The sequence below is a fragment of the Arthrobacter parietis genome, assembly GCF_039530425.1.
Lineage (GTDB): Bacteria > Actinomycetota > Actinomycetes > Actinomycetales > Micrococcaceae > Arthrobacter_D > Arthrobacter_D parietis.
Genome location: NZ_BAAAON010000001.1, coordinates 1 through 57,671, shown reverse-complemented (window position 1 = coordinate 57,671; position 57,671 = coordinate 1). Strand labels below are relative to the sequence as shown.

The following is a 57,671-nucleotide window of genomic DNA, read 5'->3' as shown; positions in this document are numbered from 1 at the left end:
CTTTCTACAGCAACAACCAGGCGTGGGCTGTACCGGTTGATCCGACGCTGGAAGAAGGCGAGCAGGACGTCAAGCAGCCTCCGTTCTACCTCTCGCTCCAGATGCCCGATCAGGAGTCGGCCAGCTTCTCACTGACCACTCCGTTCATTCCATTTGTTCCGGAGGGCCAGGAACCGCGCAACATCCTTTACGGCTTCCTTGCAGCGGACGGTGACGCCGGTACCGGTGAACCCGGTGTCAAGGCAGAAACCTATGGAACCCTGCGATTGCTCGATTCGTCCGGTCAGGACTCCGCCGTCGGGCCGGGCCAGGCGGCAAACCTCTTCAACTCGGACACTGAGGTCTCGCAGGAGCTGAACCTGCTGCGCCAGGGCGCCTCCGAAGTGATCAGCGGTAATCTCCTGACGCTGCCCATCGGTGGCGGAATCGCCTACGTGCAGCCGGTGTACGTCCAGTCCTCGGGGGACTCGTCCTTCCCCGTCCTGCGGCGTGTGCTGGTGAGCTTCGGTGATCAGGTCGGCTTTGCGCCCACCCTGGATGAAGCACTGGACCAGGTGTTCCAGGGAGACTCCGGCGCTGTGACCGGAGACAGCGAGAATGTGGGGGAGACCCCTGATCTGCCTGCGCCGCTGGTTGGCTCAGATTCCGGGAACGAATCCCCGGAGGAGCCGACGGAGGAGCCCACCACACCCGCAGAGCCGGGCACGGGTGATCCGGCAGCCGATCTCCGGGCGGCGCTGGAGGAAGCGAACGCGGCAATCCAGGAGGGCCAGACCGCGCTCGCCGAGGGCGACTTCGCCGCCTACGGTGAGGCACAAGAGCGGCTCGACCAGGCACTGCAGCGGGCACTGGATGCCGAAACGCGTTTGTCTGAAGCGTCCGGAGGAGCCACCGAATAATGCATCTGGATCCCGATTTGGGATCCGCCCCCGCGGCGGGTAGAGTAGTAATCACGCCGCGGGGTGGAGCAGTTCGGTAGCTCGCTGGGCTCATAACCCAGAGGTCGCAAGTTCAAATCTTGCCCCCGCAACTAGAAAACGAAGGTCCCGGAAGCTTGGCTTCCGGGACCTTCGTCATTCCCGCATCATTTCGCCCTTTTGCGTGCCCGGCTCACCTACACTATGTCCATGATCGAGCAGGGCGCTGTGGGTGAGGACAAGGAACGCGGGGAGACGGCGCTCCAGCGTGTTGACCGGAACTGGCTTGAGATACTCCAGGAACTTCGTGTACTCCAGACCGGTATCCAGATTCTCACCGGCTTCCTGCTCACACTGCCGTTTCAGTCGCGTTTCACGGAGCTGGACTCATTTCAGATCGCGGTCTATCTCGTGCTCGTCGTGTTGTCCGCCCTGATCACGGCCCTGCTGCTCGGTACTGTGATCCTGCACCGGACCTTCTTCCGGCTGCGCATCAAGGAGGCTTTGGTACGCCATGCCCATCGCATCCTGAGGACCACAATGGTCCTCGTGGCCCTCGTCCTCGTTGGAACAACCGGTCTGGTCTTCGACATCGTGTTGAGCCGGACGGCGGGAACGGTGAGCGCCATCGGTCTGTCCATGACGATTCTGGCGCTGTGGGTGGCCGTACCGCAGGTGCTCAAACGTCGGTCGATGAAGGAAGTCAGTCCTGGCGAAGGTCCTGATACGCATTGAGCGCCCGTTCGCGCGAGACTTTCAGGTCCAGCAGCGGCGGAGGGTAGCCGGCCGGTAGATCCGTCCAGGGTTCATGAACTTTATGCGCGGAGCGCAGCTCCGGAATCCATCGACGAAGGTAACGGCCGTCCGGGTCAAACTTCTTGCTCTGCGTGACGGGGTTGAAAATCCGGAAGTAGGGTGCGGCGTCTGCGCCGGAGCCTGCCACCCATTGCCAGTTCGCCGCGTTGTTGGCTGGATCCGCATCCACCAGGGTGTCCCAGAACCACTGTTCGCCCACACGCCAGTCCACCATCATGTTCTTCACAAGGAACGAACCGACCGCCATACGAACCCGATTATGCATCCATCCGGTATGCCAAAGCTGACGCATGCCTGCATCGATTAAAGGGAAACCGGTTCGCCCATACTGCCAGGCATCAAGTTCGTCGGAGTCCGGTTGCTGCCACGGGAAGGCGTCGAATTGCCGTCGGTAGTTCTCTGTCGCCAGACGTGGCTGGTGGTAGAGCAACTGCCAGCAGAACTCACGCCAGCCGAGTTCCTGGGTGAAGATCGCGAGGTCACTGGCGGTCGCGGAGGTGGATGCGGCCCGGGCAGAGTGCCAGACCTGGAATGGGCTGATCTCGCCGAACCTCAGGTGCGGGGAGAGGCGGCTGGTTCCCTCAACGTCAGGCAGCTGGCGGGCATCGGCGTATCCGTCAACTGTGCCGGTCACGAAGCGATCGAGGAGCGCTTGCGCTGTCAGCTCTCCGGGCGTCCACGTCTGTCTGAGGCCACCTGCCCAGTCGAACGTGTCGGGGAGGAGGCGCCACTCGTCGAGGTCCTCCGAGTCGACGTTCGGACCGCGCAGCACTGTCGGTCCATCAAGGGGTTCCCGTGGCGCGGGACGGTTACGGCACGCCCGCCAGAAGGGGGTGAAGACCTTGTACGGGGAGCCGCTGCCCGTCGTGACTTCCCAGGGTTCAAACAACAGGTTCGCCTGAAAGCTGTGCACCTGGTACCCCTCGTCGCTGAGGAAACCCTTGAGTGCAGCGTCAACGTTTCTCTCAGCGAGCACATACCGGCGGTTCCAGAAGACAGCATCCGCCCCGGACTCTTCGATCAGGCGGGGGATCACGTCCGCTGCGGGACCTGATCGGAGCACCAGTGGAATCCCCTGATCCTCGAATGCACTGCGGAGCGAGGACAGCGAGTTGTGGAGCCACCAGCGGCTGGCGCCGCCCAGGGGCCGAATTCCCTCACTCACTTCATCGAGCACATAACAGACGACGACGTCGCCACGCCCTGCAGCAGCGTGCAGGGCAGGATTGTCGGCGATGCGCAGGTCGTCGCGGAGCCACACCAGTGTCAGAGCCATAAAGCCAATCTACCGGCGGCTTGGCGAACCTTTAACGGGAGCAGCGGCGGTTCGAGGCTCGAACCGCCGCCGTATGCCGAGTGGTGAATCAGTATTTCGCGCTGTCCGCACCCTGCTCGATGGCAGAGGGCGTCTCAGCACCGGAACCGCCTGATTTCAGGGCGGCGAGGCGTGCTTCGATCTCACTTTGCTCGCCGAGGTCCTCAAGGCTCTCGAACTGGGCGTCAAGGCTCGAATTAGCAAGTTCTGCCTGACCGAGAACGCGAGCCTCTTCACGACGGATCTTCTCCTCGAAACGCCCTACCTCGCTGGTCGGGTCCATGAAGTCGATGCTCTTCATGGCATCATGGACCTGCGCCTGTGCTGCGGCCGTGCGTGAACGCGCAATGAGCTCATCGCGTTTGCTGGTCAGTTCGTTGAGCTTGCCCTTCATCTGGTTCAGCCCGGTCTTGAGCTTTTCCACAATTTCCGTCTGAGACGCGATCGTGGGCTCTGCGCCCTTGGCCTCATTTTCAGCGGTGATCTGACGCTGAATAGCAACCTTGGCCAAATTGTCGAACTTCTCCGCGTCAGGCACATCGCCGGACGAACGGTACTCGTCGGCCTTCTTGGAGGCCGCGAGCGCCTTGTTGCCCCAGTTGCGGGCGTTCTCTCGGTCCTCGTTGTAGTCCTCCTGGAGCATGCGCAGATTACCGATGGTCTGGGCCACCGCGCTTTCGGCTTCGGCGATGCTGTTCGAGTAGTCGCGGACCATCTGGTCCAGCATCTTCTGCGGGTCTTCAGCCTGATCCAGCATTGCGTTGATGTTGGCCTTCGCCAGTGTTGCGATACGTCCGAAAATTGATTGCTTTACCATGGGTTACCTTTCGATCTTCCTGAGTAGTTCACTGCCTGTTGAGGTCGCTCACCTAAAAATCTCCGAAGCCGCCCCCGAAGTCACCGAATCCGCCGCCACCCGCATCGAAACCACCGAATCCGCCGCCGCCGAACATGCCGGCGTCACCGCCTCCGCCGAACATGCCGGCGTCACCGCCTCCGCTGAACCCGCCGCCGCCGCCGCCGCCGAAGAATCCTCCGCCGTGCCCGCCTCCGTTGAGGATGGAACCAATGAGGATGCCGCCGAGGAGTGCGCCGCCCATGCCGTCCCCGCGGCCGCCGAACATACCGCCGCCTCCAAAGCCGCCCATACGTCCACCGAAGCCGTCCACATCGCTCTGCGCGATCTGACCGGCCTGTTCGGCCAAAGCGACAGCCTGCTGGGCATGGGAGAGCGCCGTCACCGGGTCATCCGACTGGATGCGCATCGCATAGTCAAGGTTGCGCTCCGCCTCCGCCAACCTAGTCCGGGCTTCACTGCCCACGCCGCCGCGCCGGGCACGAATGTAGTCCGCCGTACCTGAGATCCGTGATTGGGCGGCCATGATGGTGTGCTGCAGGCTTTCGCGTGCCCTGCGGGTCTGTTCTGCCTGATCACGGACTCCGCCGATGGCGGCGTCGAGCTGCGTATGCGCAGTCTCGACTCGCTGGAGGAGCGCCACGGGGTCTATCTTGCCCGACGCGATCTCCCGCTTCACCGATTCCAACGCTGCCGTTGTGCCCGCTACCGGACCGGCGAGTTCAGGGTTGGAGCCGGCAGCAACCATGGCCTGCGCCTGCGCAACGTCCTGGGCCGCATCCGAGACGGCCCTTTCCATTTCGCGTTCGGCAGTGCCCAGTTCCGTGGCACGGCGATCGATGGCTTCCAGCAGGACCTTGGTCTGGTGGACACCTTCTTCGGCGGCTCGGACGGCGACGACGGCGGCACCGGTGTTGCCCTCGGACAGATGCCTTTGTGCTGTGGAAGCGGCATTGTCAACGAACTGCAGCCTTTCGCGCGCCTGGACCACGTTGTCCTCGATTTGCGCGGTCGCCGAGATAGCGTACCGTCCCTGGAGCTCTCGCAACGTACGTTCAGCCGCGTTCAGCCGCGTTCCGACATCGTTCGCGGAAGCCTGTGCATCCGACAGGGCCTGCGGAGCATTGCGTTCCAACTTCCGCAGGGCGTCGAAATCTGCCTTGTGCTCCTGCAGGCTGGCATTAACCGACTCACACCGGCGGATGATGTCACCAAGCCACTTCCGCTGGTCTTCCTCTGTGTCCGGAATGTGGTCATCAAGCTGCTGCTGAAGCTTGAATGACTCGCTCATATGGGCCTTCGCTGCGGTGATATCCGCCGCGAACGGCTTGACTGCTTCATCGCCGTACTGGGCCTGCGCGAACCCGACTTCCTGCTCGCTTGATTTGATGGCGTCGTCCGCTGCTATCAGCAGGCTTCCCGCGCGAAGCCGCAGGTCCTCCACGCTCAGTGAAGCCAACGGATCCAGAACCTGACCGTCGGCCCCGCGGCCGGGTCCGAACTCGATTTCTGAAGGGTGCCGGTTCTGCTCCTGTGCGTCCGGCTTACGGCGCTTTGACCGGAGATAGAAGTATCCACCCACACCAGCCAGGACGAGCAGGCCTCCGATGAAGAGGAACGAACCTCCTCCTCCGTCACTGGACGTTCCGGCAGGGCTGACGGTGCCGCCGTCGAGAACCTGGTCAACCCCGGTGACTGCAGCGACAGCAGCGCCCGTCCAGTCGTCGTTCTCCAATTCCGGTACGGCGAAACTCTGGTAGATCCCGTTCGACTGGTCATCCACAACGCTCGAACTGTCCGCAAGGAGGCCGCCTGTCCGATCGTCGACGCCGATCACAAAGATTGCATCGTCAGCCTGCAAGCTACTGGTCTCGGCAGTGGCTATCGCCCATTGTTTGGCGTCCGACGGGTTGGTGAAGGAGTCAACGTAGGCGACATGCAGGGTGTAGCCGTGCTCAGCCTGCAGCTGTTCGATCGACTGTTCAACCTCTTGCTGTTCGGAATCAGAGAGGACGTCCGCTTGGTCAACCACCGTTTGGGAATTGAAATCAACAGGATCTACGGCATAGGCGGGAGCGGCAACCAAAGGGCTCAGCAGGGCGGCTGTTCCTACACCCGCGGCGGAGCAGATGCGTGCAATGCTCGACTTCATTCACAACCCTTCAGCAGTGTCCGCCGGGCGCTCCGGGAACTGGCGAACAGCCGTTGGCAAGGCACAGATCCCCCGGGTTCGCCTGACTGCGATTCTATGGTGCGCTCTGGGGGCAGTCCACCGGGTGGGCTATGCCGCGAGCGAAACCGCTCCAGGACCTGCACCGTAACCGGCTTTTTCCCATCTGCGGGAGAATGAAGAACGAGGTCGTCCGGTGGGCTCACAGCCGCCGTACAGGCAACGTCAGTCGCGGGTACAGATTGCTTTGCCATAGTTCTAGAAGCATCAGTGAAAGGACAACCGATGACCGAGAACACAACCGGTTCCTACAACGGACCGCTTCCTCCACGGCCAACTAATCCGCCCAGCCACAACCCCAACCTCCCCGCGGCGCAACAGAAGCACCAGCCGATCACCGCACCGACGGCGGACCCATATCATTCGGTCGGGAACGGGCCCGAAACTCACGCAGCCGGCGGGCACCAGCAGGGTGCTTCCTTCGGGTATGGTTCGTATGCGCGGCCAGCGGGCCAAGGGAAGAAGCAGCGTGGGCCCGTGAAGCGCGTTGGATCCGGTACGTTCCTGACCGGGATGCTCGTGGCCGGTCTTCTCGGCGGAGGAGTGGCCGTCGGAGCAGACGCCCTGCTGGAGACGGGCAACCAGGGACCCAACAACGGCACGTCCCAGGCCCAGTCTGTTGTGGTTAATGACACCGAAAGCGTCAACGAGATTACCGGCGCCGCAGCCAAAGCTTCACCGAGCGTCGTCACCATCTCCGTGAACGGCGGCGGGTCAGGCGGGTCAGGTTCAGGGATCATTCTTGACGCTGAGGGCCACATCCTCACCAACACGCACGTCGTCACCCTGGGGGGCCAGGTTGCGGACCCTGCCGTTGAAGTTCGCACGAACGACGGACGGGTATTCCAGGCTCAGATAGTGGGCACTGACCCGCTCTCGGACCTGGCTGTCATCAAGATCGATGCGCCGGACCTTCAGCCGGCCACCCTCGCTGATTCGTCGGAACTGAACGTCGGTGATGTTGCAATAGCAATCGGCGCTCCGCTCGGGCTGAGCGGCACCGTCACGGACGGCATCGTCTCGACGCTCAATCGCACAATCAGCGTGCAGTCGTCGGCCGTTCCTGAAGAACAGTCGGATGCTCCGGAACAGGCTCCGGGAGACGGATTCAACTTCCTCCCGCCTGATGGTTCCCAGGCGCCGCAGCAGGGATCCCAGGGCTCCATCTATCTGAACGTGATCCAGACAGACGCCGCGATCAACCAGGGTAATTCGGGGGGTGCGCTGGTGGATTCGCAGGGTCGGATCATCGGCGTCAATGTCGCGATCGCGTCGGCAGGTTCGGGGGAGAGCGCCGGCAATATCGGCGTCGGTTTCTCCATCCCGATCAACTACGCCCAGCGAGTAGCGGAAGAAATTATCGCCAACGGTGCAGCAACGCACGGCTTCCTCGGCGTGAGCGTCGGTGCAGCGGCATCCGACAGCGCGGCGGGCGCCAGCTCCTTCTCGGTTGGTGCGCAGGTGCAGTCGGTCGAGCCCGGCAGCCCAGCCGAGACCGCAGGCTTCCAGGAAGGGGACGTCATTACCCGGGTGGGTGAATTGCCGATCGAGGACCCGCAGGCCCTGACCGCAGCCGTCCGGATGCTCGCTGAAGGGCAGTCCACGCAGATCGAACTCGTCCGTGGCGAAGAGACCCTGACGCTCGATGTAACGGTTGGTCAGTCGCCGGCCTGACCCGGTGGATTCACGCAGCGGCAGCTCCCTCTCGAGGGGACTGCCGCTGCGTCATATTCCTGCTGTGATCAGGACACCTTTGTGGTTAGCTTGTCTGCGGGCAGCAATGGGCCGAAGGAAAGGCAGCAATGGACGAGGCAATTCCCGCGCTGAATATCGCGGTGTTGGTCAAGCACGTACCGGACACCCAGTTCGACCGTCATCTCGACGGCGAGCACCGCACCACCGATCGCTCCGAGAGTATTCTGTCTGAACTCGACGAGTACGCCCTCGAAGCGGCACTGCAGCTTGTTGAAGCACAGGGCGGAAACGGTCACCGCGTCACGGCGGTCACCATGGGCCCCCCAGCCGCCGTGAACGCCGTGAAAAAGGCACTGCAAATCGGCGCAGACGAGGGCATCCACCTGTGTGATGATGCCCTCGCCGGCTCGGATGCTTCCGGCACCTCACGCGCGCTCGCCGCCGTCGTACGCCATCTGGGCACTGCGGATCTGGTACTGACGGGCATGGCCTCCACGGACGGTGAGACCTCCCTGGTTCCAGCGCAGCTCGCAGAGCTGCTGCAGTTGCCCCAGGTCACCTTCGCGTCCAGCCTTGAGCTCACGCACGACGACGGCGGCCGCCAATTGATCGCCCGCCGGGAAAGCGACAATGTGGCTGAGACGGTCAGGAGTACGCTGCCCGCCGTGGTGTCGGTGACGGACCAGATCAATGAGCCGCGGTACCCGAACTTCAAGGGCATCATGGCAGCCAAGAAAAAACCGATCACCACCCTCACCCTTGCTGACATCGGACTCGATGCTTCCGAGGTTGGATTCAGCGGAGCGTGGACGCGGGTCGAGCAGGCGCAGCAGCGTCCTCCACGCTCGCAGGGCGTCATCATCACCGACGAGGGCGATGCCGGTCGGCGACTGGTTGATTTCCTCGCTGAGCAAAAGCTGCTCTGAGCGCAGCGATCCCAGCCAACCACTTCTCAAGGAGCCTTTGGAATGGCAAATGTCCTCGTTTACATTGACACGCCCGGTGAGCACCTGCACAAGACCGATCGTGAGCTGTTGACCCTTGCTGGAATGCTGGGCGAGCCGGTGGTTGCACTCTGTGGAGTGCTGACGGACGGTGTTTCGGCAGAACTCGGCGCTCACGGAGCCGGCGTGCTGTATCAGCCTGCAGAGGACGGGCTCGGTGACGTGCTCGTGGCGGGCAAGGCGGCTTTTCTGGCAGCCGCAGCGGTGGAGGCGAAAGCTGATGCAGTGCTCCTTGGCAACACGTTCGAAGCCAAGGAGATCGCTGCGCGGGTCGGAATCCGCTTGTCTTCAGGTGTCATCACGGATGCCATCGCAGTGGGCGAGGACTTCAGTGTCACGAAGTCGGTGTTCGCAGGCTCCTACACGGTGAACGCTTCCGTCACCACCGGGTGCCCGATCATCACGGTCAAGGCCAACAGCGTGGAGATCGCAACAGTGCAGGGCGGTTCCAGCCCCGAGGTTCGCCGGGTGCACGTCGCAGTGCCCAGCCACGCAGCACGGATTACGGAACGTTCCGAACGGGCCGTGAGTGGCCGACCGTCGCTGGACGAAGCACGCATCGTGGTGGCAGGGGGCAGGGGAGTGGACGGTAACTTTGGACCGGTCGAGGAACTTGCCGACGCGCTCGGCGGTGCTGTGGGTGCGTCGAGGGCCGCTACGGATGCCGGCTGGATTGATCATTCAGCCCAGATCGGCCAGACGGGCAAGACGGTCTCCCCGCAGCTTTACATCTCCGCGGGCATCTCCGGCGCCATCCAGCAGAAGGCCGGCATGCAGACGGCGAAGGTCATCGTGGCAGTGAACAAGGACCCGGACGCCCCGGTTTTCGACATCGCGGATTTCGGCATCGTGGGTGACCTGTCAACTGTCTTGCCGCAGGCGACGGCAGAGATCAACAACCGCAGGAGCTGAACATGCCAGACGTTCCTGAACGGCCGGAAGACGGGGTAAGCCGGGTTCTCTGTTTCGTAGCGCATCCCGATGACATTGATTTTGGCGCAGCGGGCACCGTGGCTCAGTGGACCGCGGCCGGCGTCGTCGTTGAATACTGCATCATGACCGATGGCGACGCAGGCGGCTTCTCCGATGAGCATCGTCCGGACATAGTTGACCGGCGGCGACAGGAGCAGCGAGCAGCCGCCCGGCTGGTCGGCGTCGAAACGGTGCATTTCCTCGGGTACCGGGACGGCTACCTGGAACCGAGCCTGGAACTGGTGGCCGGCGTCGTGGAGCTCATCCGGAGTGTCAGGCCGCACATCGTGCTGTCCATGCACCCTGAGCGGAACTGGGAGCGCATCCAGAAGAGCCACCCGGACCACCTGGCATGCGGCGAGGCCGTCACCCGCGCGATTTATCCCGCTGTGGAGAATCCCTATGCTTTCCCCGATCTCGCTGCGCGCGGACTGGACGCGTATCGCGTGCCCTGGCTCTGGTTCTTCGGTGGTCCCACGCAGCTCGAAAACCACTTCGTCGATGTGACTGACCATGTGGAAGACAAGATGCGGGCGTTACGTTTCCACGCCAGCCAGCACCCCGACCTTGAGCGGATGGACAACACTGTTCGCGCGTTCCTGACCGCTAATGCACAGCGCGGCGGTCTTGCCGCGGACCGAAGCGCCGAGGTCTTTCAGGTGGTTCCGGTCAACACCGAAGCTACGATCGCCGGGTTCTGACAGGCGCGGGATGGGCAGTCCGGCTGAAGCTCGGAGCCCATCCCAGCGTTCCCTCTCAGGCGTCGAAGGGGATCTGCGCGACGATCGGGAGGGTAGGCGTTTCAGAGCCGCCCTCCGGTTCGACGGTGATTGCGAGGCCGCTGTACGTTCGGATGCCTTCAATTTCGAGCTCGGTGTGCGCAACGTCCTCGCCGGTCATGGTTCCCAGCGATTCCGGCGATGCGCCGTCGGCAGGAAGACGCCACATCTGGTACACCTTGCCCTCCGGTGGGGCCGGTACATCATCGAGGGTCACGACGGCGGCATCCCTCGACTCCGAGAACGCAAGTTCAGCAGTGCCTGTGTCACCGATCGCGATCTGTTCACGTTGGACATCCCCGGCCTGCAGGACCTGCTCCTGGATAGAGGAAGGCTGCAAATTCTGCGCCACGGTCACACCGCCCACCGCCACGACAACCGCAGCCGCTGCTGCAAGCAACCAGCGACCAGCAGGAGACTGGGTTCGGCGGGCGCTACGGCGTGCTGCCAGCTCATCCCCAGCGCCGGTCACGGGGGAAGCCGGTGAAGACACTTCCTCGGCCGGCAAATTCGCGACGATGCGCGCAAAAAGGTCAGCGGGCGGTTCGTCCTCCTGCGTTGCATAAGCCTGCGCCAATGTCTCGCGTGTGGAGCGAACCCGCGCATTGAACGCCTCACGGGTTTCAGGAGAGGCAGCTGAGATGTAGTCCTCGAGTGTGGCGCGCTCCTCTTCGCTCACAGCATCCAGGGCATACATCTCAGCCCACTCGGCGGCCAGGCCGCCGGCCAGGTCCTGCCGAAGATCATCTGCAAACTGCTTGTTCATATCCTTGTCCTGCATCTCAGTTCACCCCCAAACATGTTTTCAACCGGATTAATCCGTCTCTGATTCTCGACTTGATGGTGGGTACCGCCACGCCAAGCTTTTCTGCCACTTCCCGATACGTCAGCCCGCCGTAATAGGCGAGGCGCACCGACTCCTGCTGCGTGCCGGTCAAGGTCTCCAGGCACCGGACCACGGCTTCCGCTTCCAGCCGCTGCGTGACGGTGTCAACGACGTCGTCATGGTCCTTGACCTGCATGGCTGCGCCGTACCGGGCTTCACGGTCAGTGGAACTCTGCTCGGACCGCACCCTGTCCACCGCGCGGCGATGGGCCAGGGTCATAAGCCATGCCATGGGGCTGCCCGCCTCCGCGTTGAACCGGTCCGCCATGTTCCACACCTGCAGGTAGACCTCCTGCGTTGTGTCTTCGCTCAGCTCCGGGTCAATCAGAACGCGCCGGGCCAGTCCATACACCCGACGGGACGTCTGGGCGTAGAACTCCGCGAAGGCGCTCTGGTCCTGCTGGGCGATCCGAGCCAGCAGACCAGCCAGGTCAGGCGCGGCGCCAGAGGACGCGTCGGCCTGATCAGGGTCTGATCGAGCTGGGTTAATCCGGCTCACACGTGGCGTATCCATAGGTTTCAAGCATAAAGCGCCGGAATGGCTATCCCGAACATGATGACCCCGTGCGCGGGTCAGGACATTTCGCCCAACTGTTCCTCCGCCCATGCCCGACCGCCGTTTCTGCAGGTTTCCGTGCCCGATCCGCTACAACTGGTAACACCTCTAGTTCGAAGCGGCTGACGCGGTGGATGGGTCCGGCGGATCAGGCGTTATTCACGGATTGCCACCGCGATCAGGGAGTCGGCATTGAGGGTCGGCTCGTCGCCCAGTTTTTCCATGAAGCGGCTGCGCACTCGCTCCCTGCCCGCTGTATCAGGAGGCAGCAGGAACCGGTAGCCCGTCCCCAGCACCAGGGTCCAGGCAAGGTCAGCGTCCAGGGGGATCTGCAGAGGAGCAGTGTGCACTTCGATTGACCCGAAGCCGACTGTCTCCAGGAAAGAGTACAGCTTCTCGACTGAGGATATTTCGGCCATTTGCCGAAGTGGTGGAGGAACCGGGGCATCGCGCAGGTCAGGCTGTTCTTCGAAGCAGGCCTCCCGCAGCAATGACACAAACGGTTCGTGGGCGCCGTCCTGCCAGGTGCTGATGGCAAGCTTGCCGCCACTGCGCAGTTGGGACGCAAGATGCCGGGCGCCGGCGGCCATGTCCGGGAGGAAGAAGAGCCCGTAGCAGCAGAGCACTGCATCATAGGTCTGTTCAGCGGCCCACACGGAGACATCAGCCTTCGTGAAGTTGACGGAGTCCAGCCCTAAAGCAGAAGCCTTCGCGGCCGCCAGCGCCAGAAGCCCTGAGGACAGATCCACCGCGTCAACTCGCGCGTCAGGGCCCACAACCTGGGCCGCGGGGATGGTGCTCGCTCCGCTTCCGCAGCAGGCATCCAACACGCTCTGGCCGATGTGCAGATCTGCGGCGGCAACCACTGCGTTGCCCATGGTGTTCCAAAGGGCCGGAGCGAAGCGCTCGAAGTGCTCGGCGCCGTCGTCGAACAGGTTAGCTACCGTGGTCACGAACGGCCCTCCATCATGGGTTGTGAAAGTTGGGCGCCCTTGAAGTCCTGCTGGCGCCAGGCCTCGTACACCACGATGGATGCCGAGCTGGCCAGATTGAGCGAACGTCGGGAGGGAAGCATGGGGAGCCGTACCCTCGCGGTGACCGCTTCATGGTTCTTCACTTCGGGAGGCAGGCCCACGGACTCCGGACCGAACAGGAGTACGTCGCCTGGACGGTACTGGATGTCCGAGTACGTGATGGTGCCCTCGGAGGTGTAGGCAAACAGCCGATCAGGCTCCAGAGCAGAGAGCGCGGCGTCCAGGTCAGGGTGCACGGTCAAAACGGCGAGGTCGTGGTAGTCCAGACCCGCCCGCCGCAACTTGGCGTCTTCCAAGTCGAAGCCCAGGGGTTCGATGAGGTGAAGTTCAGCGCCGGTGACCGCGGCCAGACGAATGGCATTCCCGGTATTGCCGGGGATTTCTGGAGTGTGGAAGAGGATGCGGAACACTGTGCAATCCTAGCGCCCGGCAGCGGCGAGCAAGCGTGCGAGCACCGGCACCTGGACTGTATTGGGTTGAGGGCCCTCGGACAGGAAGCGCCGAACCTCCCGAAGCAGTGTTCCGGCGTTGGCAACGTGGACGGAGACGAGAGCCGAACGATCCAGCGAGGGCGGATAGTCCACAATCGGTTCGAACGGGTTGTCCTGCTTGCCGTGCAGAGCCAGCCATCCCCGGACATTGCACTCCGGGAACAGATCCTGAACCTTGCGCACCGTGTCGGTGAGCCGCACATCACCGGCATGGCGGCCGCGATGCCGCAGGCGGTGTCCGTCCCACGAGTAATTCCCCGGCGGCGCCAACAGGGAATCAACGACGGCGATGCGGTAGCCCGCCAGCAGCGCATGGCCGACGTCGGCACCCCCTCCGAACGAAAGCCCGTTGACAAGCCGGACGCCGGGAAAACCGGGAAGGAGGCCGGCCTCCAGGAGGCGGGCCGTCGCCCGCTCACCGTCATAGCGGGCGGTGGTGCCCGGCCGAAGCCTGCCAAGGGCACCGGGCTGGCGGGCCGTACCGTGAACCTGTTGTTGCGCCAAGGCGAGCGGTAACGGGGGACGGTGCGTTCCGGCGTCGTAAGCGGGCTCGTAGCGCGCGGCTTGTGCATGTGCTTCGGAGGGTGCCTGTGCGGGCTGCCGCTTCGGCCTGGCCGCCGGCCGCGCTCCGGGCAACGGATCCTCGACGCCGAGGGTGCGGTCGTAGCGGCGGCGTCGCTCCGGATCGGAAAGCAGCTCGTAGGCCACGGCCACTTCGTGGAACAGCTCAGCGTTTCCCCCCTGGTCAGGATGAGCCGTCCGGGCCGCTTTGCGGTAGCCGTCCTTGATCTGTTTCGCAGTGGCACTTCTGCTCACCCCGAGCACGGCGTAGTACGTGCGGTCGGGGGCTGCCATAGTGGCCTTTCGTGGCGAAGAAGGATCAGGAACGGTGTTCGCAGGTTCCGCGCTTGACTGTAAACGGTGTCGTTCCCTCCGGCAAATGGCCGGATAGCATCAGGTGCATGGCGGGCAATAACGAGGTACACAGCGGGTTGGACTGGTACGCAACCGGAAGCGAGCGCGAAGATCACCGCGGTCAGCGCTTTACGGACTGCGATTTCACCGAAATGCGCAGCGAGGGCTCCGTCTTCAGCGGTTGCGTTTTCCGCAATGTGAGGTTCAACGTGTCGACCCATGTCAACAGCGCATTCGACAATTGCCGGTTCGAACACTGCAACTTTTTCGATGCCACCTTCGAAAGCTGCAAGTTCACGGGCAGCGTCTTCACTGGGTCTTCCCTCAAGCCGATTCGGGTGGTTGGAGGCAACTGGTCGTTCGTCTCGTTAGCGGGGGCCGACCTGCAGCGCAGCGTCTTCTCGGACGTGAACTTCACGGAGGCCGACTTCACCCGAACGGACCTCCGGGACGCTGAGTTCCGAGATTGCCGCCTCACCAGCATCTCCTGGGGCGGCGCCCGTCTGAAAGGCACTGACCTCCGCGGGAGCACCCTCGAGGGGATCGATGCGGAGAACTTCAATGTCCGCGGCGCCGTCGTCGACGTCTCCCAGGCGCTCGCCGTTGCAGAGGCACACGGCGCAGTCATCCGTTGAAGCTTGTTGTTGCGCTCAGTCCATTGGCCTTCCGGGAGCCGGCGTGAGATGTGCTCGCTAAAGTAGGTGCCGGTGTTGTCAAGGGTTTTCTGAAATCCAGGAGGATCGCGGTCGTGCGGGAAGGGGGAGCTTCGATGGCATGGAGGGATCGGCCGCTACTGAGGTATGCCGTTCTGTTCTTCCTTGCGCCGCTGCTCGCCGGATGCCGGATCGAGGTGCCCGTCAGGCCGGCCGAAAGCGCGTCGACCAGCCCGACGACGACGGCGCCTGCGCCCTCGGACGCCGTCTCCGGGAGTTCCTCGGAGTTGCCTCCGCTGCCGCGCGCCGACATCGTCGGTAACGACATGACGTTTGACCGTGGCGGCTACATTGAAGATGCTGACACGGTCGCCTTCTCGGACGGGTTGTCGAGAGTTCCGGGGTGGGTGCAGGAGAAATCATTGGTCAACGGCGAGTCTGTGTACATCAGCGACGCGGGGTGCACCGCGTCATTGCGATCCACACCGCCACAGGGCCCTCTGGTGGTCGCTGGTGATGACCAAGCCTCCACCGAAGCGCTGTTTCGGTTCCTGGACCCGAGCATCCTGCCGGAGTACCTCGTGACCACGAACTGGATATGGGGAGCGTCGCCCGCGGAATCGACGGCATCGATCGAGTTCCTGACCTATGAGCAGGGCGCAGCCGGCGACGATCCCGCGAGTATCGTATCGCTGCGCCTCTTCGGGGCAACGGGGACTGGGTTGGCCTTTACCGTTTCCTGTCCGTCCGACAAGCAACTGGCTGCAGCCGTCGAAGAAGTGCGCAGCGGCATCTCGGTGATTCCACCGCGTTAGCGATTGTCGGCGCGCATCCAGCGCCCGTACAGGGCAGAGTCGGACTCCAGCAATGACGCCAATGCCAACTGACGGAGCTCGGGGCTGCCAACGCCGGCGGCGATATGCGTCCCCTGGCCACCGGTCAGCAGCGGGCTGAGTGAGAGGCACAGTTCGTCAACCGCATCCTCAGCAAGGAAACCGCCGAAGATACTGGGCCCGCCTTCGCAGAGAATGCGGCCCAACCCTCGGTCGTTCAGCAGTGAAACGCACGTGCGCGCACTAACGCTCTCAGCACCCGCACTTACGACGTCGGCAACCTCCGACAGGGAACGCACGCGCTCCTTCTCCGCGGCCGCGGTCGTGACCAGGACGGGGCGGACCGGAGAGAGCCTGAACAGATCGCTGTCCGGCTCGATCCCCAGCGTTCCTGAAATGATCGCCAGAGCAGGATGGGCAGGCAGTCCCTGCTCAGTACGCCACCGGCTGTCCTCCTCGCTGACCAAAGGCCCTGCGTAACCCTCGGCGCGCACGGTCCCCGCCCCCACCAGGATCACATCGCTGACCCGCCGGAGGAGACCGAACAGGCGTCGGTCGCCGTCATTGCCCAGGGGTGCGGAAACGCCCTGATGCGTCGCTGAACCGTCGAGGCTGGTGATGAAGTTGAACCGCACCCAGGGGCGCTCAGCAGGGTAACCGTACAGCTTGAGCAGGTCGTCGTCGGATCGGTCGGCTGCGCTGTGCGGCAGAAGTTGATTGATCAAGGCTGGTTGACATCTCCCATGTTGTGCCGGAGATAGGCCGGCTGGCGCCAGCCCATCGCTGCTTCCACCACATTGATGGCGGAACGGGCCGCAGCTACGTTGTGCATCCTAAGGATTCGGGCTCCGCCAAGGGCGCACATGACGGCGGCGGCAATGGATCCTTCGACCCGTTCCGGCTTGGGCAGGTTCAGCGTCTCCCCGATGAAATCCTTGTTCGACACTGCAGCGAGGGTGGGGTATCCGAGCCCAGCGATTTCGGCGAACCGGCGCGTGATATCGAGTGAATGCAGCGTGTTCTTGTTCAGGTCGTGGCCGGGGTCCACCAGAATGCGGTCTTCGCTGATGCCAAGCATGACAGCGAGCTCTACCTGCCGAACCAGGAAATCCGCCACCTCCGTCACCACATCCGTGTAGGCAGGCCGCCCAAGTACGGTGCGCGGCTCGGCGAGGCTGTGGGTGATGATCACGTGCGCGCCAGTCTCGGCAACCACCGCGGCGAGGTCCCGGTTACGAAGGCCGGTGGTGTCGTTGACGACGTTCGCCCCCGCCTTGATGGCCTGCTCCGCCACTTCCGGGAGGAAGGTATCGGCAGAGATGACGACGTCGGACGCGTCTCGAACTGCCCGGATCACCGGAACAATCCTGTCGGCTTCCTCAGCAGCCGGGATAGCCGGACCGGGGGCAAAGGGTGCGCCGCCGATATCCACCCAGTCGGCGCCGTCGGACACTGCCTGCAGGGAAGCATCGACTGCCGCCTGGAGCGCGAAGGTGCGTCCGCCGTCGTAAAAGGAATCAGGAGTGCGGTTGATGATCGCCATGAGCGCGATCTGGCGGTCGAAGTCCAGGACGCGCTGCCCGAACGTGTGCCTGGCATGCAGCAGGTGGGGAACGAACTGCGGTGAGCCGGGATGTACGGGGGTCTGTTCCACAGCTCATTTCTATCAGTCGTTCCTGACAGTCCAGTGCCTAGCCGTTGTTTCGGCAGGACAAACCCTCTATGCGCGGTTATTCGGGGCGTGTCCTGCCAACTCAACGGCGCCCGTTCGGCTTTGATGGCGCCCGACGGTAGAATTGACGGGTGCCCGTGTACCTCGATCACGCGGCGACCACGCCCCTCTCGGCGCCCGCGCTCGCCGCACTCACTACCGAACTCAGCCGTAGCGGCAACCCTTCATCGCTGCACGGCTCCGGTCGGCGTGCCCGCAGGGTTGTCGAGGATGCCCGCGAGACGCTGGCCCGGGCAGCCGGAGCGCACCCGTCCGAGGTCATTTTCACTTCCGGCGGTACAGAGGCCGACAACCTTGCTGTCAAGGGACTTTTCTGGGCCCGTCGTGACGCAGAACCGCAGCGGACCCGGATCCTTTGCAGCGCCGTCGAGCACCCTGCTGTCCAGGACACCGTCGAATGGCTCGAACGGCACGAGGGCGCCCGGGTCACCTGGCTTCCGGTGACAGCGGAAGGAATCGTCCGGTTGGACGCGCTCCAGCAGGAGCTCGACGGCGGCGCGGAGGACATTGCGCTGGTCACTGTCATGTGGGCGAACAACGAGGTGGGTGCGCTGCAGCCAATCGCCAAAATTACAGCAGCCGCGGCAGCTCACGGCATTCCGGTCCACTCGGACGCGGTTCAGGCGTTCGGCTCGGTGCCGGTTTCCTTCGCCGAATCTGGGCTGGCCACCATGGCCGTCAGCGGGCACAAAATCGGCGGTCCGGTAGGTGTGGGAGCGTTGTTCGTCGGCCGGTCGGTGAAGCTCACTCCCGTCCAGCACGGCGGCGGACAGGAGCGGGACATCCGCTCCGGCACCCTGGATACCGCCGGGATCGCGGCGTTCGCAGCAGCAGCCGACGACGCCGTCACGCACCTTCCCGGGGAATCCGTACGGCTGGCGGAACTGCGTGACCGGCTGATTGCCGGCGTCGAACGGGTTGTGCCTGAGGCCATCCTCCGGGGGCCGGCACGTGAACGGTTGCCGGGCAACGCCCATTTCACCTTTCCAGGGTGCGAGGGTGACTCGCTGCTCTTCCTGCTGGACGTGGCCGGAGTGGAATCCTCCACCGGATCGGCGTGCACCGCCGGAGTCCCGCGGCCCTCACACGTGCTGCTGGCCATGGGATTGAGCGAAACCGAGGCCCGCGGTGCACAGCGTTTCAGCCTCGGGCATACATCAACGCCGGAAGACGTTGACGCCTTGGTGGCCGCGCTGCCGGAAGCGTACCAACGCGCACGCAAGGCAGGCATGTCAGGGCACGCATCATCAATTCAGACCGCAGGAACAGGCTTCAGTTAGGGAGAGCGCACAACAATGAAGGTACTCGCAGCGATGAGCGGCGGCGTCGATTCGGCCGTTGCGGCCGCCCGCGCGGTGGAGGCGGGACACGATGTGGTGGGCGTCCACCTTGCTCTCTCACGCATGCCCGGGACCCTGCGCACCGGCAGCCGCGGATGCTGCACCATCGAGGACAGCCGCGATGCCTGGCGTGCCTGCGACATCCTGGGCATCCCGTACTACGTGTGGGACTTTTCCGAGCGGTTCAAGGAAGACGTCGTGGACGACTTCATCGCCGAGTACGCCGCCGGGCGTACACCGAATCCCTGCATGCGGTGCAACGAGCGGATCAAGTTCGCGGCTCTGCTTGAGAAGGCGCTGGCCCTCGGCTTCGATGCGGTGTGCACCGGCCACTACGCGAAGGTCACCGAGAACGCCGACGGCAGCCGCGAACTGCACCGGGCCGCCGACTGGGCCAAGGACCAGTCGTATGTGCTGGGCGTGCTCACGCACGAACAGCTGAAGCATTCCATGTTCCCGCTCGCTGAAACGCCGTCAAAGGCTGAAGTCCGGGCAGAGGCTGAGCGTCGCGGTCTGTCCGTCGCCAACAAGCCGGACAGTCACGACATCTGCTTCATTCCCGACGGCGACACCCGCGGCTGGCTGGAGGAGCGGATTGAGCTCAGCGAAGGCAACATCGTGGACGTGGAGGGCGAAACCATCGGAACCCACCCCGGCGCCAACGCATTTACTGTCGGCCAGCGGAAGGGTCTCAAGCTCGGACGGCCGGCTCCCGATGGCAAGCCCCGGTTTGTTTTGGAGATCCGTCCGAAGGAAAACACAGTGGTGGTCGGGCCCGAGCGCATGCTCGCCGTCGACCAGCTGCGCGGTATCAAGGTGTCGTGGGCAGGGCTGCCGATCCCCGCCGTCGAAAGCGGTGAGGAATTCGACTGCATGGCCCAGGTACGTGCACACGGTGATCCCGTCGACGCGCGTGCGCAGGTGGAGTACGACGACGACGGCCGCCAGAGTCTCGTGGTTCGGCTCACTGAACCGATGCGCGGTGTCGCGCCCGGGCAGACGGTCGTCATCTATCAGGGAACCCGCGTGTTGGGGCAGGCGACGCTGGATTCGGCCCGTTCGCTCGAGCGCCCTGATCTTGCTGCGGCGCGCTGAGAACGGGCACTGCGCAGACATAATGCGCTGTGCGTCTGCGCGGTCTGCTTAACTGGAACCATGACTGAGAAGACCCGGCGCTTCGACCCTTCCGCGAGCTCACTCGCCGGCGAGGTGAATCCCGCCGTTATGGAGGAACTGCTCTCAGTTCGGGGCAGCATCGACAACATCGACGCCACACTTGTGTATTTGCTGGCTGAACGGTTCAAGGCAACGCAGCGTGTGGGTCACCTGAAGGCCGAGCACAAGCTCCCGCCGGCGGATCCGGCTCGCGAGGCAGCCCAGATCTCCCGGCTGCGCGCACTGGCGGAGGAAGCCCATCTCGATCCGGCGTTTGCGGAGAAGTTCCTGAACTTCATCATCTCCGAGGTTATCCGCCACCACCAGGATATTTCCCAGAACCACTCGCTCCGCGATGAATAATCCCGCAGGGGCGCCTGAAGCAGGGGCACGTGAAGCAGCGGCGCCTGAAACCAGCGCCGTGACATTCACGGCGCTCGGATCCTGGCCCGGCCAGGACCCGGTCGAAGCACAACGGATAATCCGGGGCGAGCTCGGCAGCCCCAATCTGCCGTTCCTTCCCTCCCTACCGGACCGCGGGGTCGGTAGTGACGAGATCGGCCGGACCGCAGCGCTGCTCGCCGACCTCCCCGTGGACCTCCAGCCGCATGGCTGGAGGCTGGTCGACCGCCCGGGAAAGGACCTGCGGCGGGCGGTATCCGCGCTGTCCACGGATCTTGACGTTCTTGCCGATCTGGTGGGGGCTGAGGAGCGTCCCGCGAGCTCGCTCAAAGTTCACTGTCACGGGCCTTTGTCACTTGCTGCAAACCTTCACCTCCATCATGGCGAACGTGCCCTGCTCGACCACGGAGCCCGGCGCGACATCCGGGATGCGCTCATTGACGGAGTCGCATCGCTTCTGCGGCGCGCTGCCATTGCGAGCCCGGGCGCCCAGCTCACACTGCAACTGGATGAACCGCAGATCGACGGAGTCCTCGTCGGCACCATACCGACCGCCAGCGGCTACCGTACGCTGCGCGCCGTTCCGGAGCACGAAGCAGTCGAAGCCTGGAACCTCCTGGCGGAAGGAGCACGCAAAGCCGGTGCTGCCGCCGTCGTGCTCTCCTTCAGGACGGGAGGGCAGGTTTCACTGCTTGAGCGCGTGCCCGGTGTAGGTATCGCCGTTCCCCTCGACGGACTGTCACACAGCGAATGGGAGGCGCTGGCGGAACTGATCGAAGCCGGCCGAACGCTGTGGGCGGGAGTCCGGGTTCCCCGCGGCAAACCTGCGCGGGTGCAGGACACTGCAGATGCCCTTCTGCGTCCCTGGCGCGGACTCGGGCTGGCCCTGGGATCACTGGCCTCGACCCGCCTGACGCCCGCGGGTGCATTGGCAGAAGAGGGACCGGCTCATGCCCGCAAGGTACTGGCGCACCTGAATCAGAGTGCTGACGCGCTGAACCAGGCGATCGCCGACGCCTGAGACGCTTTTTTCGCTGTGCTTCCGCCGTGCGCAGCGCGTTTACGTCCGCCGTTCCCAGCGAGCCGGCGCCACGTCAGGCGGCAGGCCGCCGTCGTATTCGGTGAGCTCATAGGTGAACCATCCCGCGTACACGAGAACCGGCCCTAGTTGCCGGTGCAGCACGTTGGTCTTGATGCGGAACCGGTGCTCGTCGTTATCCCACCACTGCTCCATGTACGCCTGGGCGCCGACGGCGTCGGGCAGCGGAAGCCTGAGCCCGGCGAACAGGCGGGTGGCTGAGGAAACCATCCGCATGCGGCCGCTGCCCGTGACCTCGCAGGTGAGGGCGGTGGCCATACGCCGATGGGCTCCGAGGTAATCGACCAGCCGGCCATCGGCCCACGAGGTGGTGTCCTCGAATACCCGAGACACCTTACTGAAGGAAAGATCTCGGCGGGCGGTCAGTGAAGGCCTACCGAACGGATCCCGGTGGGCCCAGTTCCGCACAGTGAAGTCCACGTTGTTCTCGTACTCCGGGAAGAACGAGTTCTCTTTTGCTGCCAGTGCGAAAAACGGTCGGACGAGTGGGGCAGGGCTTCCTGCCACGTCGAACGTACCGTGTCCGGTTCCGTACACTCTCGAGTCTTCATGGAGGCTGAAGTACTCCTGAAGCTCGGGTTGCAGTCGGCTGAACCCGGCGCCGAGGGCTTGCTGATAGATCGAGGACGTCATAGTCATCTCCTTTGTATGGGCCAGTCCGGCGTGATACTGGCCGTGGATCGAGCACGTGCGGGCAGGCCGGCGCGGGCGTTCCTTACCTGGCGGCGAGCGGCGTCGGAGCAGTCGAAGACTCCTCCCGCCGGATCGATGGTCACAGGCGTCCGGCCGCCTTCAGCCGGATATAGAGGTCCGCGAGTTTTGACGGGAGTTCGTGCGGGGATTCGTCCACAACTTCCGCCCCGAGCTGGCGGAGCCGTTCCTTGATGGCAGCGCGGTCCAGCAGCGCGCGTTCAGCGGCTGCGGCGCGGTATGTTTCCGCTGCAGTGCCGCGCTGGGAACGCAACTCGTCGAGATGCGGGTCCCGGACTGAGGCAATCACCACCACATGCTGGGAGGTCAGTGCGGGCAACATAGGAAGGAGGCCTTCCTCGACGGCGCCGGAATCGAGCGCTGTGAGGAGCACCACCAGGCTGCGGTGCGCCGAAATCGAACGAACCTGCGCAGGAATCTGCGAAAAATCGGCTTCGATCAGCTCAGACTCGAGCGGAGCCATCGCCGTGACCAGGGACTCGAGCAGATTCCCTTTCGCTCCGGACTGCACGCGGGCACGCGGGCGCCGGTCAAAGGCGATGAAATCGACGCGGTCGCCGCCGCGCTGTGCCAGCACTGCGAGGAGGAGGGATGCCTCGATCCCGGTGTCCAGGCGGGGCTCATCCTCGATCCGGGCCGCTGAGGTGCGTGAAGTGTCCAGCACAAGAACTACTCTTCGGTCCCGTTCCGGTCTCCAGGTCCGCACTACGGTGTCGCGCCGTCGTGCGGACGCTCGCCAATCGATTGATCGGACGTCATCTCCGCGGACGTAGTCCCGGAGAGAATCGAACTCGGTCCCTGCCCCACGTATTTGAACTGCGGCGCGGCCATCAAGTTCACGCAGGCGCCTCAGCTTCGACGGCAGGAGGCGCTTGGAATGGAAGGGCGGCAGCACCCGCAGGGTGCCCGGCGCCTGGATGGTGACCTGCCGGGCGGCGAGTCCAAGCGGACCTGCACTGCGAATGGTCACGTGGTGTACCGACAGGTCACCCCGGCGACGCGGAGCCAGCTGGACGGAAAGATTGCGACCTTCGCCCGCAGGAACACTCAGACGGTGGACCGGATTCCGGGCTCCAGCGGACGGTTGCCAGCCCTCCCGTATCCATCCCCGGAAAGTCCGCGTGGCATGGTTACGCACAGTGAGGGTACTGACTGTCTCCTCGCTCAGGCGGACGGTGCCCGGCAGCTTTCGCTGAACGCCGATAGCCCGCGGGGAAGCAGCGAAAGCGAGGTCCACAGCGCAGCCGAGGACTAGGAGCGCAACCCACAGCGCGATCGATACGGCGCCTGGATAGAGAAGCACGGGGATAACTCCGAGAAGCGCCAGGACAACGAGGCGAGCAGTGACGCTCATGCTGACCCCACATCTACCTCGGCACGGGCACGGTGCTGAGGATATTGGCCAGAACGCTGTCCACGCTGACCCCGTCCATCTGCGCTTCGGGGCGCAGCGCGACCCTGTGCCGCAGGGCGGGGAGCGCCAGCGCCTTGACGTCATCCGGTGTGACGAAGTCGCGGCCGGAAAGCCAGGCCCAGGCACGGGAAGTGTTCAACAGCGCAGTGGCGCCGCGTGGAGAGACACCGAGCTGGAACGACGGCGCGGAGCGCGTTGCGCGCACCACGTCGACGATGTAGCTCAGCACCTCAGGAGCAACACCAACCCGCTGTACAGCGTGCCTGGCGGCGGCGAGGTCCGCTTCTCCTGCAACTGCCCTCACGCCGGCGGCTGCCAGATCCCGTGGGTCAAACCCTGCACTGTGCCGCCGGATCACCTCAATTTCATCGTCCCGCTCGGGCAGTGGGAGGGTCAGCTTGAGAAGAAAGCGATCGAGCTGCGCTTCGGGCAGCGGATAGGTTCCCTCATACTCAACAGGGTTCTGCGTGGCGGCGACGATGAACGGTTCCGGCAGGGGGCGGGTTACGCCATCCACAGACACCTGCCGCTCCTCCATGGCCTCCAGCAGGGAAGCCTGTGTTTTGGGTGGCGTGCGGTTGATTTCATCGGCAAGGAGGATGTTGGTGAAGACAGGACCCTCGCGAAAAGTGAACTCGGCCGTTCTGGATTCGAAGATGAGCGAGCCCGTCACGTCGCCGGGCATGAGGTCGGGCGTGAACTGGACCCTCTTCGTGTCAAGGCTGAGCGCGGCTGAGACGCTGCGTACCAACAGCGTCTTGGCGACTCCGGGCACCCCTTCAAGGAGGACATGCCCCTTCGCGAGCAGTGCGATCAGCATCCCGGTTACCGCAGCATCCTGACCGACCACCGCCTTCGCAACCTCCTCACGCACAGCGACAAGCGCGTGGCGCGAAGGATCCGCCGTGGCCGTACCCTGCCCGCCAGTGGCAGTGCGGCGGGACGCTGAATCCTGCTCCTGGTGATCGACGGGCAGTGCCGGTTGGTGCGGGTATTGCTGATTCATGAACGACGAATCTCCTGTTCGAGTTTGTCCAGTTCCTGGCTCCACTGCACCAGTTGTGCATCGGAGTGCGGCAGCTGAGAGTTAAGCAGGGAGTCAAGTTCCGCGGGATCCCTGCCAGTTTTAGAGGCGGCGGCCGCCACAACGGTTGTCCGCGGGTAAGCGGGCGGTATGCGCAGTGCCGCCGCGAGTCGTGCCAACGTCGCGGCGCGCAACGTTTCGGCGGCGTGTTGCACCGCTCCTGCATCCTGATAGAGGCGTGCCCTGCCTGCGGCGGTTTCAGCCGACCGGACGACGACGGGAAGCGGCTCGGTGACGAGGGGGCCCAGACGGCGCCCCCTCCAGAAAATAGCGAGCAGGGCGGTGATCAGCAGCCAGAGCATCAGCGGGTTGACGAAGTCGGGCAGCAGGGCCAGCGGATCAGCCGGTCCGGCGGTGACCGCCAGGTCATCCTGCGTGGGTTGGTACCAGACGAGCGTCTTCGTGCTGCCGAGTACCCTCAGCGTGAGTGCGGCGTTGCCGTGTTCGTCAATGCGGCCGTTGCTGATGATCCCGCCGTTACCCAGGACGCCGATTTCTCCGTCGGCAGTGGTCACAAAAGTTCCGGCGGTGTTGCCGCCTCCTTCTCCGGGAAGCGGGAAACAGGTGACCGCGCCGCGGTAGGAAAAGCCTCCGGGGCTCACTGAGCCGGCTGCCGTCGCAGCCGCGTTGGAGCAGTTCGCCGGCAGCGGGTCTGTGATGTCAGCCGGAATAACTCCAGCGGACCGTACGCCGTCGGCCAGCTCGGTCAGAATGGTGAGGCCTGGCTCGATCAGCACGGTCCGGTCAGCGAGAGTGTCGCCGAGTGACTCCAATTGCTCCGAGGTGAGCCAGGATTGGGGATCGTGTAACAGCAGAGTGTCATCGGATCCCCGCAGTGCGTCAATGGCGTCTTCAAGCGACTCCGCACGGATGACCTCGACGCCGCCGCGCTCCAGTACTTCCGCGGCGGCCCGGGCCCCACCCGGTGCGGCGTTTTCGGGAGACAGCGGATTCTGCTCCCCGGACCCGGCAGCGATGGCTCCAATGACAACAGTGACCAGGAGGAGGGCGCCCAGGATCAACCAACCGCGAGCCTGTTTGAGCGTTCCGAAGAAGGTTGAACCCACGCTCTGCCCGTCGCCCACTATTTCGGCGCTGGTTCTCTCTTTGTTGGCCCCGCCCGGTGGATGTCTCGTCTCCGTTGTGGCGCTCATACCGGTGCCGTCCACTGCTTGGCGTTGGCCTCGCGGCGGGGCTGGGTCCGCTGCAGTTCCTGATCGAGGTCCACTGCCCTCTCGTAGTCCGTCCGGTCTGCGGGCCGGGCACCGTAGTGAACTTCGTTGAAGCGCAGAGCGAGCCAATCGAGCTCCTCTGCCTGCGTGGCGAAAAGGTCCTGCAGCAGTCGGGCAACCTCAACGGCCGTGCGCCCTGCCTGCTCATCGAGGATCACGCGTTCCTCCGCGGCCCGGGTGATGGCCCGGAAACGCTCAGTGAGAGCCTCATCCCAGTTCCCTGCCCGGGCGGCAGAATCTGCATAGTCCCGATGCGCCTGGGCAGCAAGCCGGGATTGTTCCTGGAAGACTGTTGCGTCAACGCGCTTCCGTGCGTTGAGGCGCGGTTTCACCAGCAGTACGGCCGCGATGATGACGACGACGGCGCCCACTGCCAGCAGGATGGTCCCCAGTCCGGCATCGACGCTCCTGATCTGGCTCAGGACTTCGCCGAGCCAGGTGAGGAAAGCCGTCCAGGCGCGTTCGAGGATCGATGGCTCGGCCTCCTGGTAGATGCCCTTCGCCAGTTCCTCCCGCAGCAGTTGTCGGGCCTCTTCGGCGTCCAGCTGTTCGGGCACGACGAAAGGGATCAGCGCTCCCGCTTGTTCGGCCGGCATGCAGCCTAGACCTCTGGCCGGTCGTGCGGGCTCTGCGACCCGGGGTGTCCGAACCCTTCCCGGGGTGACTGACCGGGAATGGGGGAGTACGTACCCTGCGCGCGCGCCTCATTCTCCCGCAGGAGGACGATATCGAATCCCTCGCGCCGGATTCGAAGGTCGACATAGAGCAGAGCGGTGACGCCGGCCTGGAATGCGAAGCCAATGGCCGTGAAAACCGCTGTCACGGCCTGAACGATCAGGAGCACGGGCAGTGATTCGAGCAACGCTGCTTCGGTTGAGGCGGGCGCCGACGTGAATGATCCAAAGCCGAAAGCCAGGAATGAGACGGGCGCCGCAACGACCTGCGTGATGATCGAGACGATGATCGATGTCAGTACCAGGATGCCGAAGGTCCGCCACCAGTTCCCGGTGGTGAGGGTCCATGACCGGCGAAGCGCCGCGATGGGCCCGACGCCCTCGAGCATAAGCGCCGCGGGGGCCATGATCCACTTGATATTGAGCCAGACGGCAACGGCAACGGCGGCCAGTACACCGACCACGACAATTGCTATTGCCGCGTCCTCAAGGGCCAGTGACAGGCCGACAAGAATCACCACGAGTACGCCAACGGAGACGGTCCAGAGAAGGAAGAGCATTGCCCCGAGCCCTATGAGCGGGAGGATTCTGCGCCCGGCGAGCTTCCACAGCTCGGCGAATCCAGTGCGCTCATCGAGGACGGCGCGGGCGATCGGAATGATCAGCACGCCCTGGAGAATGAGAACGCCCACCGAAGTCAGCAGAATGAGGACGGAACCGACGGAGAGAGCTGACGCTACAAGCCCGGTGACCTCCGCCGACGAGGCGGAGATGGGGTCGAAGGTAGCGAGGGACCCGGTGAGTCCGATCGTGAGCAGAACAGTAAGGACAGCGACGATTACCTGAAACAGGATGGCCGTTCCGAAGGTGGAGAGCGGGTTGCGGCGGCAAGCCTGGAAGGCGCCGTCCAGGATCTCGCCCAAACCGAGCGGACGAAGCGGAATGATTCCGGGTTTCGGCGGAACCTGATACCCATGGAACTGGCCGGGCGGGGGAACGGGCCATCCGGGGTTCCCGTGTGGCGCTGCCTGCTCCGAGGGCCAAGCCTGGTTCTGCCCCCACGTCGGTTGCTGGTTCTGACCCCACGGTGCTGGTCCGGAAGGGGACTGCCATGGGCGGTCCTCAGGTTGGTCTTCCGGAACGTTTCCGCTCATCCCTATCCCCTTACACCGGTCTGTTGGTCACTGCGCCCGTACAGGAGCCGTTTACACGCGACCTCTTATGCGCAGCCTCTGATTGCCCCTACACCGAGAACTATAGTTACCGGAACTGACGTTTCCGGCGTCGAACCGATGCGGTGCAGGCGGCCGGGTTCCATTGTTCTGCATCGGACCGGCTTTCCCTCGTACTTTTCGCGAATTTGCCCGCAAATCGTCCTCTAGGATGACAAAGGCGGGCAAGCCGCGGGTGCGGGATGCGCGCCAATGCGACATTGGTGGGGGCAATGGGACAATATGGGATTATGAAGGCACGCATTTTGGTCATAGACGACGACGAAGCACTGGCTGAGATGATCGGCATTGTTCTGCGGAACGATGGCTTCGATCCGGTGTTTTGCGCCGATGGTGCGCAGGCGGTTGATGTCTTCAGGAGTACCAAACCTGATCTCGTCCTTCTGGACCTCATGCTTCCGGGGATCGACGGGATCGAAGTTTGTAGGCAGATCCGCAACGAATCAGACCTTCCCATTGTCATGCTCACCGCCAAATCGGACACGTCCGACGTCGTTCGCGGACTGGAGTCCGGCGCGGACGATTACGTACCGAAGCCCTTCAAACCGGCCGAGCTGGTTGCACGGGTCCGCGCCCGCCTGCGGCCCGGAGATCAGAAAGCACCCGAAACACTGCGCATCGGCGAGGTCAGTATCGATGTCGCGGGACACTCGGTCACCAGGGCGGGGGAGCCGATCTCCCTGACGCCGCTTGAATTCGATCTACTCGTTGCACTGGCGCGCAAACCCTGGCAGGTCTTCACGCGGGAGCTCCTGCTGGAGCAAGTGTGGGGATACCGGCACGCAGCGGACACCCGGCTCGTTAATGTCCATGTACAGCGGCTTCGATCCAAGATCGAAAGGGATCCTGAGGCCCCGGAAATCGTACTGACCGTTCGCGGCGTCGGATATAAGGCGGGACAAGCGTAATTTGGAATGGCGTGTAGCCCAATCCCTCAGCTCGGCGTCAAGTGGTGCCGCGCGGGGATGGGGATGGATTCAGTCCATCATGGCGCAAACCGCAAGGCGCTGGCGGCAGTCACTGCTGTTCAGGACCGTGACCTCCACCCTGGTGCTCACCGCCGTCGCGCTGGTGGCCGTTGGAGCGTTCCTCTCCAGCCAGATTGCGAACGGCCTCTACCAGGAGAGGTTGGAGCAGTTCAAGGCTGAGGCAAGCGCCGGCCTGAGCGAGGTCAAGCAGATTTTCGCACAGACCTCGGTCACTGATCGTGAGTCGACCGCGCAGCTCGTCCGCGACACGCTCCCCAGTCTGGAGGGCGGTGGCGCTGACGCTCCCCGGCAGTATTCGCTCAAGAGCGTTCCCGACCAGGAAGGCCCTATCTTCGTTTCGCCGTTTGCAAGTTCAAACCTGGTGGAGTCCTCCGCTATCCCTGAAGAGCTCGCGGAAGCCGTCCAGAACGGGGATGCCCAGTACTGGTCGCCGATCACCCTTGCGACGTCCGCCTCGGGCGCCGAGTTCGACGTGCCGGGTATCGCTTTCGGAACCAAAGTCACTCTTCCTCCGGATCAGACAGAATATTCGCTGTATCTGATTTACGACCTCTCATCCATGCAGGCCACCCTTGATTACATCCACGGGGTCACGTGGATCGGCGGAACCCTCTTGCTGGTAACCATCGGCGCAATCGTCTGGCTCGTCACGAGAAGCGTGGTCGGGCCGGTCAGCCACGCTGCGCTGGTATCCGAGAAGCTGGCAGCGGGTCAGCTGCAGGAACGCATGGAGACCCAGGGTGAGGATGAGGTAGCCCGGCTTGGTGCCTCCTTCAATCACATGGCAGCCAGCCTGCAGGACCAGATCACCCAGCTGGCTCAGCTCTCCCAGATGCAGCAGCGGTTCGTGTCAGATGTATCGCATGAGCTACGGACTCCTCTGACCACGGTTCGCATGGCCGCCGAGGTCCTCCACGAGGCGCGGGAGGACTTCGATCCGGTCAACCGGCGCTCGGCCGAGATTCTGTACAACCAGGTGGAGCGGTTCCAGTCGCTGCTCGCCGATCTCCTGGAAGTTTCACGCTTCGATGCGGGGGTGGCTGTGCTGGACGCTGAGGCCACTGATATCTTCCAGCTCGTCCACCACGTCATTGACGGAGCACGCCCGCTCGCCGAGAGCCATAAGTCCGAGATCACTGTGATCTCGAACGAGACAAAGTGCGTCGTAGACGCTGACCCTCGACGCATCGACCGCATCTTGCGCAACCTCGTTGTCAACGCCCTCGAGCATGGCGAAGGGAAGCCCATCAATATCTACATAGCATCGAACCCGGATGCCGTGGCAGTGGCAGTAAGGGACCACGGAATCGGCATGACTCCGCTCGACGCTGCGCGGGTGTTCGACCGCTTCTGGCGTGCGGACCCCGCACGGGCCCGCACTACGGGCGGAAGCGGTCTGGGGCTTTCGATTGCAACCGAGGATGCGCGGTTGCACGGCGCCTGGCTTCAGGCCTGGGGATCTCCGGGGGAGGGCTCCTGCTTCCGTCTTACCCTGCCCAAGCGGCGGGACTCCGTGCTCAAGGTTTCACCATTGCCCTTACCCCCGCGGCAGGCTGCGCTCCCACCAGGTCCGGCGGTATCTCCCACGACACCGGACGCCGTTCCTACCCTTCATGGTGCGGACGGCGAGCGATGAACGCGTGGCCCCGCTTGCAGCGGGTCAGCATACTGATCCTGCTCATCGCGCTGCTGAGTGCGTGTTCGTCCATCCCCAAAGCAGGACCGGTTGGCACAATCGAGGCCACGGCCGAGACTGAGTTGGATTCCCGATTCGTTAACGATCCGCCGCCGCCCAGAGAGGGTGCAAGCGCGGCTCAGATCCTCGACGGTTTTCTTTTTGCCGGAATCGGCGTCTCCGACAACTACAGTGTGGCGCGGTCCTTTCTCACTCCGGCCCTGGCAGAGACATGGGAGCCCGAAGAGGAAATCACCATCTACCGCTCGGACTTCAAGATCAGTTCGACGCCGACCGAAGGTGAGCTGCAGCTTCAGCTCGAGGTAGCGGCCTATATCGACGCATCGGGTATTCGTCGCAATGTGGCAGCGGGCACCACGGAATCGATCACTGTCCGGTTGGAACAGGTTCAGGGTCAGTGGCGCGTCGCGGAGATACCGAGCGGGATCATGATTTCCGCCACGGACGCCGAGGGCTTCCTGCAACCGCATGAGCTGTACTTCTACAGCAGTAGTTACCAGTACTGGGTTCCCGATGTCCGGTGGTTCGTGAACCGCCAGGGTATTGCCACCAATATCGTGCAGTCGCTCATCGACGGACCAGCGCCGTATCTGCAGGGCGCAGTGACCAGCGCATTCCCCGAAAACGCAGCACTGGCCGTGGAATCGGTGCCGATTGAATCCGGCACCGCGACCATCGATTTCACCCAGGACATCCTGACGGCTGCCGACAATTTGCGGCGTCAACAGATGGAACAGCAGTTGAGGGTCACCCTTACCGGCCTTAATACAGTCAATTCGGTGGAACTGAGGGCAGGGCAACCCATTGACATCGATATTGATCCGGACCTGGTTCTTCCCAAGCAGGACCCGGCTGTGCCGAGCCAACAGGTAGTGATCAGCGACAACGAGCTTGCCTTCTTCCAGGGCGGTCAGCTCACGACGGAGGACGGCGTCCCCTCCGTCTCGGAGTTCGACCCGGTCGACCCCGCCATGTCCTATGACACGAGGAATTTCGCCTTCCTCAACGGTGACCGGACGGAACTCATGGCGACCGGTCTTCGACAGAATGTCCGGACGGTCGTTACCGGGTCAAATCTCACCCACCCCAGTTATGATCCTGCCAACTGGATCTGGACGGCAGGCACCGCGGGAGGGCGGTCCTATGTCCGTGCTGTTCCGCCGGGCGGAAGCGCCGGCAACGCCATCGAGGTTCTCACCGCTTGGCTGGGTAACCGCACGATCAGCGAGATCCGTATCTCGCGCGACGGCGCGAGGGCGCTCATTGTGGCGCAGCAATCGGGTAAGAGTCAATTGCTGCTGTCCGGTGTGAGCAGGAGCGAGGACGGAGTGCCCCAGGCGTTGAGCGATCCCATCTCGCTGAACCCCACCGGAGCCATAGACACAGCGAAATGGGTAACGGAAACATCCGTCGTCGTCGCTGATACCGCCAGCGAGGGGGCGGTTACCGCCACATTGATTCCTTTTGCAGCCAACATCGATGAATACTCTCCGCTCGAAGGGCTCGAACACCTGAGCGCTGGCACAGGAAGCACCAATGTGTTCGCTCAAAGCGGCACCAGTATCTTCGGCGTCGTCGGTAATGCCTGGACAGACCAGGGTGTCGTAGCCCGGGACCCGTCGTTCGCAGGCTGATCGCCCTGTTTAACCGCGTTATCCACAGTGCCGTCCAGAAGCGTAGCCTGGTTGCTTGGTCCATGGCACGGTGTAGCAATGTGGCAAGAAGATATTGCGCGCAGCCTTGACCGGGTAAGGCTGCATCCCGGTTGGAACAGAGCTGTGGGTGCGTTGCGGGAGTTCTGGTCCCTGATCTTTCCGACGGAGTGCGTGGTCTGCGAGCGCCCTGACAGCTCCCTCTGTCCCGATTGCGCGGCAGTTCTAAGATGCGCAACCGTGCGGCCTTTTCGGGCTGACCAGGGCGCGGAGGGCCTGCCCGAATCCGAAGGCGCGCAGACGGCGGTTGCGGCGGGCGGAGCTGACGGGTTCTCACCGCTTCCGGTCATTGCGGCCGGGCAGTACGCGAAGGCGGTGTCCGCAGCCCTGCTCGCTTTCAAGAATCACGGTCACACGGACATTGCCCGGTGGTTGCAGGCCGCCCTCGCCGGAGCGCTGCATGACGCCAGATGGACGCTTTGCCCTGATTCGCCGGAGGTGCTGCTGGTCCCGGTTCCTGCCCGCGCAGCGTCGATCCGGCGTCGCGGTTACGATCCGCTGACCCTGCTGCTTGGTGGACTCTCCAGGCGCCGCGAGTTGCCGGCAGGAACCACCATCGCTCCCGCGGTACGCATCAGTATTCGACCGGCACTACTGTGGACGCGGATCTCAGGCGGCCTGTCACAGAAGGCCCTCGGCAAACGGGGCCGGCGACAAAACCTCCTCGGCAGTATGGAAGCTGCGCCCGCAACGCGGAACGTCGGAATCGCCCGGCCCTGCATCGTTGTGGACGATGTTCTGACAACAGGAGCCACCATCGCCGAAACCGTGCGCGTGCTGCGCGCCTCCGGCGCGGTGGTGGCAGGCGCCGTCGTTATCGCGGCCACGCCGGCCCCGAGCGGGAAGGATGCAACGACGACGGCGGTCCTCCCAGCGGTCTCGAAGGTACCTCCCAGCGAACCCGCCGAAAAAAACCGGTGGGTAGGGGTGAATTCAAACAACGGGTGAACTACCGTGAAGTATGGGTATCACAACGAAGACAGTTACCCATCGACAGCGGCTGGAAGGAGCGGATCCTCGGCCGCTGTTGTGTCACCTGAGCGATTTTGGAGGGCACTATGGAATTCATGATCAACGGACGAAACCTCGCTGTTTCTGACCGGTTCCGGGAATATGCGGAAGAGAAGATCGACAAAATCGAACAACTGGGGGACAAGGTCCAGAGGCTGGACGCGAAGGTAACGAAGGAGCCGAACGCGCGCCAGGCAGACAGCGCACTCACCGTGGAGCTCACCGTGATGCAAAAGGGTCCTGTGATCAGGGCCGAGGCGTCGGCTGCGGACAAGTTCGCAGCCTTCGATCTGGCGTACAGCAAGCTGCTGGAGAGACTGCGCAGGGCCAGGGACCGGCGCAAGGTGCACCATGGAAGGCACACACCCGTCGCAGTCCGGGAAGCGACTGCCACCCTTGAACCCGCCAGCACGGAACAACCGATCTACGCGGCTTCTTCCAACCACACGGGCAGCGATCCAGCTCAAGCAGCTGATCAGACCGGGTACGAGGTTGAAAGCGACATCCCCGCTGGCGATTCGCCGGTACTGATTCGCCGCAAGGTCTTCTCGGGAGTTCCGATGAGCCTTGATGATGCCGTCGACAATATGGAACTTGTCGGGCACGCTTTCTATCTTTTCGTTGACTCACAGACAGGGGCGCCTTCGGTCGTCTATCGTCGTCAGGGGTGGACCTACGGAGTGATCACTCTCGATTCGAAATGCGCGGACGGGCCGGAAGACCCGCATGAGGAACTTGTCGCTTACCGTTCACGTGAGTCGGCAACCGCTTAGCGTCTGAGCGGGAATCTATGATCGAACAATGACCTCCTCCCTGACTCTCCTCCAGGCACGTCGGATCGCACTGGAGGCGCAGGGACTGGCACGGGAACGGCCCACCAATACCCCGGGAACGCGGGAGGTGGGCCGTATCCTTGCCCAGCTGCAACTTCTGCAGATCGACTCCGTGAACGTGCTCTCCCGCAGCCACTACCTGCCGCTGTTCGCACGGCTCGGACCCTACGACCGCACGCTGCTGGATCGGCTTTCGTCCCGTGCGCCCCGGCGTCTGGTGGAGTACTGGGCCCACGAGGCGAGCCTCGTCCTCCCTGAACTCTTTCCCTACCTCGTCAGCACCCAGAGCCGAAAATGGGCGAGTGCATCCTCGCTGCCCACTGAAGTGCGGCAGGTCCTCAGTAACCGCATCCTCGAGCTGCTAAGCGCAAGCCGCCCACTCACCGCGGCCGAGGTACAGGACCGCATCGGCCATTCCGAGCAGAAGAGAACGGGCCAGTGGGGCTGGAACTGGAGCTCCGCAAAAAGGGTGCTTGAGGACCTCTTTCAGCAGGGGCTCATCTCGTCCGCAGGACGGACTGCGCAGTTCGAGCGGCGCTACGCACTGACAGAAAAGGTGATGCCTGATCCGGCTCTTGCCAACCTCGACATACCCCCAGCAGATGCCTACCTTCACCTGACGGAGCGCGCAGCCCGGGCACTGGGAATCGGTACCACCCGATGTCTGGCAGATTATTTTCGTATTCCCGTGAAAGCCGCGACAACCGCCGTCCATGTGCTGGTGCAGCGCGGAACACTGATTCCTGTATCGGTTGCGACGTGGAAGCAGCCCGCCTACCGCTATGCCGGATCTGTTCTTCCACGGGCTGCCACCGGAAGGGCATTGCTGAGTCCTTTCGACTCATTGGTCTTTGAACGGCGGAGGCTTGAATCGCTGTTCGGCTTCCACTACCGCATCGAGATCTACACGCCGGCTGAGAAGCGGACGTATGGCTACTACGTGTTGCCGTTCCTTCTTCGTGATTGCATGGCTGCTCGGGTGGACCTCAAGGCGGACCGGGCGCAGGGGCAGCTGCTGGTGAGAGCGGCGCATGGTGAGCCGTCGATGCCCGCGGACACCGCCGTCGAACTGGCGGCGGAACTCGTTCTCATGGCCGGATGGCTGGGACTGGACGAGCTGATCGTGGAACCGCGAGGAAACCTGTCGGCCCAGCTGGCTGCGCAGATGGCCGAGGAATACGCGGGGAACTAAATCGAGGGACGGTACGTCTCTCACGTAGACTGAATTCGCCAGGAAACGGCGTACCTAGATTGGGAGCAAAAACCAGTGCCATCACTTCTTGAACGAGTCCTTCGTACCGGCGATAAGAAGACACTGAAGCAACTCCGCAACTACGCCGACGCGATCAACGTCCTCGAAGATGAGTTCCGCGCCCTCAGCGACGAGGAATTGCGCGGGGAGACCGATAAGCTGAAGAAGCGCTACGAGGACGGGGAAACCCTGGAGGCGCTCCTGCCCGAGGCATTCGCTGCCGTGCGGGAAGCGGCCGGGCGCACACTGGGGCTTCGTCATTTCGACGTTCAGCTGATGGGAGGCGCTGCGCTCCATCTGGGCAACATCGCCGAAATGAAGACCGGTGAAGGGAAGACCCTCGTCGCCACCGCGCCGGCTTACCTGAACGCTCTCACCGGCAAGGGCGTCCACATCGTCACCACAAACGACTACCTGGCCGAGTACCAGTCCGACCTGATGGGCCGGGTTTTCCGTTTCCTTGGATTGAGCTGCGGCTGCATCCTGTCCAAGCAGGATCCTGCCACCCGGCGCGCACAGTACGCATCGGACATCACCTATGGCACAAACAATGAGTTCGGATTCGACTACCTCCGCGACAACATGGCCTGGAGCGCCGGCGAACTGGTCCAGCGTGGACACAACTTCGCGATCGTCGATGAGGTTGACTCGATCCTGATCGATGAGGCGCGGACGCCGCTGATTATTTCCGGGCAGGCCTCGGGTGATGTGAACCGGTGGTATACCGAGTTCTCCAAGGTGGTTACCCGCCTCACTCGGGATACGGATTATGAAGTTGACGAGAAGAAGCGCACCGTCGGTGTTCTTGAGAGCGGCATTGAGAAGGTTGAGGACTACCTCGGCATTCACAACCTCTACGAATCAGCCAATACGCCGCTGATCGGCTTCCTGAACAATGCGATCAAGGCGAAGGAACTTTTCAAGCGGGACAAGGACTACGTCGTTTTGAACGGCGAGGTCATGATTGTCGATGAACATACGGGTCGAATGCTTGCCGGTCGGCGCTACAACGAGGGAATGCACCAGGCGATCGAGGCCAAAGAAGGCGTTGAGATCAAGGCGGAGAACCAGACCCTCGCGACGGTCACACTGCAGAACTACTTCCGCCTGTACAACAAGCTGTCGGGCATGACCGGCACTGCGGAGACGGAAGCCGCTGAGTTCATGGGAACTTACAAGCTGGGCGTTGTGCCCATTCCCACCAACCGGTCCATGATTCGCGAGGACCGCTCGGACCTGATTTACAAGAATGAGATTGCGAAGTTTGATGCCGTCGTCAAGGACATCGTGGAGCGGCACGAAAAGGGACAGCCGGTGTTGGTGGGTACAACGTCGGTTGAGAAGAGCGAGTACCTCTCCAAGCAACTCGCCAAGGCGGGCATCCGGCACGAGGTACTGAACGCGAAGAACCATGCCCGTGAGGCCTCGATCGTCGCGCAGGCGGGCCGCAAGGCTGCGGTGACGGTGGCAACCAATATGGCCGGTCGCGGTACGGACATCATGCTCGGTGGTAATGCCGAGTTCAACGCGGTGGCCGCTCTCGAGAAAAAGGGCCTGCATCCGGCGGAGAACCCAGAGGAATACGAGGCTGAATGGCCTAACGCTCTCGCCGCGGCAAAAGACGCGGTGGAGGCAGAGCAGGAGGAAGTCCGGGATCTCGGGGGGCTCTATGTGCTCGGAACGGAACGGCACGAATCCCGGCGTATCGACAACCAGCTGAGGGGCCGCTCCGGTCGTCAGGGCGATCCCGGAGCGTCTCGTTTCTATCTCTCCCTCACCGATGATCTGATGCGCTTGTTCAACTCCGGCGCTGCGGAGCGGATCATGAACAGTTCATCGATGCCTGATGACGTTGCGCTGGAATCGAAGTTGGTCTCCAAGGCGATTGAGAACGCCCAGGGCCAGGTGGAGGGACGCAACGCGGAGCAGCGAAAGAACGTCCTGAAATACGACGACGTCCTGAACCGGCAGCGTGAGGCAATCTACAGCGACCGCCGGCGCATCCTGGAGGGCGATGACCTGCACGAGAAGGTGGAGCACTTCCTCGAAGACGTAGTCACGGCGATGGTGGATGAGGCGACCGCACAGGGCCACGGCGACGACTGGGACTACGAGCTCCTCTGGACCAACCTCAAAACGCTCTATCCGATCAGTCTCACTATCGACGAGGTAGTTGAGGAAGCCGGCAGTAAGTCGAAAATCACCCGCGATTTCCTGCACGCCGAGATTCTCTCCGATGCGAAGGTCGCCTACAAGCAGCGTGAAGAGTCGCTCGGCGAGAAGTCCATGCGGGAGTTGGAGCGCCGCGTTGTCCTGTCTGTCATTGGCAGGAAGTGGCAGGAGCATCTCTACGAGATGGATTATCTGAAGGAAGGCATCGGTCTGCGTGCCATGGCACAGCGCGATCCGCTCGTGGAGTACCAACGTGAGGGATTCGTACTGTTCCAGGCGATGATGGAAGCCATTCGCGAGGAGAGCATCGGCTACATCTTCAACCTTGAGGTTGAAGTAGCGCCGGCACAGCGGTCGGGACTGCCTGGCGTGGCAGATGGCCGCGGGCTGGTGGACACCCCGACAATCAAGGCTGCAGGTCTTGAGGAACCTGAGCGCCCTGCCAGCCTGGCGTTCACATCACCCAACGCTCAGGGTGGCGTGGAGACCCGGGTCGAAAGACGGCGCAGCGAGGCTGATGATGACTCCGCTAAGGGCGGTCGGGCGGAACAGCGCGCTGCTGCCAAGCGCCGCCGCAAGTAGCCGTTTGGCGGTGGTGCCAAATCGGAGGACGTCATCCGATTTGAAGTTCGGTGACGCGCCACTGGCCACGCCAGCGCTCGATCCGCAGGGCGATTGCCCTGGCGCGTTGTTGCTCTGCTGCGACAACTGAAACTTCGAAAATTGAGGCAGTGATCGGGCAAATGCGCACGCTTCGAATGAGGACGTTGCGATGAAGGCGTGAGGCGCTGCTACCGGTTCTTCCGCCAGATGCGGATCCTCGCGTTTGTTCGATGCTGCGAACCAGATTGGAACGCAGCTGAAGACGCTCATAGCTGCGCGCGTCGAGCATCCTTGCCATCTGCTGCAGCGGTCTCGTTCCGCCGAGAACCTCGAGGGCACCCCGGGCGACCTTCCTGGCCAGGGTCTCGAGCTCGTCCGGGATCACCGGTTCCGGGCTCGGCATCGGGGCAGGCGGCCGCGGAAGCGAAAGTACCGTTGCTTCATCTGTCCGGCCAAGGGCCGTTGGGTCATGGAGCAGGAGAGGGCGCGGCGCGCCGCTTACCTTCGCAAGGGGCGCAACGTCGGCGGTGGTGGGCAGATGGGAGATGGCGCTCACGTGGTTTCCTCGTTTCATTTCGATGCCGGTGAAGCACCCATTGGCGGATGGAGTATCTGTCCGGGCAGAAGCAGCTCCGGGTTGTCTCCGATAACGTCCCTGTTCGCCGCATACCAATGCGGCCAGATCTCGGCTACTTTCGCGTCCGAGGCTGCCGGACCCAGATGCCGGGCAGTCAGGCTCCACAGCGAGTCGCCTGGCTGCACCACCATTTCTTCCGGTCCCGCACCTGGGGCAGACCCACTGTCGCGCGGGTCTTTGACCAGCAGGCCTCCAGCGGTGGGTTGCGCGCTTGGTTGCCAGGAAGGTTTGAGTACTTGTGGTGCTTCAACCGGTACCCATTGAGGGTTCAGGTTGGAGATCTCCTCCCCACCGTTAACCTGCCCAGCGGAAGCCTGCACAGCGGCGGATGACAATGGAGCTACGGCAGTTCCAGCATGTGCGCACGGGACCGTGATCAGATTGACACCCAGAGCCAGGCAAGCCGCCCGCCGCATGAAGATCGGAGCAAGAGATCCGATCCGCTGCGCGGCTTGTGGACGGCCCTGCCGGCGAAGCAACTCCGCCAGAATGGCGAAGCAGAAGCTGAGACTCCACCATGCCAGGACCAATGCGCCAAGGATGGCGACTCCCGCGCCCACCACTGTCGACAAACCGCTCCCGGTAGTGGAGAGCGCCTGAGCCTCCGCCAGCGTCTTCCCACCGAAAGCCAAAGCGCTGCCGAGCAACAGAATGGCAAGGACTGATCCTGTTTCCATCCACGTCGATTTCATTCCAACTCCGTTTGGTGCAGTTTGATGCAGTTTGATGTGTTCGATAGGACTTGTCTATCGTGGATCGTGTTGAATGTCTACTGGTTGACCCGATGATTTCATCGACCGTAGGCTGGTCCGATGCGCTGGACAGCACTTTTTGACGACATTGAGGCGCAGCTGGAAGCTGCGGAGCGGATCGCCGGCGATGCTGAAGTCGCGGACCGTGTTCGTCGTGAACAGGGTGGAGTGACCATCGCTGACCGCGTCCGCGGTCAGCTTGGTTTCGTTCTCACGGTGGAAACGTCAGGCGGGGGGAAATTTGACGGTGAGTTGACCCACGTCGGCTCGGAGTGGCTCGTCCTGAGCAAAGCCCCAGCGGAAGTGATAGTTCCCCTCACCGCCATCAGTCTTATCGGGGGCCTGGGTCGCAACGTTGCCGTTGGAACTTCGCGCGTAAGGGAAGGACTGGGGCTTGGATCCGCCCTACGAACTCTCGCCAGGGACCGTGCACGCGTCATCGTGCACCGGGTCGAGGGGAGCCCACGGATCGAAGGAATCATCGACCGGGTGGGTAAGGATTTTCTCGAGATTGCGGCGGTTTTGCCCGGTGAACTGCGGCGATCGGCGAGCGTTTCTGCCGTCTACGCTGTTCCCTTTGCGGGAATCGCTGCGGTCTCCTCGAGTTGACCGTTTGAGCGCGGTGCCCAGCAGGCACCGCGCTCAAACATCGGCGGAGCAGGTTCCCTAAAGTTCCTGCTCCACATGTATGCCGTCCTTCACGCTTGCTGCTGTTCTCTGGTAGGCGCGTGCGATGTAGTCCTCGAGTACCTGAGTCTCCACCCGCCATTGCCCACGGCCGCCAACCTGGATGGCTGGAAGCTCACCAGAGCGCACCAACGCGTAAGTCTGCGACGACGAGATATTGAGCACCTCGCCTACATCGGCCAGGGTCATGAACCGTTTCTGTGCCACGAAAGCCGCCTTCCCTTCGTTCCACGCAGGAAACCCTTCTGTCCCATCTTGCCACCCCTGAGCACTTCGGATCTCGATATCCACAGTTTGCTGCCAATTTGTCCTTTTGGTTTCCATTTGTTCGGACACTGCAACAGAATTACTTCGGGCGCGACTCCGTCGACGAGTTGCGTAGATGATTGTTAAGAGCGGGGAACAGGGGAACAACACGTGAGTCTCAAGATCGATAGTCCAGCGAGCACAGGAGCGCCGGTCCGTCTGCGGAAGCCGTCGTGGAAGGACCCTCGTCTTCTCGTCGGGATACTGCTCGTGTGTGTGTCAGTCGTTGGTGTGATCGCGCTCGTCGAAAGTGCAAACAAAACTGTCGCGATCTATGCCGCGCGAGGGGATTTGCCGGTTGGTTCGGAGCTCACTGAAGAGGATTTCCGCATCGTGCCGGTGCGGTTGGGGGAGGTCGAGGATTCGTACAGAATGGTCAGTGAAGGCCTTCCGGAGAACGCAGTTGCTTTGAGGCTTATCTCTGCGGGAGAACTGCTTCCTGCCTCCGGCCTAGGAGCGCCGGATGCCCTCGACCGTAAACCGGTAGGTTTGACCATCGAGGATCCGCTGCCCGCCGGAACCGCCACCGGTGACCGCGTCGACGTCTGGGTGTCACCACGCGGCGAGGGCAACGGTTTCGGCGCTCCGGAGCTGCTGCTTGAAGGTGCCGAGATCTATGACTACGCGGAGGAGGACTCCGCGCTGGGAGCCACCTCTTCTGCCCGCGTTTTCGTGCTGGTCGCTGATGAGACTCTTCCTGCGCTCCTTGATGCGCTGTCCAATGAGGCGAGGATCGCCGTCGTCGTTAATGCAGGTGCGCAGTGAGTATCCCAGTGGTAACGCTCGGAAGTTCCGCCAGCGACTGCGTGCCCGGTCTGGAACAGCTTCGCGGTCCAGTCACTGTGGTTCGGCGCTGCGCTGAATTCGCGGACATGATTGCGGCTTGCCAGACGGGGATCGCGCGGGCTGCAATCATCGCCTTCGATGCAGAAGAGCTCACGGCCTCGCTGGTGGAACGCCTGCGTACCGCTGATGTGGCCGTCGTTGCCTTGACCGACGACGACGACGCAAGGGAACGGCTGCGTGCGCTCGGGGTACGGCATCTTGCCTCCTCTGCGCCCTCCGTAGTCCTGGCAGATGAGGTTGCCGCCGCCGTTGCGGATCTCGAATCACAGCGCACGGGAAGCCTGATCGGTTCGTTCGCGGATACTTCACGTGCACTGGCGCCCCAAGCGCCGTCCCGGTCCGAAGAAGTCGAGCCAGATGGGAACGGCATCGTGTTCGCTGCGTGGGGCCCCACCGGTGCCCCGGGCCGCACCACGGTAGCGGTCAATGTTGCAGCCGAACTGGCTGCGACAGGATCCCGCGTCCTGCTCATCGACGCCGACACCTACGGCGCGAGCGTTGCCGCGTTCCTCGGACTGCTGGATGAGTCAGCGGGCATCGCCCAAGCCTGTCGCCTTGCAGATCAGGGCGTCCTCAACGCAGCGGCGCTGGAGCGAATCTGCACCAAAGTGGCACTCGACGGGCACGCACTCTTTGTCCTGACCGGCGTCACCCGCGCTGATAGGTGGGCGGAGGTGAGACCGTCCGCGCTTGGCCTTGTTCTGGCACTTGCGCGTTCGATGTTCAATTTCATAGTGATTGACTGTGCATTCGGTCTCGAAGCGGATGAAGAATTGAGCTTCGACACCCTAGCCCCGCGCCGGAACGGGGCGACGCTGCGGTGCCTTGAGCTGGCGGACGAGGTGTATGCAATCGGATCCGCTGATTCGGTTGGGGTTCCCCGCCTTGTGCGGGCGTTGACCGAGCTGGATGAAGTGGTGCCCACACTGACGCCACGGGTCGTGTTCAACAAAGTACGGGCAGCGTCGGTGGGCCGTTCGCCCGAGCGACAGCTTCGCGAGGCATGGGAACGCTTTGGTCCGTCCGTTCCTATTTCAACTTTCCTGCCCGCCGACTTCGAGGCTGCTGATGACGCCCTTCTCAAGGGTTCGACGCTGCGGGAAGCGGCTGCAGCCTCACCACTTCGCCAGGCGATCGCCTCACTGGTTGATGCACCGATTGAACAACGGCGGCGCGGCTCTACTAGGCCAACCTCCAACGAAATGAAGTTTTCCAGCAACGGCGTTAGGCTTCCACAGTAAGGGGGTCGCGAAGGGGCGGCCTTTCATTTCGTTACGGAGGCGGTTCATGTCGTCTGGATCCAGCACCACGGAACAGTCCAGCTCTGACACATCATTCACCGAGTTCATCCAGCACTATTACCAGCACCTCGCGGATGACGATGCCGGCACCTATTCGCCGGACGCGCTGACCAAACGGGCGCTTGAGCACCGCTCGGTGGCCGCAATCCGGTCCACGGGTGAGGCGCTTGTCGGGGTCTTTGACCAGGACGACGCGAGCATAGTCATGATCGTCACTGACGATATGCCTTTCCTCGTCGACTCCGTGACAGCGGAGCTGGTGCGCCAGCAAGCGGCCATCCGGCTGGTAGTGCACCCAACTTTCGTCACGGTGCGTCACCGGTCATCCCACGAGCTCATGCGGCTGCGACGGGTTCCGTCCTCAGCAGGTTCATCGAGTGGAGATACCGCGGCACTTCCAAACCTCGCCGATCTGGTGGCCGAGAGTGACGTCAGTGCGCACGTCGAATCCTGGATCGCGGTCGAGATCGGCCGAATCAGCGACGAGAAGCGGCGTGCAGAGATTATTGAAGGCCTGCAGCGCGTCCTCACGGACGTCCGCGCTGCAGTTGAGGACTGGGCGGCGATGCGCAGCAAGCTGCGCGAAGTGTCATCAACGCTGCAGCAGGTGCCGGCAGATGCCGGGATACCAGGTCTTGAGCAGGCGCAGGAGCTGTTGGCGTGGCTGGACGGGGGGAATTTCACGTTCCTCGGCTACAAGGAATACGACCTCGAGACAGAAAATGGTGAGGACGTTCTCCGCGTCCGTGAAGACAGCGGGCTGGGCCTGCTGCGTCACCCGATCGATGGCCGGCCCGTCCAGCATCTGACGCAGGCTGGCCGCGCCAAAGCCCGTGAGAAGCAGCCGCTCGTCATTACCAAGGCCAATTCACGCTCGACGGTACACCGCGCGGCTTACCTCGACTACATCGGCATCAAGCGGTTCGACAGCCAGGGCAACGTATCCGGTGAGCGGCGGTTTATCGGATTGTTCGCCACGAGCGCCTACACCGGATCCGTTCGCAGCGTTCCTATCGTCCGGGACAAAGTGAATGAAGTGTTACACCGTTGCGGGTTCCCTTCGGACTCGCATTCCGGTAAGGACCTGCTGTCCATTCTCGAGACGTACCCGCGGGATGAGCTGTTCCAGGTTGATGTCGATGACCTCGTCACGACGGCCATGGGCATCCTGAGGCTGCAGGAGAGGCGCCGTACAAGGCTGTTCCTCCGCCCGGATACCTATGGACGGTTCATGTCCGCACTGGTATACCTCCCTCGGGATCGCTACACAACCAGCGTTCGGCTGCGCATCGAGGATGAGCTGCGGCGTACATTCAAGGCCGAGTCCATCGATTACGAGGCGCGGATGAGTGAATCCGCCCTCGCGCGTCTGTTCTTCCGCATCCGGCTTCCCAAGGGTGCCGAAGTAGCCCACGTTGAGGTTGCCGAGCTTGAGCAGCGCCTCGTGATGGCTGCCCGTTCCTGGTCCGAGGGCATCGATGAAGTGGCACGGACCCGGTTCAACCGCCGGGATGCAGATCGATTCTCACGCCTGTGGGCTGAGGCGTTCCCGGCTGCTTATCGTGTTGATTACGAAGTGGAGGACGCGCTCGAGGACATCGAACGGTTCGCCGCCTATGACCGGATGGATACAGCCGGTCCGATCATGCATGTCTACGTTCCATCAGGTGCAGGCGAGCATCTGGAAGAGGACGCGCGGCTCAAGTTATATCTCACCGAGCCGAAAAGCCTCAGTCAGATCTTGCCGTTCCTGCACAATCTCGGTCTGGAGGTGCTCGACGAGCGTCCCTTCGAGATTGAACGTTCCGACGGCCGGGACTTCTTCCTCTACGACCTCGGCTTGCGTTACCCGCAGGGAATTGATCCAACAGGTACGGGTGAACTGTTGGAGGAGGCATTCGCCGCCGCCATGGCTAATGCCAGTGAATCCGATTCATTCGATCGACTCGTCCTGAAGGAAAACCTACGCTGGCGGCAGGTAGCCATTCTTCGCAGTTATGCGAAGTACATGCGGCAAATGGGCAACATGAACTCATACGGGTTCATCAGCGACACTCTGCTGGCCAACCCCGGGGTAACGCGCAAGCTGATTGCGCTCTTCGAGGGACGCTTCGATCCCGACCTCAGTTCCGGACAGCGCGAAGAAACGACGGCTCGCGTGCGTCGCGAGTTGGACTCTGACCTGGAGCAGGTTCCCACTCTTGACGCTGACCGGGTGCTTCGCACCTTCGCCAACGTCATCGAAGCGACACTGCGCACAAACTACTTCCAGGACCAGCACCACATCAGCTACAAGCTGAACACTGCTGCCATCGAGGGAGCTCCGCATCCGCGCCCGAAGTTTGAAATCTGGGTGTACTCACCTCAGGTCGAAGGCGTTCACCTACGTTTCGGGGACATTGCGCGGGGTGGACTGCGTTGGTCCGATAGGCGCGAAGACTTCCGCACAGAGATTCTCGGCCTTGTAAAGGCCCAAACGGTGAAGAATGCTGTGATCGTTCCGACTGGTGCGAAGGGTGGTTTCTACGCCAAGCAGTTGCCTGATCCCGCACAGGATCGCGCAGCGTGGATGGCAGAGGGCCAGGCAAGCTACCGCACGTTCATCCGCGCCCTCCTCGACATCACAGATAACCTCGTGACTACAGAGGACGGCGAGCAGGTTGTTCCACCCGAAAGGGTGGTCCGGCATGATGGCGACGACAGCTATCTTGTGGTGGCCGCGGATAAGGGGACAGCTTCCTTCTCAGACATCGCCAACGAGCTTTCCGCTGAATACGGCTTCTGGCTGGGCGATGCCTTCGCATCGGGTGGTTCCGTTGGGTATGACCACAAGGCAATGGGCATAACAGCCCGCGGGGCGTGGGAATCGGTAAAGCGACACTTCAGCGAGTTCGGGGTGGACACACAATCCGAAGAGTTCACAGTGGCCGGTGTCGGTGACATGAGCGGAGACGTCTTCGGTAACGGAATGTTGCTCTCGACGCACATCCGCCTCGTAGCGGCTTTCGATCATCGCCATATTTTTCTGGACCCCAACCCCGACGCATCGAGATCGTTCGACGAGCGCAAGCGGCTCTTTGAACTTCCGCGGTCCAGTTGGGCCGATTACAACCCGGAGCTGATCAGTGAGGGCGGCGGTGTATACGCGCGTCACGTGAAATCCATACCGGTTTCGGCGCAGGTCCGCGAGGCACTCGGTCTTGATCCCTCGGTGACGAGCATGAGTCCGCCGGAACTTCTCCGTGCCATCCTCAGCGCTCCGGTTGACCTTCTGTACAACGGCGGTATCGGCACCTACGTAAAAGCCTCCACCGAGTCACACGCAGATGTAGGCGACAAGGCAAATGATGCCATCAGGGTCGACGGGAACCAGCTGCGTGCACGCGTGGTCGGCGAGGGCGGAAACCTCGGAATGACCCAGCGCGGACGCATCGAGGCGGCGCTGAAGGGAGTAATCCTGAATACCGACGCAATCGACAACTCAGCAGGCGTGGATTGTTCTGACCACGAGGTCAACATCAAGATATTCGTTGACCGGATGGTACGCATGGGTCGCCTCGGCGAGGAGGAGCGCACAGAATTCCTGCACTCGATGACTGAGGAAGTGGCCGAACTCGTTCTTCAGGACAACATCGACCAGAACGTGCTGCTTCTCAACGACCGCCAGCGGGTACTGGAATGGAGCCCGAGCTTCGAGCGCTTGATGGACTGGCTGGAGTCCCATGCAGATCTCAACCGGGAACTGGAAGCTCTTCCCACCACGGTCGAGCTCAGTTCACGGGTAGAAAGCGGACAAGGCCTTACCGCGCCGGAGTTGTCGGTCCTCGCCGCCTACGCCAAGATTGAGCTGACCAAGGCGCTGACCCGGAGCGATCTCGCTGATGATCCCTGGTTCAAGGGAACTTTGCGGCGTTATTTCCCCAGGCAGGTGGTCGAACGGTTCGACGAGGAGCTGGACACCCATCCGCTGCGCCGCGAGATCATTTCGACCGTCATCGCGAACGACATGGTCAATATGGGCGGAATCACCTTTGTTTTCCGCGTGATGGAAGAAACATCGGTGAACGAGTCCGTCGTCGCACGTGCCTTCGTTGCACTGCGGGAGATCTACGAACTGGACCACATCGTCGAAGCTCTTTCGGAGCTTCCTCCAAGCTTTCCGACTGAGCACTGGACCACGGTCCACCTCGATGTGCGCAGGTTGCTTGACCGGGCTGTGCGGTGGTTCGTCAACCACGTTGGCCGTGGCACAACAGTGGAAGAAGATATCACTGCCTTCAAGCCGCTGCTCGATCCGCTGCGCACCAAGCTCGTCAACTACGTGCGTGGCGGGGACCTGGAACGGGTGCGCAGCTGGTTCCAGCGCGCTGAGGAGTGGGGACTGCCCGATTCGATTGCGCAGCACTGGGCGGAGCAATTCGAGTCATTCGGCCTGCTGGACGTTGCGCTCATCTCGCGTCGCGTCGATGAGCCGGTCGAGCGCATCGCCGAGGTCTACTACGCCATTTACGACCGCTTCAATGTGGATAACCTGCTTGAGCGCATCACTTCATTGCCCAGGGAGGACCGCTGGCAGGCGCTCGCTCGCGCTGCGCTCCGCGATGATCTCTACTCGACTGTCTCTGAGATGACCGTGTCAGTCATGAACAGCTCATCGCATCTCGGATCGTCAGACGCGTCCAGCAGGCTCCAGGAGTGGGAGAACCTCAATGCTGAGCACCTCGACCGGGCAAAGAAGATGTTCGCCGAGGTGAATCAGCTTGAACGCGATGACATGGCATCCCTCTCAGTTGCACTACGCTTGCTGCGTTCAATAGTGCGGCAGTAAGGGAGACATAGGTGGCAATCTTCACCGACCCGATCCGGGAACACTCGGGTTTCGCGCCGGGTGATGCTGAGTGGCTGCACCTGTTGGTGGGGGACTGGCAGATGGTTGCCGACCTCGCGTTCGCTGACCTTGCACTGTGGTTTCCCCTGCACGACGGCGGCTACGTTGCCTTGGCGCATGTGCGTCCGTCAACGTCGCACACAGTGTTCCATAGCGACTTCGTCGGTGAACAAATTCGTGCTGATCTGAAGCCATTGGTTGACAAAGCCTGGGAGAGCCAGCAGATCGAGCGTTCCGGGGAAACGAACTGGACCACGGAAATGGCGATGCGTGTCGAAGCAGTTCCGATGGTGCGCAACGGGAGAACACTCGCCGTCGTAACCTCCCACATGGACCTGTCGAGTTCACGCATGCCATCCCGATTGGAGCTGACCTACCGCCAGTGCGCGTATGATCTGCTGCACATGGCAACCCTTGGCCTATGGCCCGATTTTGCTACGCCCACGGGGTCGAGGCGTGGTGCTCCACGTGTGGGCGATGGACTGATCCGGCTCGATGTCGACGGCGTGGTGCAGTACGCCAGCCCGAACGGTGTCTCGGCATTCCGCCGGCTGGGTGACGTTGAAACACTCGAAGGCCGCCCGCTTGCCGAAATTGTCACATCCCTGTTGACGGACCGGCGGGTGGTCGACGAGACGCTTCCCCTGGTGCTGACTGGAAAGATGCCCTGGCGGACTGAAATCGAATCAAAGGGCGTAAGCCTGTCCCTGCGTGCAATTCCGCTGCGTGACGAAAAGGAGCGTTTCGGCGCCCTTGTGCTCTGCCGCGATGTGTCAGAACTCAGACGCCGCGAAATGGAGCTGGTGTCGAAGGACGCCACCATCCGAGAGATTCACCATCGAGTGAAGAATAATCTGCAAACGGTAGCGGCGCTCCTGAGAATGCAGTCGCGTCGGATGGTGAGCGATGAGGCAAAGCAGGGCCTCGAACAGGCGATGCGCCGAGTCGCCACCATTGCGCTGGTGCACGAGACGCTATCGCAGGGTCTCTCCCAGAGCGTGGACTTTGACGAACTCATCGCGCGCCAGTTCCGTCTGTCCGCTGAAGTAGCGTCGCCCAACCAGGCGGTGCGTACTGAGCGGGAAGGCAAGTTCGGCGAGCTACCCAGCGACTTCGCTACCCCGCTCGCGCTGGTCATCAACGAGCTGGTGACGAACGCCGTCGAACATGGGCTGGCGGACCAACCGGGTACGGTGTGGCTGAAAGCCAACCGAAGCGTGGGCGACGACGGCGAGATGCTCACTGTGTCGATTATGGACGACGGCGCCGGGCTGCCCTCCGAAGGGTACAGCGAGGGGCTGGGGCTGCAGATCGTTCGGACGCTGGTGATGAGCGAACTCGACGGAACGATTGAATGGACCTCCCGTGAGGGAGGAGGCACGGTCGTGACCATTGAAATGGGCGTCCCGGGAGCGCGTCGGAAAACGGGAGCTTCCGCGCCCACTCCGCAGAGGAACTGACGGTCGGCTCACGAACAGAGGCACCGCAGACTGAAGGAAAGGGAGGGCATCCGCCGGATGCCCTCCCTTTCCTTCGTCTGTTGAGCGCGAAATTATCAGCGCCGGTTTCTCAGGAGGCGCGACGTGCGCGGGCAGCCCGGCGTTTGAGCGCGCGGCGCTCATCTTCGCTCAGACCGCCCCATACTCCGGCGTCCTGACCGGATTCTATTGCCCATTGGAGACAGGTATCGATGACCTGGCAACGGCGGCAAACGCTCTTCGCTTCTTCGATCTGAAGCAGGGCGGGCCCTGTGTTGCCGACCGGGAAGAACAGTTCCGGGTCTTTGTCTAGGCAGGCAGCGCGGCTACGCCAGTCCATGCTGATCACTTTCTCCTTACGACTCGCTAGGTTTGTGAAAACATTCACGAGGGGTGTCATAGTAAAGGGGGCCACTACGGCCCCCGCATTTTCCTTCATTAAGGCTGTCACGTTACGAAGACGCAAACAAGGGGTAGCCAGAAGGTAATTGCCTCAAACCATGAGGGATGCGTCACACAGTTGACATCAGGCAAAGCAGTCGTAGCTGTGATCGACTATGTCCGGTAGGGTGCGACTGTGTCAAGACCCGTACCTCTGCCTCAGCACGATGGAATAGCCCGGCCGGTGGGCGTGACTATCATCGCGGCAATCCTGCTCTGCGAAGCGGCCGCTCTTCTCGCCGTCGCCGGGTGGTTCGCTTTCGGCCTTATGACCAGTACGCCCACCTCGCTGGGCGGTGCAATATTCATGCTGGTGCTGTTGCTTCTCTTTGCAGGGTGGCTCCTCACCGTGGCCCATTTCCTCTTCCGCGGTTACCGGTGGACACGATCAGCGGCCCTCGTGTTTCAGTTCTTCGTGATCGTTGTGGCAGTACCCACGCTGACCGGTGGAATTCTTTGGGTAGGTCTTTTGCTTCTGGTTCCCGCGGTGGTAGTCGTGCATCAGCTCTTCACCCGCTCGGTGGTGGCCTTCACCACCGCTACCAGTGATGGCACACCGACGTTGTGACGGGCGCTGTCAGGCAGGTCCCTGTGGCTTCCTGCCCGTAACGCATTTCGCGATCTGGAGCTCCATCAACCCGTTCGAATTCACCAGAATCCCCCGTCCAGCCGGCGCCATGCCGTCAACGTCCACGCGCAGTCCGAAGGCATCACCGTCACTGGGGGACCGGGGGCCGAGAACAATTCCCAGCGGATTGCTCCGAAGGCCAGCCAGAGCGGGGCTGGTCGAAACAGTGGGCGAGGGCGAGGAAGCAAAAACCGCCCGCGCTCCGCTCAGCAGGAGCCCGGCCAGTTGTTGATGGACATCGCGCGGCAGCAGGTCGGCGTCGTCGACGAGTAAGAGATTGTCCTCGCCGGCCCCGGTGATGGTGACCCGCTTCCAGAAGGTCGCGCCGTCTTCCTTCGTGCCGGGCCGCAGGCAGTTGATTGACGGAGGGGCCAGATGCTCGATGACGTCCAGCGTTTGCGATTTACCCGTTCCGCTGGACCCCACGACGAGCGCGGCGGTCCGTGGTGGAATTTCCAGCTGTACAGTAGCCAGGTTGTCGCCGCCTTTACCTACCGGCAGCCGGATGGACCGCGGGCCTCTCGACCCTGGTTCAAGTTCAGCACTGGTCACGGTGCGCGGAAGCGCCGCAACCGGGAAGGGTTGCTGTGCGGGTTGCACGTCACATACGGGTCCGGAATCCATGAGAAGCTGCGCCACGGCGTCAGCCTCGGCACTGATACGGCCCTGGACGAACGCGCGGCCCGGGATCGGATCAAGGGCAGGAAGCTTCGGCCAACTCAGTAGCGTCTCGGAACTGGCGCCGAGCGGAAGGTAGAGGCGGTTGGTCAGCATGGAGAAGAACCGGCTGGCAATGAGTTCCCGCTCTCCCGAAATGACGAGTGTGATTCCAGCGGCCTCGCCATCCCGCACGATGTCCTGCAGTGCATCTTCGGCCTTAGCAAACCGGCTGGATCGAAAAGCGGTGGCCCATCGGCCCCAGCCCGTAATGAAGACGGTGATGTGCGGAGCGGTCTCAGCAAGTCCTGGAGCCCCGTTGAGACGGTCGGCGAGGAGTTCGGCGATCCGCTCCAGAACGCGCGTGGCCCGTTTGACTTCAGTGGACGTTACCCAAGCACCGATCTGTGGAGCGTCGCTGACCACGCGCAGGCTTGAGTCGCCGTCGAGCAGGTACAGGTGCCCGTCTGGCTGTGTGCGGAGGTGCTCGGCCGACACATGTGAAAGGACTCTGGCCAGCCCGCTGCCGGACGAACCCACAAGTGCAAGATGCGAGTGGTGTGCGGGATGCCACACGAGCGGACGTTGTTCCTGCTTCTCCGGAATGTCCAGCAGACCGAGTTGGAGCATGTCGGGCGGGACCGCAATGGAATGCGTGATCGTAGCGGGGAGCGGTGCACGCACGGGTGCACGCAGCGGCGGTAGCGGTAGGTTCCGCGCTGCGTTGATAGCGGAGGCGACCAGAGCCGGAAGGCTATCCGCCGTGCCGTGCAGTCTTTCGTTTGCCTGGTTTCTCTCCCTATTGAAGGAATTGTCTGCGTCGGAACTACTGGCCAGGAAAGAAGCCAAGGTCATGATGCACGGTGCCAGGGCGTCAGTGCCGGGCGTCGTCGTCGTCGCAGTCTGAAATTCGATGGGCTGCCCGGAGGCGACGCGCAGGAATCCACGTCCGGGCAGGTTTACCGGTAGGGCGGACGCGACAGCTGACTCAAGCACGTCCTGGGACTCCATCGCTGATTGAACTCGTAGGGCAACGCTTGCAGTGATATTCGCGCGGATGTCGGACGTGATCGCGCCCTGTGGACGCTGAGTTGCAAGGACGAGATGCATTCCCAGCGATCGTCCAAGGGTTGCAATCCGCATCAGTTCATGGACGGAACCGGGAACTTCGTCACTAAGCATCCGGAATTCGTCGATCACGATGATCAGGCGGGGAAGCGGCGTAGGGGTGCGATCGCGGTATTCAACGTAATCGGCGGCGCCGGCGTCTGCGAAGAGCGCCTCCCGCCGTTTGACCTCGGCTTTGAGTGAGACGAGCGCGCGCGAGACGGCCGCCGCAGACAGGTCGGTGAGCATGCCGGTGACGTGCGGCAGGGCTGCAAGCGCGCCGAGACCGGAGCCTCCCTTGAAGTCGATGAAAAGAAAGTTCAGGTCTGCGGGGGAGTGGTTCAGCGCGAGGCCGAGGATCAGTGTTCGCAGAAACTGTGATTTGCCGGAACCTGTCGTGCCCGCGATGAGCATGTGCGGACCCTCGGTCACCAGATCGAAGGTCAGAGGCCCCGCCGCCGATGATCCGATAGCCGTGGTCAGATGACCGTAGTCCGCGGGAACACGCCACCGTTCTGCAATGGTCTCGCTGCCGCACGGGATCAGATCCGGGAGTGCGACGGCCTCCGGGACTGGTGCCTCGGTACTTCCCGCCACTTGTGGGGAGGCGCGAGTTCCGATTGCCCGGGCCAGCACCTCGAACGTATCCGATCGCACGAAGTCGGGTTGGAAACGGACAGTGCCGTCGGGGGTTGTGAGCAGAGGGTTGGGAGGGAAGTAGTCGATAGCCCAGGGACCCATCTCCTCGCAGTTGGAGGTGGAGAAACGGTAAACGCGAACACCTTTCATCTCTGTAACCGGACCGGTGCCGAAGAGCAGGACGGTGGGGTGCCTGCCGGAAGCAGCGAGATGTGCGAACCGTGTGCGATCTGCGACGAGGGTGACCCGTGGCAGAAACCGGGCTGCAGACGGAAGATCCGCGGCTGCACCGAAACAGAGGATTTCTCCGGCTTCGGAAAGGGCGGAGAGCTGCAGGATGAGGAGGCGGGCGACGTTGGGAAGGATGTGCTGCGGACCACGGATGTCCAGATTGAGGGGTTCCTCGCCGCCCGGTTCAACGAATGGGACCAACACCGGTGCGTCGGGAATCACGGGCGGATGCCAATCCGCCGGCTCGGGTTTGGGTTGAACATTGGCAGGCTGCTCGGCCATGCCCAGTCTCAGATAGCGTCGGCCGGTGCTCAACGTTGATGGAGCGCCGGAAGGGGTCGTTTGCGGACGGAGGGCGGCGAGGGTGAGGGCGCCCGCGTCCAGTGCTGCGCGTCGTCGTCGTGCACTGTCTTTGGACACTGCGGCGGTGACTGCATTGGCGAACGCGCGGCGTTTCTTTCGTCCGGTGATGAGCGGAACCATTCCGGTGGCGGCGGAGAGCGCGCTGAACGCCAGGAAGAACCACATACCGGTGGTTACGGCGAGCACGATCCCGAGCACGAGGGGTAGGAAGGCAGTGATGATCAGGAGCCGGCTGCTCTCCGGCGGCGGGGGAGCGCTGACTCCGCAGGGCTCGGTGAGGTCCTCGGCAAGTAGCGGGGCATCCGCGGTATGTGCGAGCACGACGGCGCAGCGACTGGCTCCGAGGCGGATGTCGGAGTCAGTGGTGATCGGGATTCGTTCGGCTCTGGTGCCGTCTACCCAGACGCCGTTCGACGACTGGCGGTCTCGGAGGGTCAGGGCGTCATTGGTGACCGTGAGCACTGCGTGGAGGCGGGAGAGGCCGGGGTCGTGGATGGTGATGTCTGCAGCGCTTCGACCGATCGTGTAGACGCCGCGCGAGAGCGGTATGGCCTTGCCGGCGTCGGGCCCGGACCGCACCAGAAAGAGCAGACTTCCGGGAGAGGACGGCGGCATGCTCGGGTGAGCGCCCGTAGCAGCGACGATCACCGCTCCGGAGGTGAAGGGTGGTACGCCCGGCTGCAGCTCGGCGAGTGGCCTCCCTTCGATGAGGAGGTTTTTGGCACCGGTCCGTTCGGAGAGCTGTTCGTGGAGCTGGCTGCCGCTCGCGAGGTGTGCCTTCGTGATGACCAATTCTTCTGTGGGTTCGCCTCCTGGCAGCTGCACGCCGGGACCTGCGGCGAGCGTGACGTGCAGATCCATAATGTGAGCCTAGGGGCTCCAATAGCCTTGTTTGGTGGGTCAATTCAGATCTGTGGATAAGGTTCTCGGTGCACCAGCGCCCGTGTGCCGGCGAGATGGACGAGACGAAGTAAAGTATTTCGTCGGGCCTTCTGCGAGAGAGGCGAACGGCGAGCGATAACTGGAGAAACTTTGGTGACAAGTGTGGCGGTAGCCGGTATGAGCTCTACCGCACCCGTCAGTCCTGCGAAGTCGTCCTACAGACCTGAAATTCAAGGGTTGCGCGCGCTCGCCGTTCTCATGGTCGTCGTTTACCACATCTGGTTCGATCGGGTGTCCGGCGGTGTGGACGTCTTCCTGCTGATTTCGTCGTTCCTGCTTACTCTGACTTTCATTCGCAAGGCCGAGCAGGGTAGCGCATTTGGTTTGGCTCAATACTGGTTGCAGCTCTTCAAGCGGCTGCTGCCAGCCGTTGTATTTGTGCTCCTCGCAACTCTGGCGGCTACGTATCTCTTCGTTCCCGAGTCCCGATGGCAGGAAATCTTTGATCAGACCTGGGCATCGCTTTTCTATGTGCAGAACTGGCTGCTAGCCGAGAGGTCCGTAGATTATTACGCGGCCGATGAGGGCCTGGCCAGCCCGCTGCAACATTTCTGGTCCCTGTCTGTCCAGGGACAGGTGTTTCTCCTTTGGCCGTTGCTCTTTGCGGTGAGTGCCGTGTTGGCGAGAGTGGCGCACCTGCGTTTCCGGCCCGTTGCGGGCATCATCTTCGGGGCGATTTTTTGTGCGTCACTGGCCTATTCGGTGGCCCAGACCTACACGAACCAGTCGTATGCGTATTTCGACACTCGAGCGAGGCTCTGGGAGTTCGCTCTGGGGACACTGCTTGCGCTGATTCTGCCGTATGTTTCCATTCCCCGTGTGGCGCGGATAATCGCCGGTTGGGTCGCTCTGGCAGCAGTATTGAGCGGCGGTTTCCTTCTTGATGTCGAAAGGGAATTTCCGGGGTTCGTAGCCCTATGGCCGCTCCTCGCCGCCGGCACGATCATGGTCGCCGGAAACTCAGGTAGTCGCTTTGGTGTTGACGCCATGCTGAGCTGGAAACCGCTCGTTCGACTTGGAGATATCTCCTATGCGCTCTACCTGTGGCACTGGCCCATCCTGGTCATCTATCTAACCTTCCGGGATCGATCAGAGGCAGGTCCGCTGTCGGGAGCGGCAATCATCGCCCTGTCACTCGTGCTCGCATATCTGACGACTCGCTTCATTGAGAACCCCGTACGGCACCGGCTGCCCGTGACCCGTCGAGTCGCGGCGATCGCCGTCACAGTCTGCTGTCTGACTGTTGCTGTCCCTCTTTCAGGCTGGCAGTTCGGGCTGAAGGTTCAAACCGACCGCGCGAATGCTCAGACGGTCTCGGACAACCCGGGTGCCAGGGTGCTGGCAGGAATAGTTGAATCCCGCTCCAGCTATGAAGCGCCGATTGTCCCCTCAGCCGCCACTATCAATGGCGAATGGGCCTCGCTGGCGGCTCGATGCAGCGACGCGGCACTTGCGCCGGCTGAGGAGGTGCTGAACGGGCACTGCAGCGACAACGGGATCGATCCATCTGTCAGTGATCGAACTGTGGTGGTGGTCGGTGATTCACATGCTGAACAGTGGCTCGGTGTGATGCGCCCGCTCGCGGCTGAGAACAACTGGACGCTCGTTGCACTGCTGTACGGCGGATGCGACTTCGGTGTCCCACTTCCATCACAGGAAGCTGGATGCCAGGACTTCAACCGGGCCGCGCTCAGCTACATTGAGAATCTGGCGCCGGACGCAATTTTCACCGTTGTCACGGATGCTCACCCCGATACGGCAGAGGACACCGTAGTCCCGGGGTTTCCTGCTGCGTCACGTCAGTTACAGGGACAGGGCATTGAGGTGATCGGCATCCGCGATAACCCTCGATACTCCTTCAATATGATGTCGTGTCTGGAGGAGAGCGGGGGCATCGCTGAATGCGGCCAAGCCCGAAGCGAGACGTTGACCACTCGGGCGCCGTTCGACGCGATACTGAACATAGCGCCTGAAACCGTCCTGCTCGATGCCACGGACCTGATTTGTTCGGAGTTCTCGTGTGATCCGATTGTTGGCAACATGCACGTTTATATCGACGACAACCATCTCACCGAGACTTACGTGGAATCCATGTATCCCGTGTTCAGTGACATGTTCCGCCAGGCGACCGGCTGGGAAGATATCCGCGACTGATCCGATAGTCTTGGTTCCTGAATCGCTGGGTCGCGCACAAGCTATACAGAAAAGGTCTACTTCGCCGTGAAAATTGCTGTCATTGCCCTTGGGAAGATCGGTCTGCCGCTGGCAGTCCAGTTCGCGTCGAAGGGCCACGAGGTCGTGGGCGTGGACGTCAATGCGCAGGTTGTAGAGTCGATCAATAACGCGGTTGAGCCGTTCCCGGGTGAAGCGCACCTGCAGGAGAAGCTGTCCGAGCTGGTGCCAGCGGGCAAGCTCAGGGCCACAACGGACTACGGGCATGCCGTTCCTGGCGCTGATGCCGTCGTTCTGGTGGTGCCCTTGTTTGTTGATGCCGATGCCAACCCTGACTTCGGCTGGATGGATGGGGCCACGGCCGAGCTGGCCAAGCACCTCACACCGGGCACACTCGTCTCCTATGAGACAACCCTCCCGGTGGGCACCACCCGCACCCGATGGAAGCCGATGCTGGAGGAGGGCTCCGGTCTTGTCGAAGGCAAGGACTTCCATCTGGTGTTCTCACCGGAGCGTGTACTGACCGGACGTGTCTTCGAAGATCTCCGCAAATATCCCAAGCTGGTCGGTGGGCTCTCCGACGACGGCGCCAAAAAAGCCGTTGAGTTCTACGAGGCAGTCCTCGATTTCGATGACCGTCCCGACCTTGTTCGCGGCAACGGCGTCTGGGACCTCGGATCAGCCGAAGCGTCTGAGCTGGCCAAACTCGCTGAAACGACTTATCGCGACGTGAATATCGGCCTGGCGAATCAGTTCGCCCGCTTCGCCGCGACCGCCGGAATAGACATCTATCAGGTCATCGAGGCATCCAACTCACAGCCCTACAGCCACATCCATCAGCCGGGCATCGCTGTCGGTGGCCACTGCATTCCTGTCTATCCGCGTCTGTATCTGTGGAATGATCCGTCGGCGACGGTTGTACGGGCCGCCCGCGAAGCCAATGCAGGCATGCCGGAGTACACCGTCGGGCTGCTGGAAGGCGCCCATGGGGATCTGGGCGGTGCGACCGTCGTCGTGCTGGGCGCTGCCTACCGCGGTGAAGTGAAGGAGACCGCCTTCTCAGGCGTTTTCGCGACGGTGGAGGCGCTGAAGGAGCGCGGCGCGAAGGTGCTGGTTCACGATCCGATGTATACCGATGAGGAGCTCTCCTCCCTTGGGTTTGATGCGTACCATGTCGGCGAGCCGGTGGACGCCGCGGTCGTGCAGGCGAACCACGCGGAGTACGCGAACCTGACGCCGTCGGATCTGCCCGGTGTAAAGACCTTCATCGACGGCCGCCGCGTGAGCAGCGCGGATAAGTG

At 62.6% G+C, this 57,671-nt stretch carries 48 protein-coding genes and 1 tRNA gene (1 of these 49 running past the window's edge); 28 read left to right on the top strand and 21 right to left on the bottom strand.

Going from position 1 to position 57,671, the window contains the following annotated elements; genetic code table 11:
* From ABFX19_RS00245 to ABFX19_RS00235, 3 genes are all read left to right on the top strand, one after another.
* A protein-coding gene (locus tag ABFX19_RS00245; RefSeq protein ID WP_428831016.1) for a UPF0182 family membrane protein crosses the window boundary here: on the top strand, positions 1–899 show its final stretch. It extends 2,134 nt beyond the left edge of the window; 899 of the gene's 3,033 nt are visible here — the last part of the coding sequence; its start codon lies off the left edge, out of view; its stop codon occupies positions 897–899.
* Positions 900–956: 57 nt separating this feature from the next.
* Positions 957–1,030: transfer RNA gene (locus tag ABFX19_RS00240), tRNA-Met, on the top strand.
* A gap of 97 nt (positions 1,031–1,127) precedes the next feature.
* The gene (locus ABFX19_RS00235; protein ID WP_277357604.1) at positions 1,128–1,652 is read left to right on the top strand and encodes a DUF6328 family protein; all 525 of its coding nucleotides are present in this window, start codon (positions 1,128–1,130) and stop codon (positions 1,650–1,652) included.
* Here the strand turns inward: ABFX19_RS00235 and ABFX19_RS00230 are convergent.
* The 3 genes from ABFX19_RS00230 to ABFX19_RS00220 form a co-directional block, all read right to left on the bottom strand.
* The gene (locus ABFX19_RS00230; RefSeq protein ID WP_346027094.1) at positions 1,621–3,009 is read right to left on the bottom strand and encodes a cryptochrome/photolyase family protein; all 1,389 of its coding nucleotides are present in this window, start codon (positions 3,007–3,009) and stop codon (positions 1,621–1,623) included. The genes ABFX19_RS00235 and ABFX19_RS00230 overlap by 32 nt on opposite strands.
* An 88-nt stretch (positions 3,010–3,097) precedes the next feature.
* Positions 3,098–3,865: a PspA/IM30 family protein gene (locus ABFX19_RS00225; RefSeq protein WP_346027093.1), complete on the bottom strand. Its 768-nt coding sequence runs from the start codon at positions 3,863–3,865 to the stop codon at positions 3,098–3,100.
* Between the two features lie 52 nt (positions 3,866–3,917).
* A complete protein-coding gene (locus ABFX19_RS00220; RefSeq protein WP_346027092.1) occupies positions 3,918–6,056 on the bottom strand; it encodes a TPM domain-containing protein in 2,139 nt (712 codons plus the stop codon).
* Between the two features lie 303 nt (positions 6,057–6,359).
* Here ABFX19_RS00220 and ABFX19_RS00215 point away from each other — a divergent pair, with 303 nt between their 5' ends.
* The 4 genes from ABFX19_RS00215 to ABFX19_RS00200 all read left to right on the top strand — a co-directional run bounded on the left by ABFX19_RS00215 (position 6,360) and on the right by ABFX19_RS00200 (position 10,506).
* A complete protein-coding gene (locus tag ABFX19_RS00215; RefSeq protein ID WP_277357600.1) occupies positions 6,360–7,808 on the top strand; it encodes a S1C family serine protease in 1,449 nt (482 codons plus the stop codon).
* Positions 7,809–7,936: 128 nt separating this feature from the next.
* Positions 7,937–8,755 (top strand): electron transfer flavoprotein subunit beta/FixA family protein, encoded by an 819-nt coding sequence (locus ABFX19_RS00210; RefSeq protein WP_346027091.1) that lies wholly within the window; start codon positions 7,937–7,939, stop codon positions 8,753–8,755.
* Positions 8,756–8,797: 42 nt separating this feature from the next.
* On the top strand, positions 8,798–9,745 hold the full coding sequence (locus tag ABFX19_RS00205; protein WP_277357598.1) for an electron transfer flavoprotein subunit alpha/FixB family protein: 948 nt from the start codon (positions 8,798–8,800) through the stop codon (positions 9,743–9,745).
* Positions 9,746–9,747: 2 nt separating this feature from the next.
* Positions 9,748–10,506: a PIG-L deacetylase family protein gene (locus ABFX19_RS00200; protein WP_277357597.1), complete on the top strand. Its 759-nt coding sequence runs from the start codon at positions 9,748–9,750 to the stop codon at positions 10,504–10,506.
* Between the two features lie 55 nt (positions 10,507–10,561).
* On the opposite strand, the gene ABFX19_RS00195 is transcribed toward ABFX19_RS00200, so the two are convergent.
* From ABFX19_RS00195 to ABFX19_RS00175, 5 genes are all read right to left on the bottom strand, one after another.
* Positions 10,562–11,350 carry an anti-sigma factor gene (locus tag ABFX19_RS00195; protein ID WP_346027090.1) on the bottom strand — a complete coding sequence of 263 codons (789 nt, stop codon included), beginning with the start codon at positions 11,348–11,350 and terminating at the stop codon, positions 10,562–10,564.
* Between the two features lie 16 nt (positions 11,351–11,366).
* Positions 11,367–11,984: an ECF RNA polymerase sigma factor SigK gene (gene sigK, locus ABFX19_RS00190; protein ID WP_404800699.1), complete on the bottom strand. Its 618-nt coding sequence runs from the start codon at positions 11,982–11,984 to the stop codon at positions 11,367–11,369.
* Between the two features lie 197 nt (positions 11,985–12,181).
* Positions 12,182–12,979 carry a class I SAM-dependent methyltransferase gene (locus ABFX19_RS00185; RefSeq protein WP_277357594.1) on the bottom strand — a complete coding sequence of 266 codons (798 nt, stop codon included), beginning with the start codon at positions 12,977–12,979 and terminating at the stop codon, positions 12,182–12,184.
* Positions 12,976–13,470 carry a tRNA (cytidine(34)-2'-O)-methyltransferase gene (locus tag ABFX19_RS00180; protein ID WP_277357593.1) on the bottom strand — a complete coding sequence of 165 codons (495 nt, stop codon included), beginning with the start codon at positions 13,468–13,470 and terminating at the stop codon, positions 12,976–12,978. Before ABFX19_RS00180 ends, ABFX19_RS00185 begins: the two co-directional genes overlap by 4 nt.
* Before the next feature lie 9 nt (positions 13,471–13,479).
* The gene (locus ABFX19_RS00175; protein WP_346027089.1) at positions 13,480–14,406 is read right to left on the bottom strand and encodes a J domain-containing protein; all 927 of its coding nucleotides are present in this window, start codon (positions 14,404–14,406) and stop codon (positions 13,480–13,482) included.
* A gap of 107 nt (positions 14,407–14,513) precedes the next feature.
* On the opposite strand from ABFX19_RS00175, the gene ABFX19_RS00170 reads away from it, so the two are divergent.
* Positions 14,514–15,101 carry a pentapeptide repeat-containing protein gene (locus ABFX19_RS00170; RefSeq protein ID WP_346027088.1) on the top strand — a complete coding sequence of 196 codons (588 nt, stop codon included), beginning with the start codon at positions 14,514–14,516 and terminating at the stop codon, positions 15,099–15,101.
* Between the two features lie 134 nt (positions 15,102–15,235).
* Positions 15,236–15,934, top strand: a complete 699-nt coding sequence (locus ABFX19_RS00165) for a hypothetical protein (protein WP_346027087.1) — start codon at positions 15,236–15,238, stop codon at positions 15,932–15,934.
* Here the strand turns inward: ABFX19_RS00165 and ABFX19_RS00160 are convergent.
* Complete coding sequence (locus ABFX19_RS00160) at positions 15,931–16,677, bottom strand: pyrimidine reductase family protein (protein ID WP_346027086.1); 747 nt, start codon at positions 16,675–16,677, stop codon at positions 15,931–15,933. The genes ABFX19_RS00165 and ABFX19_RS00160 overlap by 4 nt on opposite strands.
* Positions 16,674–17,606 (bottom strand): dihydropteroate synthase, encoded by a 933-nt coding sequence (gene folP, locus ABFX19_RS00155; protein ID WP_346027085.1) that lies wholly within the window; start codon positions 17,604–17,606, stop codon positions 16,674–16,676. Before folP ends, ABFX19_RS00160 begins: the two co-directional genes overlap by 4 nt.
* A gap of 149 nt (positions 17,607–17,755) precedes the next feature.
* Here folP and ABFX19_RS00150 point away from each other — a divergent pair, with 149 nt between their 5' ends.
* Genes ABFX19_RS00150 through ABFX19_RS00135 form a run of 4 tightly spaced genes read left to right on the top strand, consistent with a single transcriptional unit; the run spans position 17,756 to position 21,602 of the window.
* Entirely contained in the window at positions 17,756–18,964 is a 1,209-nt protein-coding gene (locus ABFX19_RS00150; protein ID WP_277358333.1) for a cysteine desulfurase family protein, read from the top strand.
* Between the two features lie 15 nt (positions 18,965–18,979).
* On the top strand, positions 18,980–20,119 hold the full coding sequence (gene mnmA / locus ABFX19_RS00145; RefSeq protein WP_277358334.1) for a tRNA 2-thiouridine(34) synthase MnmA: 1,140 nt from the start codon (positions 18,980–18,982) through the stop codon (positions 20,117–20,119).
* A gap of 60 nt (positions 20,120–20,179) precedes the next feature.
* Positions 20,180–20,542 (top strand): chorismate mutase, encoded by a 363-nt coding sequence (locus ABFX19_RS00140; RefSeq protein WP_056549711.1) that lies wholly within the window; start codon positions 20,180–20,182, stop codon positions 20,540–20,542.
* Positions 20,535–21,602, top strand: coding sequence for a uroporphyrinogen decarboxylase/cobalamine-independent methonine synthase family protein (locus ABFX19_RS00135; protein WP_277358336.1), 1,068 nt, complete (start codon positions 20,535–20,537; stop codon positions 21,600–21,602). Before ABFX19_RS00140 ends, ABFX19_RS00135 begins: the two co-directional genes overlap by 8 nt.
* A 39-nt stretch (positions 21,603–21,641) precedes the next feature.
* Here ABFX19_RS00135 and ABFX19_RS00130 read toward each other — a convergent pair whose 3' ends face one another.
* The 6 genes from ABFX19_RS00130 to ABFX19_RS00105 form a co-directional block, all read right to left on the bottom strand.
* Positions 21,642–22,313 (bottom strand): DUF4166 domain-containing protein, encoded by a 672-nt coding sequence (locus tag ABFX19_RS00130; RefSeq protein WP_346027084.1) that lies wholly within the window; start codon positions 22,311–22,313, stop codon positions 21,642–21,644.
* A gap of 139 nt (positions 22,314–22,452) precedes the next feature.
* Positions 22,453–23,745 (bottom strand): DUF58 domain-containing protein, encoded by a 1,293-nt coding sequence (locus ABFX19_RS00125; protein ID WP_346027083.1) that lies wholly within the window; start codon positions 23,743–23,745, stop codon positions 22,453–22,455.
* 13 nt (positions 23,746–23,758) lie between these two features.
* Positions 23,759–24,811, bottom strand: coding sequence for an AAA family ATPase (locus ABFX19_RS00120; RefSeq protein ID WP_277358339.1), 1,053 nt, complete (start codon positions 24,809–24,811; stop codon positions 23,759–23,761).
* Positions 24,808–26,043, bottom strand: a complete 1,236-nt coding sequence (locus tag ABFX19_RS00115; protein WP_346027082.1) for a DUF4350 domain-containing protein — start codon at positions 26,041–26,043, stop codon at positions 24,808–24,810. Before ABFX19_RS00115 ends, ABFX19_RS00120 begins: the two co-directional genes overlap by 4 nt.
* Complete coding sequence (locus tag ABFX19_RS00110; RefSeq protein ID WP_346027081.1) at positions 26,040–26,717, bottom strand: DUF4129 domain-containing protein; 678 nt, start codon at positions 26,715–26,717, stop codon at positions 26,040–26,042. The genes ABFX19_RS00115 and ABFX19_RS00110 overlap by 4 nt, the downstream gene beginning before the upstream one ends.
* 5 nt (positions 26,718–26,722) lie before the next feature.
* Positions 26,723–27,949 carry a DUF7847 domain-containing protein gene (locus ABFX19_RS00105; protein ID WP_346027080.1) on the bottom strand — a complete coding sequence of 409 codons (1,227 nt, stop codon included), beginning with the start codon at positions 27,947–27,949 and terminating at the stop codon, positions 26,723–26,725.
* A 308-nt stretch (positions 27,950–28,257) separates the two neighbouring features.
* Between ABFX19_RS00105 and mtrA the strand changes: the two genes are divergently transcribed.
* The 7 genes from mtrA to secA all read left to right on the top strand — a co-directional run bounded on the left by mtrA (position 28,258) and on the right by secA (position 38,274).
* Complete coding sequence (mtrA, locus tag ABFX19_RS00100) at positions 28,258–28,935, top strand: MtrAB system response regulator MtrA (protein ID WP_056549723.1); 678 nt, start codon at positions 28,258–28,260, stop codon at positions 28,933–28,935.
* Between the two features lie 79 nt (positions 28,936–29,014).
* Positions 29,015–30,652 carry an MtrAB system histidine kinase MtrB gene (mtrB, locus tag ABFX19_RS00095; protein WP_346027079.1) on the top strand — a complete coding sequence of 546 codons (1,638 nt, stop codon included), beginning with the start codon at positions 29,015–29,017 and terminating at the stop codon, positions 30,650–30,652.
* The gene (locus tag ABFX19_RS00090) at positions 30,649–32,346 is read left to right on the top strand and encodes an LpqB family beta-propeller domain-containing protein (protein ID WP_346027078.1); all 1,698 of its coding nucleotides are present in this window, start codon (positions 30,649–30,651) and stop codon (positions 32,344–32,346) included. The genes mtrB and ABFX19_RS00090 overlap by 4 nt, the downstream gene beginning before the upstream one ends.
* A gap of 258 nt (positions 32,347–32,604) precedes the next feature.
* Positions 32,605–33,372 (top strand): ComF family protein, encoded by a 768-nt coding sequence (locus ABFX19_RS00085; protein ID WP_346027077.1) that lies wholly within the window; start codon positions 32,605–32,607, stop codon positions 33,370–33,372.
* 110 nt (positions 33,373–33,482) lie between these two features.
* Positions 33,483–34,208, top strand: coding sequence for a ribosome hibernation-promoting factor, HPF/YfiA family (gene hpf / locus ABFX19_RS00080; protein ID WP_277358346.1), 726 nt, complete (start codon positions 33,483–33,485; stop codon positions 34,206–34,208).
* 28 nt (positions 34,209–34,236) lie between these two features.
* Complete coding sequence (locus ABFX19_RS00075) at positions 34,237–35,460, top strand: winged helix-turn-helix domain-containing protein (RefSeq protein WP_346027076.1); 1,224 nt, start codon at positions 34,237–34,239, stop codon at positions 35,458–35,460.
* Between the two features lie 75 nt (positions 35,461–35,535).
* Positions 35,536–38,274 carry a preprotein translocase subunit SecA gene (secA, locus tag ABFX19_RS00070; RefSeq protein WP_277358348.1) on the top strand — a complete coding sequence of 913 codons (2,739 nt, stop codon included), beginning with the start codon at positions 35,536–35,538 and terminating at the stop codon, positions 38,272–38,274.
* Between the two features lie 31 nt (positions 38,275–38,305).
* On the opposite strand, the gene ABFX19_RS00065 is transcribed toward secA, so the two are convergent.
* Entirely contained in the window at positions 38,306–38,851 is a 546-nt protein-coding gene (locus ABFX19_RS00065) for an Rv3235 family protein (protein ID WP_277358349.1), read from the bottom strand.
* 14 nt (positions 38,852–38,865) lie between these two features.
* A complete protein-coding gene (locus ABFX19_RS00060; protein WP_346027075.1) occupies positions 38,866–39,609 on the bottom strand; it encodes a LysM peptidoglycan-binding domain-containing protein in 744 nt (247 codons plus the stop codon).
* 135 nt (positions 39,610–39,744) lie between these two features.
* Here ABFX19_RS00060 and ABFX19_RS00055 point away from each other — a divergent pair, with 135 nt between their 5' ends.
* On the top strand, positions 39,745–40,293 hold the full coding sequence (locus ABFX19_RS00055) for a hypothetical protein (protein ID WP_277358351.1): 549 nt from the start codon (positions 39,745–39,747) through the stop codon (positions 40,291–40,293).
* Between the two features lie 57 nt (positions 40,294–40,350).
* On the opposite strand, the gene ABFX19_RS00050 is transcribed toward ABFX19_RS00055, so the two are convergent.
* Entirely contained in the window at positions 40,351–40,578 is a 228-nt protein-coding gene (locus ABFX19_RS00050) for a helix-turn-helix domain-containing protein (protein ID WP_277358352.1), read from the bottom strand.
* A 210-nt stretch (positions 40,579–40,788) separates the two neighbouring features.
* Here ABFX19_RS00050 and ABFX19_RS00045 point away from each other — a divergent pair, with 210 nt between their 5' ends.
* The 4 genes from ABFX19_RS00045 to ABFX19_RS00030 are packed head-to-tail and all read left to right on the top strand — an operon-like array spanning position 40,789 to position 49,172.
* Entirely contained in the window at positions 40,789–41,442 is a 654-nt protein-coding gene (locus tag ABFX19_RS00045; protein WP_277358353.1) for an SAF domain-containing protein, read from the top strand.
* Positions 41,439–42,764: a CpaE/TadZ family protein gene (locus ABFX19_RS00040; protein WP_346027074.1), complete on the top strand. Its 1,326-nt coding sequence runs from the start codon at positions 41,439–41,441 to the stop codon at positions 42,762–42,764. Before ABFX19_RS00045 ends, ABFX19_RS00040 begins: the two co-directional genes overlap by 4 nt.
* Positions 42,765–42,810: 46 nt before the next feature.
* Entirely contained in the window at positions 42,811–47,652 is a 4,842-nt protein-coding gene (locus ABFX19_RS00035) for an NAD-glutamate dehydrogenase (RefSeq protein ID WP_346027073.1), read from the top strand.
* An 11-nt stretch (positions 47,653–47,663) separates the two neighbouring features.
* Complete coding sequence (locus ABFX19_RS00030; RefSeq protein ID WP_346027072.1) at positions 47,664–49,172, top strand: sensor histidine kinase; 1,509 nt, start codon at positions 47,664–47,666, stop codon at positions 49,170–49,172.
* Between the two features lie 109 nt (positions 49,173–49,281).
* On the opposite strand, the gene ABFX19_RS00025 is transcribed toward ABFX19_RS00030, so the two are convergent.
* Positions 49,282–49,530: a WhiB family transcriptional regulator gene (locus ABFX19_RS00025; RefSeq protein WP_056549944.1), complete on the bottom strand. Its 249-nt coding sequence runs from the start codon at positions 49,528–49,530 to the stop codon at positions 49,282–49,284.
* A gap of 285 nt (positions 49,531–49,815) precedes the next feature.
* Here ABFX19_RS00025 and ABFX19_RS00020 point away from each other — a divergent pair, with 285 nt between their 5' ends.
* The gene (locus ABFX19_RS00020; protein WP_346027071.1) at positions 49,816–50,199 is read left to right on the top strand and encodes a hypothetical protein; all 384 of its coding nucleotides are present in this window, start codon (positions 49,816–49,818) and stop codon (positions 50,197–50,199) included.
* A 9-nt stretch (positions 50,200–50,208) separates the two neighbouring features.
* On the opposite strand, the gene ABFX19_RS00015 is transcribed toward ABFX19_RS00020, so the two are convergent.
* Positions 50,209–54,117, bottom strand: coding sequence for a type VII secretion EssC family protein (locus tag ABFX19_RS00015; RefSeq protein WP_346027070.1), 3,909 nt, complete (start codon positions 54,115–54,117; stop codon positions 50,209–50,211).
* A 198-nt stretch (positions 54,118–54,315) separates the two neighbouring features.
* Between ABFX19_RS00015 and ABFX19_RS00010 the strand changes: the two genes are divergently transcribed.
* Positions 54,316–56,352, top strand: coding sequence for an acyltransferase family protein (locus tag ABFX19_RS00010; protein ID WP_277358359.1), 2,037 nt, complete (start codon positions 54,316–54,318; stop codon positions 56,350–56,352).
* A 66-nt stretch (positions 56,353–56,418) separates the two neighbouring features.
* The coding region (locus tag ABFX19_RS00005; protein ID WP_346027069.1) for a nucleotide sugar dehydrogenase at positions 56,419–57,671 on the top strand (1,253 nt) is incomplete at its 3' end.

Coding starts and splice junctions, on each gene's coding strand:
- ABFX19_RS00235 (WP_277357604.1), top strand. CDS start 1,128: ATGATCGAGCAGGGCGCTGTGGGTGAGGACAAGGAACGCGGGGAGACG.
- ABFX19_RS00230 (WP_346027094.1), bottom strand. CDS start 3,009: ATGGCTCTGACACTGGTGTGGCTCCGCGACGACCTGCGCATCGCCGAC.
- ABFX19_RS00225 (WP_346027093.1), bottom strand. CDS start 3,865: ATGGTAAAGCAATCAATTTTCGGACGTATCGCAACACTGGCGAAGGCC.
- ABFX19_RS00220 (WP_346027092.1), bottom strand. CDS start 6,056: ATGAAGTCGAGCATTGCACGCATCTGCTCCGCCGCGGGTGTAGGAACA.
- ABFX19_RS00215 (WP_277357600.1), top strand. CDS start 6,360: ATGACCGAGAACACAACCGGTTCCTACAACGGACCGCTTCCTCCACGG.
- ABFX19_RS00210 (WP_346027091.1), top strand. CDS start 7,937: ATGGACGAGGCAATTCCCGCGCTGAATATCGCGGTGTTGGTCAAGCAC.
- ABFX19_RS00205 (WP_277357598.1), top strand. CDS start 8,798: ATGGCAAATGTCCTCGTTTACATTGACACGCCCGGTGAGCACCTGCAC.
- ABFX19_RS00200 (WP_277357597.1), top strand. CDS start 9,748: ATGCCAGACGTTCCTGAACGGCCGGAAGACGGGGTAAGCCGGGTTCTC.
- ABFX19_RS00195 (WP_346027090.1), bottom strand. CDS start 11,350: ATGAACAAGCAGTTTGCAGATGATCTTCGGCAGGACCTGGCCGGCGGC.
- sigK (WP_404800699.1), bottom strand. CDS start 11,984: ATGGATACGCCACGTGTGAGCCGGATTAACCCAGCTCGATCAGACCCT.
- ABFX19_RS00175 (WP_346027089.1), bottom strand. CDS start 14,406: ATGGCAGCCCCCGACCGCACGTACTACGCCGTGCTCGGGGTGAGCAGA.
- ABFX19_RS00170 (WP_346027088.1), top strand. CDS start 14,514: ATGGCGGGCAATAACGAGGTACACAGCGGGTTGGACTGGTACGCAACC.
- ABFX19_RS00165 (WP_346027087.1), top strand. CDS start 15,236: ATGGCATGGAGGGATCGGCCGCTACTGAGGTATGCCGTTCTGTTCTTC.
- mnmA (WP_277358334.1), top strand. CDS start 18,980: ATGAAGGTACTCGCAGCGATGAGCGGCGGCGTCGATTCGGCCGTTGCG.
- ABFX19_RS00140 (WP_056549711.1), top strand. CDS start 20,180: ATGACTGAGAAGACCCGGCGCTTCGACCCTTCCGCGAGCTCACTCGCC.
- ABFX19_RS00135 (WP_277358336.1), top strand. CDS start 20,535: ATGAATAATCCCGCAGGGGCGCCTGAAGCAGGGGCACGTGAAGCAGCG.
- ABFX19_RS00130 (WP_346027084.1), bottom strand. CDS start 22,313: ATGACGTCCTCGATCTATCAGCAAGCCCTCGGCGCCGGGTTCAGCCGA.
- ABFX19_RS00125 (WP_346027083.1), bottom strand. CDS start 23,745: ATGAGCGTCACTGCTCGCCTCGTTGTCCTGGCGCTTCTCGGAGTTATC.
- ABFX19_RS00120 (WP_277358339.1), bottom strand. CDS start 24,811: ATGAATCAGCAATACCCGCACCAACCGGCACTGCCCGTCGATCACCAG.
- ABFX19_RS00115 (WP_346027082.1), bottom strand. CDS start 26,043: ATGAGCGCCACAACGGAGACGAGACATCCACCGGGCGGGGCCAACAAA.
- ABFX19_RS00110 (WP_346027081.1), bottom strand. CDS start 26,717: ATGCCGGCCGAACAAGCGGGAGCGCTGATCCCTTTCGTCGTGCCCGAA.
- ABFX19_RS00105 (WP_346027080.1), bottom strand. CDS start 27,949: ATGAGCGGAAACGTTCCGGAAGACCAACCTGAGGACCGCCCATGGCAG.
- mtrA (WP_056549723.1), top strand. CDS start 28,258: ATGAAGGCACGCATTTTGGTCATAGACGACGACGAAGCACTGGCTGAG.
- mtrB (WP_346027079.1), top strand. CDS start 29,015: ATGGCGCAAACCGCAAGGCGCTGGCGGCAGTCACTGCTGTTCAGGACC.
- ABFX19_RS00090 (WP_346027078.1), top strand. CDS start 30,649: ATGAACGCGTGGCCCCGCTTGCAGCGGGTCAGCATACTGATCCTGCTC.
- hpf (WP_277358346.1), top strand. CDS start 33,483: ATGGAATTCATGATCAACGGACGAAACCTCGCTGTTTCTGACCGGTTC.
- ABFX19_RS00075 (WP_346027076.1), top strand. CDS start 34,237: ATGACCTCCTCCCTGACTCTCCTCCAGGCACGTCGGATCGCACTGGAG.
- ABFX19_RS00060 (WP_346027075.1), bottom strand. CDS start 39,609: ATGGAAACAGGATCAGTCCTTGCCATTCTGTTGCTCGGCAGCGCTTTG.
- ABFX19_RS00055 (WP_277358351.1), top strand. CDS start 39,745: ATGCGCTGGACAGCACTTTTTGACGACATTGAGGCGCAGCTGGAAGCT.
- ABFX19_RS00035 (WP_346027073.1), top strand. CDS start 42,811: ATGTCGTCTGGATCCAGCACCACGGAACAGTCCAGCTCTGACACATCA.
- ABFX19_RS00025 (WP_056549944.1), bottom strand. CDS start 49,530: ATGGACTGGCGTAGCCGCGCTGCCTGCCTAGACAAAGACCCGGAACTG.
- ABFX19_RS00015 (WP_346027070.1), bottom strand. CDS start 54,117: ATGGATCTGCACGTCACGCTCGCCGCAGGTCCCGGCGTGCAGCTGCCA.
- ABFX19_RS00010 (WP_277358359.1), top strand. CDS start 54,316: ATGAGCTCTACCGCACCCGTCAGTCCTGCGAAGTCGTCCTACAGACCT.